The organism is Sphingobium sp. MK2, from assembly GCF_040170545.1.
Classification (GTDB): Bacteria; Pseudomonadota; Alphaproteobacteria; order Sphingomonadales; family Sphingomonadaceae; genus Sphingobium.
In genome coordinates this window covers 1-56,580 of the sequence record NZ_JAZDXA010000012.1, presented here as the reverse complement: position 1 = coordinate 56,580, position 56,580 = coordinate 1, and the positions used below count along the sequence as shown (strand labels likewise).

Genomic DNA, 56,580 nt, shown 5'->3' with positions numbered 1-56,580 from the left:
CACCGTTTCAGGCGCATCGAAACTCGCCGGGTCCAGATTATGGAGGACGCTCGGCAGATAGATGATGTCGCCCGCCTTCAGCGTCACGCCATCCACTTCGACATCGGTGACGAGGTTACGGCTGACCGAAACAGTCGGATAACGGCGCATCAACTCGTCGGCGGCATCGGGGATCAATTCCGGCCGCTCACGCAGCAAGGCCTGATCCTGGGGATGGCGCGCCAGGTGCAGCGCGACCATGCCGACCATCGCCACCACCGTATCCAGCCCGCCAAACAGCAGGTTGCGGCACATGCGCCGCGCCTCATCCTCGCTCCAAGCGCGCCCGTCAATTGGTTCGGACAGGATGCGACTGAACAGGTCGGTGCCCGGATTGGCCATGCGCGCAGCGATATAGGGGGCGAGATACTCGTCGGCCGCATCGCGCAATTGCTCGACCGTCATCGACCCATCGGGCCGCGTGAGTTGCGACCCCAGCGCCCGCAATCGCGGCCGGTCGGACAAGGGTACGTCGATCAGCGTCAGGAAGATGTGCAGCGGCAATATCTCGGCGAAATCCTCCACGAAGTCGCACGACCCCCGGTCGATCAACCCATCGATCAATTCGCGCGCGACCTGCGTCACCTGCGGCTCCATCGCGACCACGAAGCGCGACGCAAAGCCCTTCATCACCGCCATGCGAAAGGGCTGATGCTCCGGCGGGTCTTGTTGCAGCGGAATGAAACGCATCACCTCACCAAGTCCCGGCGTCACCGCCAGCACTTCGCTCGAAAGCCGGACATTGTCCGCCCATAGCGCGCGGACAATCTCGCCGCGCGTCGCTATCCAGTGGCCGCCATTGGCGCTGGTCCACACGACACCGGGACCATCCTCCCGCACCAGAGATTGCCAGGCGGCGAAATAATCCTGCTCGACGCCGGGCGGCGCAAAAATGTCAAAATCGACGATCCGATCTGCCGGAACATGGGCTGGCCGTGCCAATATGCCTTGCATTTCCCTGTCTCCCCTATTCTCGTATCAGGAGAGAGCCTATCGCAGCATCATGCGGCGGTAAGCTATGACTAGCGGCAGGTCAGGCGCGGCGAAAGATCAGCGTCAGATTGTTCGCGGGCATCGCCTGAACGCGATCGAGCGCAAAGCCCTGCGTCGTCGCCAACGCCGCCACATCCTCCAGCGCCCTTATCCCCCATCGCGGATCGCGCGCGCGCAAACTGGCATCGAACTCCACATTGCTGGGCGCTGGCGCAACACCGGCCTGAAAATAGGGGCCGTAGAGGATCAGCGGCGCGCCCGTCTTGAGCAGCCGCGCGCCCTGCGCGAACAACCCCACCGTCGCTGCCCATGGGCTGATATGCACCATATTAATGCACAAGATCGCATCCGCCCGGTCGATCGGCCAGTCCGCCGCCGCATCTAGCAGCATCGGCGCACGCAGATTGGCCAGGCTCGCGTCCCCGCGCCACGCCTCGATCGACGCCAGCGCCGCCGGATCAGGATCACTCGGCTGCCAATCGAGCGCGGGCAGCGCGTCCGCGAAATGCACCGCATGTTCGCCGCTGCCACTCGCCACTTCCAGCACCAGCCCGGTGGATGGCAATGCCGCGCGCAGCACCGCCAATATCGCGTCCCGGTTCCGCAGCGTCGCAGGGGCGTGACGTTTGTACGCTTCGCCGTCCGCTTCGCCCGGAATCCAGACCGTCATTCCGCCGCCTGCGCCAGCCTAGGCGCTTCCCACGTCAGCACCGGCTTGCGCGCCGCCAGCGTCTCATCCAGCCGACGGCGGGGCGCATGATAGGGCGCACCCTTCAGCGCCTCGTCTCCCGCCTTGGCGCGTTCTGCCAACGACCGCAGCGCCATAATGAACTGGTCGAGCGCCGCCTTGCTCTCCGTCTCGGTCGGCTCGATCAACATCGCGCCATGGACGACCAGCGGGAAATACATGGTCATCGGGTGGAAGCCCTCGTCGATCAGCCCCTTGGCAATGTCGAGCGTGGTGAAGCCCTCGGCCAGCCCCTTGTCGCTGAACAGCGCCTCATGCATGCACGGCCCGCTGGTGCCGAACGGCGCGTCCAGCACATCGTCCAGGCTGCGCAGGATATAATTGGCGTTGAGGACCGCATCCTCCGCCACCTGCCGCAACCCATCCGCGCCATGGCTCATGATATAGGCGAGCGCGCGGGTGAACATGCCCATCTGCCCGTGGAAGGCGACCATCCGGCCAAAGGTGCCGCCATGATGGTCCTGCGCCGATTCTTCTTCGATCAGGACGAACTGGTCGCCCTGCTTCTCGACGAACGGCAGCGGCGCATAGGGGGCCAACGCTTCCGACAGCACGACCGGCCCGGAACCGGGACCACCGCCGCCATGGGGGGTGGAGAAGGTCTTGTGCAGATTGATGTGCATCGCATCGACGCCCAGATCACCGGGGCGGACCCGGCCGACGATGGCGTTGAAATTCGCCCCGTCGCAATAGACGAATGCACCCGCCGCATGGACCGCATCGGAAATCGTCTTGAGATCCCGCTCGAACAGGCCGCACGTATTGGGGTTGGTGATCATCACCGCCGCCACGTCCGGTCCCAGCCGCGCGGTCAGCGCCGCCAGATCGACCCGGCCTTCGGGCGTCGCGGGAATATCCTCGACCTGATAGCCGCAAAAGGCCGCCGTGGCCGGATTGGTGCCATGCGCGCTTTCAGGCACCAGCACGACCGAACGCGCATCGCCCCGCGCCTCCAGCGCCGCACGGATCGCCAGCAACCCGCACAATTCACCATGCGCCCCCGCTTTGGGGCTCATTGCCACGCTGTGCATCCCCGTCAGCGTCACCAGCCATGCGGCAAGTTCATGGATCACCGCCAGCGCACCCTGCACCGTCGATTGCGGGGCCAGCGGATGCAGGTCCGCAAAACCGGGCATCCGCGCGACCTTTTCATTCAGGCGCGGATTATGCTTCATCGTGCAGGAACCGAGCGGAAACAGGCCCAGGTCGATGGCATAATTCTGCCGCGACAGCCGCGTATAATGGCGCACGGTTTCCTGTTCCGACAGGCCCGGCAGGCCGATCGCCTTGCGCTCCAGCCCGCCAAGACGGCTCGCCACCTTGGGCGCGGGCGCGAAATCGACACCCGTCGTCTCGGTCGATCCGATCTCGAAGATCAGCGCCTCTTCCAGCATCAGCGCGCGATTACCCGTCACCGTCGCCGGGGCCATATGCGCATCCGCAACCGCGACCGGCGTGGTGGGACGGCCTTCCTTGAGCATGGTCATGCCAGTTCCTCCTCAAGCGCCGTAGCCAGCGCCTCTATATCCTCTGCCGTCACCGTTTCGGTCACCGCGACGACCAAGCCCTTGCCGATCGCAGGCGCATCGGGGAACAGCCGCCCCAGCGACACGCCCCCCAGCACGCCCTTATCGGCCAAGCTGCGCACCACGTCGCGCGCATCTCTGGTCAGGACCAGGGTGAACTCATTGAAAAAGCTGTCGTTGAGCAGTGTCACGCCTGGCACCTGCGCCAGCCGATCGGCGGCCTGCACGGCCAGCCCGTGATTAAGGCTCGCCAATTCGCGCAGCCCGCGTTCCCCCAGCAACGTCATATGAATGCTGAACGCCAGCGCACACAGGCCTGAATTGGTGCAGATGTTTGACGTCGCCTTCTCGCGGCGGATATGCTGTTCGCGGGTCGACAGCGTCAGCACGAAGCCGCGCTTGCCCGCCGCATCCACCGTCTCGCCGCACAGGCGGCCCGGCATCTGCCGCACATATTTCTGCTTGCACGCGAACAGGCCGAGATACGGCCCGCCAAATTGCAGGCCGACGCCGATCGACTGGCCTTCGCCCACGACGATGTCCGCGCCCATCTCACCCGGCGGCACCAGCGCGCCCAGCGCCACTGGCTCGGTCACGACCGCCACCAGCAAGGCACCCGCCGCATGCGCCGCATCGGCCAGCGGCGTCAGGTCGGCGATCCGCCCCAAAATGTCGGGATATTGCACCACGACGCAGCTTACATCCTTGTCGATCGCCGCGATCAGCGCGTCGATGTCCGTCTGCGCCGTCAGCGTCGGTGCCTCATGCGCCAGCAGGTCGCCGGTGAACTTCGCCATCGTCCGCGCGACCGACACATAATGGGGGTGCAGGCCCGACGACAGGATCGCCTTGCCCCGCTTGGTAATGCGCCGCGCCATGCCGATCGCTTCCCAGCAGGCGGTCGACCCGTCATACATCGACGCATTGGCGACGTCGCAGCCCAGCAGGCGCGCGACCTGCGTCTGGAACTCGAACAGCACCTGCAACGTCCCCTGCGCGATTTCCGGCTGATAGGGGGTGTAGGCAGTCAGGAACTCGCCGCGCTGGATCAGATGATCGACGCTGGCGGGCACATGATGCTTATACGCGCCCGCGCCTAAGAAGAAGGGCGCTTCCCCCGCCGACAGATTCTGCCGCGCCAGCTTGCTCATATGCCGCTCGACCGCCAATTCGCTGGCATGATCGGGCAGGCCTTCGATCTGGCCGGAAAGCCGGGCCTCGGCAGGCACATCGACAAACAGATCATCGATCGACGCCGCGCCGATGGTGGCAAGCATTGCCTGCCGGTCAGTGTCGGTAAGGGGTAGGTAGCGCATTTGCAAAACTCCCCCCTCCCTTTCAAGGGAGGGGCCGGGGGTGGGTCGCGAGCGGAGCGAGCGCTGCTCCGTGGCGAAAGGGCGGACGCGCCCTGCGGTCGCGACCCACCCCTTCCCCCTCCCTTGAAAGGGAGGGGCTTATTCTCATGCGTTAAAGCGCAGCGACGAACGTCTTATACGCCGCTTCGGTCATCAGCCCTTCCAGCTCGCTCATGTCGGTGATGCGCAGCTTGAAGAACCAGCCATCCTCTTCGGCATCGCTGTTCACCAGCGCAGGCTCGTCTTCCAGCGCGCCATTGGCTTCGACGACTTCGCCCGAAATAGGCGCATAGACGTCGGACGCGGCCTTGACCGATTCCACGACCGCAGCGTCATCCCCCTTGTCGAAGGTCGCGCCTTCGACCGGCAGTTCGACGAACACGATGTCGCCCAATTGTTCCTGCGCAAAGTCGGTGATGCCGACCGTGGCGATCTCGCCCTCGACGTCGATCCACTCATGTTCTTCGGTAAAATAACGGCTCATGATGATACTCCCGGAATGATGTGCTTGAAAATCATGATCACAAAAAGTCGAAACAAGAATCAGGCGACCGCGCGGCGATAGCGATGCGGCACGAACGGCATCGGCACCACCGTCGCGCTGATGCGCTTGCCACGCACATCTATCTCCAGCGCGGTGTCGAGCGCGCTGTGCGGCAGGCTGAGCCAGCCCATCGCAATCGGCGCACCAAGGCTCGGCGCAAAGCCGCCCGACGTCACTTCCCCGACCAGATTGTCACCGACAAAGATTTGCGCGCCTTCCCGCGCGGGCAAACGCCCCTCGATCTTTAGCCCCACGCGCTTCGTGCCGGGGCCATCGGCCAGTTCCTTCATCACCCGGCCATGGCCGATGAAGCCGCCCTCTGTCCGCCGACGCTTGCCGATCGCAAAGCCCAGGTCCGCGCCGATCGTGCTGACGGCCGGTGTCAGATCATGACCATAAAGCGGCAAGCCCGCCTCCAGCCGCAGCGAGTCGCGCGCGCCAAGGCCGATCGGCTTGACCTGGCGGAGCGCACACAGCGCATCGGCAAAGCCCTCAGCGGCGTCCGCAGGCAGGCTGATCTCGAACCCGTCCTCGCCGGTATAGCCCGACCGGCTGACCCACAGCGTCACGCCATTCCAGTCAAACGCGCCACACTGCATGAAGGTCAGGTCCGCCGTCTCCGGCACCAACGCGGCCATCGCCTCGCCCGCCTCCGGTCCCTGCAACGCCAGCAGCGCCTGCTCGTCCATATGGTTCATCACGACCTCGTCGGGCAGATGCTCGATCATCCAGGCCATGTCGTCATATTTGGTCGCGCCATTGACGACCATATAGATCGCCGCGCCATCGAACGCGCCATCGGCGGGGCGCGCGACCATCAGGTCGTCGAGAATGCCGCCATCCTGATCCAGCAGCATCGAATAACGCTGGCGACCGGGCTTCAGCCCTTTGATATCGGCTGGCAGCAGCACTTCCAGCGCTTCGTCCACGCCCTCGCCCGAAAAACCGATCTGCCCCATATGGCTGACATCGAACAGCCCGGCATGTTCGCGGGTCCAGCTATGTTCGGCCATGATGCCATCATAGTGGATCGGCATATGATAGCCCGCAAAGCCGACCATGCGCGCGCCCTGCGCACGATGCCAGGCGTCGAGCGGCAGCGCTTCAAGCGGCAAGGCCTCCTCAAGCGTGGCGATATCGTCGTTCGAGTCATAGGTGGCGGTCATCGGACGGCCTTTCCGTGAGAGGGTTGCAGCGACGTTCAGCCCGGCCCGCACCGGACCGCTTCTGTTCGTCACCCCCTCTGTCACGGGAACCTGAGAGCTTTGACCAGCGGCCTTGCGGCCACATGGCTTACCCCTTCGGTGGGACGAGATGACCCGTCCGCTTTCCAGAGTGCCTTGCGCGCGATGCGGTCCATTGGCCTGAGAGATTCCGGGGCGGTTGCTCCTTCGGCGACGGGGACGGCCTCAAAGGCCACCCATGCTCTCCCGCATCATGCCCAGCGCCGAATCCTCGACGCCGGAGACATCCAAGGCATTGCGACAAAGGACAGGGCACGTCAATCAGCTAAAAGATCCTCCCCTTGGGGCTGGATAGCTGCGGCGGGCAGCATGTCGGAAGCTACGCCTATCTCGCCAACCCCACCCCGTTCGGGCTGAGCCTGTCGAAGCCCCCTTCCTTTCTTCAAGAAATGCCCTTCGACAAGTTCAGGGCGAACGGAAGACGAGGGCAGCCATTCACGGCCTACCCGAAAATCTCCGCATGCCGCTTCTCGGCATAACGGTCCGTCATCCCGGCAATGAAATCCGTGATGTGGCGGCTACGCTCCGGTTCGGCCAACACGCATTCGTCGCGCCATTCGGGCGGCATCAGGCCCGGCTCTGCCTGATAGGCACGGAACAGATCGGTCACGATCACCCGCGCCCGGTCGGCCGCCGCCAGTTGCTCTGGATGATGATAGAGGGTGGCATACATGAAGCGCTTGAGGTCGCGCTCCTGCGCCGCCAGCTCCGGCGAGAAGCCAACCAGCGTGCGGCCCAGCGCGCGCACATCCTCGACCGTTTCGACCCGCGATTCCGCGATATTCGCTCGCGTCGCCGCCAGCAAGTCATTGGCCATCACGCCGATCTGCTCGCGCACCAGTTCGCGCAGCAGGCCATCCTGCGGCACGTCGGGATAGCGGGTCCGCACCCGGTCCCAGCAGGAGGCGACGAACGGCACCTCCAACAATTGCTCCAGCGTCAGCAACCCAGCGCGCAATCCATCGTCAATGTCATGATTGTCATAGGCGATATCGTCCGAAATCGCCGCCAGTTGCGCCTCCAGCGAGGCATGGCTGGTAAGGTCGAGCGGAAACAGCGCATCCAGTTCGCGCATCGCCCAGCCGGGATGCTCAATCGGCCCATTATGCTTGGCCAATCCCTCCAGCATCTCCCAACTCAGGTTCAGCCCCTTGAAGCGCGGATAGGGGCTTTCCAGCAGCATGAGCGTACGCAGCGTATGGGCATTATGGTCGAACCCGCCATGATCCTCCATCGCCGCTTCCAGCGCGTCCTCGCCTGCATGGCCGAAGGGCGGATGGCCGATGTCGTGCGCCAGACATAGGGCTTCGGTCAGATCCTCGTTCAGCCCCAGCGTCCGCGCCGTGGTGCGGCCGATCTGTGCGACCTCCAGACTATGAGTCAGGCGGACGCGGAAATGGTCGCCATCGGGCGACACGAACACCTGCGTTTTGTGGCGCAGCCGACGAAAGGCGATCGAATGGATGATGCGGTCGCGGTCGCGTTGAAAAATGTCACGCGGCCCGCGCACCTCGCCGCCCGGTTCGGGATGGAGCCGTCCCCGGCTGGCGGCGGGGTGGCAGGCATAGGGGGCAAGGATCGTCATGGGACGTCCTCTTACTGACCGCCCAGCCTTTCGACCACCTCTCCCGCACTGCTTTTCCACGCAAAAGCATCGCCACCGGCTGCCTTGATCTTGTCCTCCAACGTCTTGGCGCGGGCGAAGTTGGGGAACGGTCCGACCAGCAGGCGATTGGTCTGGCCCCAACTCGCGCTCCATCCATCCTGCCCGGACAGGCTGTCATATTTCTTGCGCAACGCATTGAGCGTGAAGGCCAAGCCCGACTTGCTCGCACCGATGCCGATCTGCAGCCAGTTACGCGACGGATTGTCCGCCAGCTTCTTCTTTTCTTCCGCTTCCTTCTTCGCCTTGGCGTCGGCTTCCGCCTTAGCCTTGGCCAGCGCTGCCTTCTTCACCTTGTCGGCGGCCGCCTGCCGTTCGGCGCGACGCGCCGCCTGCAACGCGGCGATCTCCTCCAGATCGACCGCCGCCACACGCGCCTGTCGCTCAGCTTCGGGCACGTCGATCGCCCGGATGATGTCGGCCAGCGTCCGCGTCGCCGCCGGGTCGGGCTGTGGCGGCGCAGCGGGCAAGGGCTGGACCATGGCGGGCTGCGCGCCTGGCTGCGCCTGGGTGGCGGGCGGTGCCGATGGGGTCGCAGCAGGCGTCGCCGCTTGGGCCAGCGTAATGGCGTTGAGCTGCGATCCGGTGGTCGAAGGCTGTGACGGCGGCGCAGCGGTCTCAACCGATTCGAATCCGGGCGCTGGTGGTCCCTGCACCGCCGGGGCCGCCGCACGCGCTTGCTGCTGCGGCGGCGCTTGGGTCGATGGCAGCGATTGAACCGGAGCCGACGGAGGCGTGGACAAATCTGGCGCAGGCGGCGTGCGGGTGGCCGAGCCCGTCCCCGATGATGCGGTCGGGATGGGCTGCACCATCGGCACAGGTGCCGGGCTCGATGGCGACGGCGCAGCCGGTGTGGGCTGAACCATCGGCGTGGGCGTGGGCTGAGCCGTGGCGGTGGTCCGCTGTTGCGTCTGCGCTTGCGCCATGGCCACGCGGGCAGGCGTTTCGGCACGGGCCAGCCGAGCCGCTTCGCGCCGCTGGCGTTGCTGTTCAGCCCGGCGCGCGCGCGCATTTGGCGGCGGGCTGGTTGGTGCGGCGGCAACCGTGACCGGCTTTGCTGGCGTAACCACCTGCGGCCCAACGGGAGCCGGAGGCGTCGGAGTGATCGCCGCAATGCTGGTGCCCGTCTTTGCCGGAAACTGCCCGAAATGCACGGCCGCTGCCTTTTGCGGCGCGGTCAGATAAGGCATTTTCTGCATATAGGGGACGATCGCCGCTGCTAGTTGCGCGGGCATGGTCTGGTCGGCCACCTTGCGCGCCTCGGCCTGCTGGTTGTTCATCGCCAGGATGAACGCCCGATAGCGCCACGCCGCCCGGTCGCTCTTGTAGAGCAAAGGCTCCAACGCCCGCTCCGCCGCCGCCACTTGGCCCGATATGCCCAGCGACGCGGCATAGCGGCGGATCAGTTCGGCGTCATTGGGCGTCCGCTGCAACGCGGCCTGATAGTCGCGCTGCGCCCCGGCCTGGTCGCCGGTCATGTCCCGCGCCAGCCCGCGATCGGCCAAAATCGTCGAGTCCGCAAAGCCCAGCCGCCCCGCCTGATCGAACAGCCGCACCGCTTCCGCCGGGTTTTGCAGCTTCAGATTGACCCGCGCCAGCCCGACCTTGATCCGGCCATTGCCGCTCGTGATCGTATCGGCACGGGCAAAGAAACCCGCCGCCGCACGCGGATCATCGAGCGCCAACGCCGCCTCCCCCGCCCCGATCAACGCATCCACGTCGCGCGGATTGGCCGACAGCCGCGCCAGATTGCTGTTGAGGTCGGCGGCGCCGAGGGGACGGACCAGTTGGGCCTGGTCGGTTTGCGCCTGGGCGGTTCCGGCCATCAGCAGGCCGCCAAGAATCCATGAAAGATATTGTGTCACATCCGCGCTCTAGCGGATCAATGTGCGAATAGGAAATCGCCCAAACAAAAAAGCGCGCCGTGCTGCCCCATAGGACAGACGGCGCGCTGCATGACCGGCGCGGCGTGGGCCGCGCGCGATGATCTTACTGGTTGTTCTGGCGGTTCAGGAAGCGGGGAATGTCGACACCGGCGGCGTCATCGCCACCCGGCACCTTGTCCGCACCACGGGTCAGGCCCGCCATCCGCTCGAACAACGTACCGCCGCTCGCGACCCGCGGTGCGGCAGGGGCTGCGGCTGGCGCAGCATTGTCCGCACCCAGCACCAGTTCGTCCTGATCCGGCCCTTCGTCGGAGAACACCGCCGCAGGCTTGGGCGCAGCGAAGGGCGCGGGGGCCGCTTCGACGGGCGCAGGCGCGGGCGGCGCGGGGACGTCCAGTTCCAGCGTTTCGGGTTCGGGCACAGGCGCTGCAACCGGCGCAGGCTGCGGCGCGGGCGCGGCGGCCTTGGGCGCGCCACCCTGCTGCGGCACCGACACGGCCGGACGGCTCGCGAAGCTGAACGGCTGCGTCAACGGCGCGGCATGGTTGCCGATCTCATTGTCGATGCCGGTGGCGACCACCGACACGCGGATCTTGCCATTGAGGTTGTCGTTGAACGCGCTGCCCCAGATGATGTTCGCGTCCGGGTCCACCAGTTCGCGAATATGGTTGGCGGCTTCGTCCACTTCCATCAGGCGCATGTCCTCGCCGCCGACGATGGAGACGATGACGCCCTTCGCGCCGCGCATCGACACGCCGTCGAGCAGCGGGTTGGCGATCGCCTTCTCGGCGGCCTGCAAAGCGCGGCCGTCGCCTTCCGCTTCGCCAGTGCCCATCATCGCCTTGCCCATTTCGCCCATCACCGACCGCACGTCGGCAAAGTCGAGGTTGATGAGGCCGGGCATGATCATCAGGTCGGTGATGCTGCGCACGCCCTGCTGCAACACTTCGTCCGCCATCTGGAACGCTTCCTTGAAGGTCGTGTTCGGGTTGGCGATCAGGAACAGATTCTGGTTCGGAATGACGATCAGCGTGTCGACATGCTTCTGCAACTCGTCAATGCCGCTTTCCGCCGACTTCATGCGGCGGTTGCCCTCGAAGGTGAAGGGCTTGGTCACGACGCCAACGGTCAGGATGCCGCGCTCGCGCGCCGCCTTCGCGATGACCGGGGCCGCGCCGGTGCCGGTGCCGCCGCCCATGCCAGCGGTGATGAAGCACATATGCGCGCCTTCCAGCGCCGCTTCGACCATGGCGATGGTTTCTTCCGCCGCCGCCTTGCCGATTTCAGGACGCGATCCTGCGCCCAGACCCTCGGTGATCTGCGGCCCAAGCTGGATGCGGCGTTCGGCCGGCGAGCTGTTGAGCGCCTGCGCGTCGGTATTGGCGACGATGAAGTCGACGCCCTCGACATTCGCGGCGATCATGTTCGCGATGGCATTGCCGCCCGCGCCGCCGACGCCGATCACCGCGATCCGCGGCTTCAGTTCGTCCACATGCGGTGGGCTGATTTCAATGCTCATATATTCTGCTCCCTCAGCTTCCTCGTCAGGAAGCGAAACCGTCATTAATTGTTAACACCAGAAAATAGGGGATTTCACCAGCTATTTTCGTTTCATTCCAAATTCGGTCAATAGTTTGTCTTCATTGCGCGCATCATCCGCTGCCACCAGAGCGGAGTCCCAAGACGATGCACCGTCTGCGGCGACGGCGCCATCGTTCGGAGATCAACCGGGTTGGAAGCACCGTAAAGCGCCAGACCCGCCAAAGTTGCAAAGGCCGGGCCACTATGCGCTTCGGGCATGGCGGACAAGCCCCGTGGCCGCCCGATCCGCACCGCGCGGCCCAGCGCGCCCTGCGCATAATCGGCAATGCCCTTCATTTCCGCGCCGCCGCCGGTCAGCACCACCTGCCGCCCGGTCGGCGTGTTGAAGCCCATGCCCGCCAGCGCCATATTCACTTCGGCCATGATCTGGTTCAACCGTTCGCAAATGACGCCGACCAGCGCCGCGCGGGTGATCTTGCCGCCCTCCGCGTTCGGCCCAGCCGCCTGCCCGGCCGCCGCACTCTCGCCATGCGGCGGCGCGATCTCGATCATCTCGCGGAAATCGCGCGGATTCTGCATCGCCGAGCCATAGAAGCATTTGATCCGCTCCGCTTGGCTGCGACGAATGCCAAAGGCTGATGCGATATCGTCGGTAATGTCCGCCGCGCCGATCGGGATGCTATGCAGCCCCACCAACATGCCGCCCGCATAGAGCGAGACATTGGTCACCCCCGCCCCGATCTCCACCAGCGCCACGCCCAGGTCGCGCTCCTCTTCGGACAGGCAGGCAAGCCCGGTCGCGATCGGCGCGGCGACTATCGAATTGACGTTCAGATAGGCCCCGCGCACGCAAAGGTCGAGGTTGGCGAGCGGCGCGCCATCGGCCAGCACGACATGGATATCCACGCCCAGCAGGTCGGCATGCATCCCCAGGGGCTTTTTCACCGGCACCCGGCCATTGATGGTGAAGCAGGTCGGCTGCGCATGCAGCACGACCCGGCCATCGGGGTCGATACCCTGCTGCCCCGTCGTCAGCAGATCGTCGATATCCGCCTGCTCGATGCGATAGCCCGCCATGTCGCGCTCGACCGTGACGACATCGCTGACCAGGCTGCCGCCTGAAAAACTGACCCAGACATCCTCGATATTGGTGCCCGCGACCCGCTCGGCCTGCTCGATCGTTTCGCGCACCGCCAGCTCCGTGCGCTCCATGTCAGCGATGAAACCGCGCCGCACGCCCCGGCTCTCGCGCTGGCCCGTGCCCAATATCGCCAGCTCGCCCGTGTCGGTGCGCCCCGCGATCAAGGCGGAGACCTTCCACGACCCGATATCGATCGCGGTGATCAGCTTTTCGACCTTGGGCTGCGCCATCGGGTTTAGCCCTCTTCCTCCGCGGGCGCAGCGCTCGCGGTCTTGCCATCGGTGGCCATCGGCTTGTCCTCGACCTTGCCCTGCGGCAAGCGCAGAACGAAACGATCGGGGTCACGCATGTCGAACTTGACGATCCCGCGTCCCAGCAGGCGGTTGACGCCATCCATGCGCGCGAAATTCACCAAAGCGGCGGCGCTGCCCTTTTCGCCTTCGGGCAGGGACAAAGTTTCGCCCGACTGGAAACGCAGATCCCAGCGGCGATTGCCGACCCAGGTCGCCCCCGCCAGCATCGGCTTCAACGCCGGCGCATTGTCCATCAGCGCATTCAGCCCTGCCGTCTGCCGATTGGCGTCCGGCCCCACCACCAGCGGCAGGTCGGGCATCGCATTGGCCGACACAGGCTGCAGCACCACACCCGTCACATCGATCAGGTGCAGTCGCCCGCCATGCTGCCACACCGCCACCGGATCGCGCTCGACGATGTCCACGACCAGTGTATCGGGCAAGCGGCGGGAAATACGCGCGTCCTTGATCCAGCCGAGTTTCAACATCTCGCTGCGCACTTTGGGCAGGTCGAGCGAGAGCATCGACCGATCGACCTGGCCGAGCGCGATATTATAGACCGGCAGCTCGTCCATCCGCTCGACGCCGCGCACTTCGACCTTATCGACCTCGAATCCGGCGCGCGCGGCCAGCAGCGCCGCCTGCTTGTGCGCCATGGCGGGCACGCCGAAGAACATTGCGACACCGACCACGCCCGCGCCGAAAATGCCGACGATCGCCCAACTGGCCATGCGTTGCAGCGTCGCTTCGCTGACCGGCAGCGCCTCGATCACCCGGTCCAGCGTCGATTGCCGCTTGAGCGTGCGACCACGCCGACCCTTGGCTGCCTTGTCGCGCGCGCTGCTCAATCGCGTGGAGCCGCCCCGTCTGATGCGTGTCTCAGCCATGTTCCGTCCCCCCGGCGCGCGACAGCGCTTCTGCGACAATAGTCTCTACCAACGTGGCATAGTCAATGCCCAGCTTCGCCGCCTGTTCGGGGACGAGGCTGAGCGGCGTCATGCCCGGCTGGGTATTGACCTCCAGCAGATAGAGCCCCTCGATCCCCTGTTCATCGTCCCAGCGGAAATCCGCGCGCGACGCCCCCTGGCACCCCAGCAACTGATGCGCGCGCAGCGCGATCGCCTTGCAGGCTTCGGTGATGTCGGGCGGAATATCGGCGGGGCAGACATGCTCGGTCATGCCATCGGTATATTTGGCATCGAAATCGTAAAAGCCGCTCTTGGGGCGCAATTCCGTGACCAGCAGCGCTTCATTACCCAGCACGGCGGTCGTCAATTCGCGCCCGCGAATATAGGGTTCTGCCAGCAATTCGGAAAAATCCTGCCACGGGCCGACACTGTCGCGACCGATGGGATCGCCATAATTGCCCTCCGCCGTGACGATCGCCACGCCGACCGAACTGCCTTCGTTGACCGGCTTCAATACATAGGGACGCGGCAACGGATCGCTCGCAAACAGGCTCTCGCTCGCCACGATCTTGCCGCCGGGCATGGGAATGCCATGCGGCACCAGCGCCTGCTTGGTCAGTTGCTTGTCGATCGCGATGACCGACGTCGCCAGCCCCGAATGGGTGTAGGTCAGGCCCATCAGGTCCATCATCCCCTGCACCGTGCCATCCTCGCCCGGAACGCCATGCAGCGCGTTGAACACGACATCGGCCTTGGCCTCGGCGAGACGCGCGGCGACATCGCGATCCATATCGATCCGCGTGACCCGATGCCCACGCGATTCCAGCGCCTTGGCAACGCCCTCCCCGCTCATGAGCGAAACCGGCCGCTCCGCCGACCAGCCACCCATCAGCACGGCGACATGCCACGGAACACGGGTCATGCCATTCCTCCCCGGCACGGGGAGGGGGACCGCTGGCGAAGCCAGTGGTGGAGGGGGCGTGCAGCGGGGCGAGCCCCCTCCGTCAGGCCTCCGGCCTGCCACCTCCCCGTGCCGGGGAGGAATTGGCTACCCATCATCACTTCCGCACCCCCACCCGCTGAATTTCCCATTCCAGTTCCACGCCGCTCTTGTCCTTCACCCGCCGCCGCACTTCTTCGCCCAGCGCTTCGATGTCCGCGCTGGTGGCGTCGCCCAGGTTGAGCAGGAAATTCGTATGCTTCTCGCTCACCTGCGCGCCGCCCAGTTGCAAGCCGCGACAGCCCGCTTCATCCACCAGCGCCCAAGCCTTGTGCCCGTCCGGGTTCTTGAAGGTCGATCCGCCAGTCTTGCTGCGCAGCGGCTGGCTGGCTTCGCGCGCGGCGCCGATCCGGTCCATTTCCGCCTGGATCGCGGCCGGTTCGCCCGGAACGCCCCGGAAGCAAGCGCTGACCACAACCGCCCCCTCCGGCAGGGTCGAGTGGCGATAGCTATAGCCCAGTTCATCCTTCGAGAGCGTCACCCGCTCGCCCGACCGCAGCACCACGTCGCACGACACCAAAATGTCGCATGTCTCGCGACCATAAGCGCCGCCGTTCATCCGCACGAACCCGCCGACCGTGCCGGGGATGGAGCGCAGAAATTCCAGCCCCGCTATGCCTTTGTCCCGCGCGGTCGACGAAACGAGAATGCCCGACGTCCCGCCGCCGCAGACCAGGGTGGTCGCGTCCAGCGCCTCGACGGTGGCAAAGGGCTTGCCCAGCCGCACCACCACGCCCGGCACGCCGCCATCGCGCACGATCAGGTTGGAGCCAAGGCCGATCGCCATCACCGGCACCGCCGGATCGAGCGCGGACAGCAAATCGGACAGGTCCTGCGCATCCTTCGGCTCGAACAGCCATTGCGCCGCACCGCCCGCCTTGAACCAGACAAGCGGAGCCAGCGGCGCATCGGGCTTGATCGTGCCACGGACAGCAGGCAGGGCCAGGCTCAACCGCGCACTCCCCACATATTCATCCATTTTTTCATGGACTTGATGCCAGCCGCTTGCGCCTGGGTCGCGGCCATGCCGGCCTGTACGTTTTGCTGTGCGGCATCGATCATGTCGCGCGCAACTTCGACGCCCTGCATCTGCACGTCGATCATCCGTTTCTGCATTTCCAGGCCAACGGCGAACAGTTCGAACATCAGACCGCTTCCTTGACCTTGGCGGACACCGCCGCCGCAAGGCCCGCCGCCCATTTGGTGATGTCGCCCGCGCCCAGGCAGACGATCATGTCGTCCGGCTGAATGTCGGCGGCGATCGCATCGACCAGGTCTTCCATATCCGCCACGGTCGAAGCATGGCGATGCCCCCGGCGCTTCAACCCCGCGACCAGCGCCGCGCTGTCCACACCCTCGATCGGCTGCTCGCCAGCGGTATAGACGGGCGTTGCGTAAACCATGTCCGCATCGTTGAACGCTTGCTGGAAATCATCCATCAAATCGCGCAGTCGCGTGAAGCGATGCGGCTGCACCACGGCGATCACGCGACCCTGTGCGCCTTCGCGCGCCGCCGCCAGCACCGCCTTGATCTCGACCGGATGGTGGCCATAATCGTCGATCACGATCGCGCTACCACCCCCGACCGCAATCTCGCCGACCTTTGTGAAGCGCCGCTTGACCCCGCCAAACTTGGCAAAGCCCGTCTGGATCGTCGCATCGTCAATGCCCATGTGCAGCGCCACGCCGATCGCCGCCATGGCGTTCAACACGTTATGCCGCCCCGGCATCGGCATCTCGATGCCCTCGATCTTGCGCGTCGATCCATCGCGCTCGCGCACCTGAATGTCGAAGCGGTTGCCGCCGGGGAAGCTGACCACATTGTCGCCGCGAATATCGGCCTGCGCCGAAAAGCCGTAGGTGACGATCCGTCGGTCCTGCACCCGCGGCAAAATCGCCTGCACTTCGGGATGGTCGAGGCACAGCAACGCCGCGCCATAGAAGGGCACATTGCCGACAAATTCGACAAAGGCGTCCTTCACCCGGTCGAAATCGCCATAATGGTCGAGATGTTCGGGATCGATATTGGTGACCACCGCAATCGTGCCGTCCAGCCGCAGGAAACTGCCGTCGCTCTCGTCGGCCTCCACCACCATCCAGTCGCTATTGCCGAGCCGCGCATTGGAGCCATAGCTGTTGATGATGCCGCCATTGATGACCGTCGGGTCCACCCCGCCCGCATCGAGCAAGGCCGCGACCATCGACGTCGTCGTGGTCTTGCCATGCGTGCCCGCGACGGCAACGGTGGATTTCAAACGCATCAGCTCGGCCAGCATTTCGGCGCGGCGAATGACCGGCACGCGCGTCTCCAGCGCCAGCTCGACCTCCGGGTTGCCCCGCTTGATCGCCGTTGATGTCACCACCACGGCGGCATCGCCCAGATTTTCCGCCTTATGGCCGATCATCACCCGGATGCCCTTGGCGCGCAGCCCCTCGACCACATAGCCCTCGGCGACATCGCTGCCCTGAACATCATAGCCCAGATTGTGCATCACTTCGGCAATGCCCGACATGCCGATGCCGCCAATGCCGATGAAATGGATCGTGCCGATGTCCGTGCCGACACCCTTCATGAGCGAAATTCCTTATATACTAAACCGTTCGGGCTGAGCCTGTCGAAGCCCTGCCCTTTCTTTTGAACGAGAGCCGGAAAGAAGGATGGCCCTTCGACAAGCTCAGGGCGAACGGAGATTGGTTGCAAACCGAACGGAGAAAGGGCATCCCGCTTCACGCCGGAACTCCCGCGAGATTCAACGTCGTCGGCATCGGCCCGACCCGCACCGGATCATTGACGATCGGCGCATGGCCGATGCTTTCCAGCAGGTCCGCCATATCGCGTGCGGCGTTGGGACGGCCGCAGCCCCAGGCGCGCTTGGCGGCGTTCTGCAACGCGCCCGGCTCCATCGCCATCTTCTGCATCTGCTTGGCCAGTTCGACGGCGGTAAAGCGCGCCTGCGTGATCGTGCGCGCGCCGCCCGCCTCGGTCATCTCGCGCGCATTGGCGGTCTGATGATCGTCCATCGCACTCGGCAGCGGGATCAGGATCGCAGGCCGCCCGGCGCAGGTCAGTTCCGCCAACGTCGATGCCCCCGCCCGCGCGATCACCAGATGCGCCCAGCCCAATTTCTCCGGCACGTCATTGAAATAGGTGGCGAGGTCGGCGGGGATTTCCATCTCCGCATAGGTTTTGCGGACCCGCTCAATATCCTCGGCGCGGCATTGCTGCGTCACCTGCAAGCGGCGACGCAGCGCGACCGGCAGCATCGACAGGCCTTCGGGCACGACGCTCGACAGGATGGACGCCCCCTGGCTGCCACCGATCACCAGCACCCGGAACACGCTTTCGTCGGTCAGCGCCGGGAAATCCTCGTCGCGCAGGGCTTTGACCTCCTCGCGCACCGGGTTGCCGATCAGATGGACCTTCGCATCATATTTGGGCTTGAGCCGCTCGACCCCCGGATAGGCGGTCGCGATCGCATCGACCCGCCCGGCGAGCAGGCAGTTGACCCGGCCCAGCACAGCATTTTGTTCATGGATTGCAGTCGGGATGCCATCGGCAAGTGCCCCCAGCAACGCGGGCATGGCGGGATAGCCGCCAAAACCGACCACGGCGGTTGGCCGGAACGTCTCGTTCAACCGTCGCGACATGGCGCGCCCGGCGAGGATCGCCTTCAAAGCCCCCGGCCAGCTTGCCGGGTTCTTCGTCATGCGCCCCGCTGGCATGATATGCACTTGCGCCCGGTCGAAGATGCCGGGAATCTTCGCGCCCCGCTCATCCGTGACCAAAGCGACATGATGGCCGCGCGCCATCAGCTCTTCGGCTACCGCATGGGCGGGAATCATATGACCCCCCGTCCCGCCAGCGGCCAGGACGAAGTGACGGGAAATGCTCATCGACCACTCCATTTGACGACCGTATGCCGACCCATGAAGGGGTTGCGTCGCGTGAAGGCGAGCAACAGGCCGACGCCGATACAAAGCGCGAGCATAGAGGAGCCGCCATAGCTGATAAAGGGCAGCGTCATGCCCTTGGACGGAAATATCTGCGCATTGACGCCCATATTGATGATCGCCTGCAATCCGAACTGGGTGGTGAGGCCTGCAGCGGCCAAAATGGTGAACACATCCTCTTCGTCCAGCAGGCGCAGCAGCACCCGCACGATGATGGCAAGATAGACGCAAGCGATGGCAATGCAGGCGAGCAGCCCGAACTCCTCGCCGATCACCGAGAAGATATAGTCGGTATGCGCTTCGGGCAGGCGGAACTTATGCTGGCCCCCGCCCGGTCCGACGCCGGTAAAGCCGCCATGGGTGATGGTGCGGAAAGCAAGGTCGGTCTGGTCCGGCCCTACGCTCTTGTCCACGCCGATGCCGAGGAAGTCGTTGAAGCGCTGGCGCCCATTCTCATAGAACATATAGGCCGCCACCAAACCCGCGAGGCCGGCGCCGATCAGCGCGCCGATCGCCCGCATCGACACACCCGACAGCAGCAGCAACACGCCCCAGCAGGCGCAGAAGATCACCGTCTGGCCGAAATCGGGCTGGCGCATAAGGACCAGCGCGATCAGCGCCGTGGTCACGCCCGTCAACGGGATGACAGGCAGGGTCTGGTCCTTGCCGCGCAGCGACAATAGCCAGGCCAGCGTTACGACATAAGCGGGTTTCAGAAATTCCGACGGCTGGAAGCGAAAGCCGGGCAAGTCAATCCAGCGCTTTGCCCCGTTCACCGTACTGCCCAGCAGCGGCACTGCCAGCAGCATCACGAAGAAGAACACCGCCATGAAGGTTGCCAGCCGCCGCGCCTGCGGCCGGGGCAGCATGGAGATGACCAGCATGATCGGCAGGCCGATCAACACGAAAAAGAGCTGGCGATAGAAATAGACGAGCGGATTGACCGCGATCTGCGCGGTCGACCGATCAATCGCGGCCACCGGCGAGGCGGCAGCGACCGCCACCAGCCCGATCGCCATCAGCGCGACGATCAGCGACAGGAGGACGCGGTCGATCTCCCAGAACCAGATGGCGAGCGCGGTGCGTTCGCGCGGCACGGTGCGGGTGCGAAACCCCTTCACCAGGTCGCCAGCTCTAGACATGCGTGTCGTCCCTTCCCTGTTCATGCCCCGCCCCCCGATGCCGTCTAATCGAGCGCCGCGACGGCGGCGGCAAACGCCTCACCGCGCGCCTCGAAATCGCGAAACTGATCGAAACTGGCGCAGGCAGGCGACAGCAGCACCACGTCGCCGGGCTGCGCAATGCGCGCAGCGCGGCGGACGGCGGCGCTTAGCATCTCGCTATCGTCCACCGCCATAGAGCCGCGCAGCAGGTCGGCGAACATATGCCCCGCTTCGCCGATCGTATAGGCATGGGCGACATTGCCGAAATGGGGCGCACATTCGTCCAGATTGTCGGACTTGGCAACGCCGCCCAATATCCAGTGGATGCGGGGCTTGCCGTCCTTTGCGGGCCAGGCGGCGAGCGCGGGCGCGGTCGAGGCGGCGTTGGTCGCCTTGCTATCGTTGACGTAGAGGACACCGTTACGGGTCGCCACCGCCTGCATCCGGTGGGGGAGACTGGCGTAGGTTTTTAGAGCCTCGCTTATATCCACCTCTGCAATTCCAAGCGCTGAACAAGCCAAAATCGACGCTATAGCGTTCTCGGCGTTGTGCGGTCCCTTCAGCGCTGGCCAATCCTTTTGGGTGCTTAGATGATCGCGAGCAGTTGTCTGCCCGTTCTCATCGAAAGCACCCCAAAGTTCATAGGGATCGTCGACATCATCACTATAGTTGGTCCAGATTTGATAGTCATGCTGGTCTGCAAGCTGATGATATAACTTCTGACCAAACTCAGTATGCCAATTCAGCACACCGACATGAGGCGGCTTCATCATATCAAAAAGCCGCAGCTTCGACGCCACATAGCCCTCGAACCCATTATAGCGGTCGAGATGATCCGGCGTGATGTTGAGCAGCACCGCGACGTCGCAGTCCAGGCTGTAGGTCAGGTCGATCTGATAGCTGGACAGTTCCAGCACATAGACGCCCACCCCTTGCAGGTTCGGCTCCAACGGCGGCTGGCCCAGCACGGGCAGACCGATATTGCCGCCCATGGTCGTGGGATAGCCCGCCTGTTCGATGATATGATGAATGAGCGCGGTCGTAGTCGACTTGCCGTTGGTGCCGGTGATGCCGACGACCTTGTGCGGCGGCAGGGTCGGCCGGGCGAGCGCGAACAATTCGATGTCGCCGATGATCGGCACGCCAGCGATCTTCGCCCGCATCGTGATGGGATGCCGATTGAGCGGCACGCCCGGCGACACGACGATGCCGTCAAAGCCGGTCAGGTCGATCTCCATGGGATCGCCGATTTCCAAAATTCCGTTCGTTTCGAGCGAAGTCGAGAAACCCAGCTCCGCGCGATCGTCTCTCGACTTCGCTCGATACGAACGGCCAAGGGCTATCGCCGCCTCGCGCGCCGTTTCCTGACTATCCCAGGCCACGACCCGCGCGCCGCTGGCCAGCAGCGTTTCGACCGTGGCAAGCCCGGACCGCGCCAGCCCCAGCACGGCATAGGTCTTGCCCGCAAAGACGTCCGAAACGATCATCGCAGCTTCAACGTCGCAAGACCGGCGAGCGCCAGCACGAAGGCGATGATCCAGAAGCGGATCACCACGGTCGGTTCGGCCCAGCCCAATTGCTCGAAATGATGGTGGATCGGCGCCATCTTGAAGACGCGCTTGCCGGTGCGCTTGTAGAAGAACACCTGGATGATGACCGACAGCGCCTCCACGACGAACAGGCCGCCGATGATGCCCAGCACGATCTCATGATGCGCCGTCACCGCAATCACGCCGATCGTCCCGCCCAGCGCCAACGACCCCGTATCGCCCATGAACACGGCAGCAGGCGGCGCGTTGAACCACAGGAAGGCTAGCCCTGCGCCAATGATCGCACCGCACAGGATCGTCAGGTTGCCCGCGCCCGGCACATGCGGGATGCCCAGATATTCGGCAAAGTCCGCGCGCCCGACCAGATAGACGATCAGCATGAAGGCGAGGCTGGCGATGATCACCGGCATCGTCGCCAGCCCGTCCAGCCCGTCGGTCAGGTTCACCGCATTGCCGAACGCCACGATCACGAAGGCGGCAAAGCAGAAATAGAATGGCCCAAGCTCGATCGCCGGGCCATTGTAGAAGGGCACATAGAGCGCGGTATTGCCATGGCTGTTGACGATCATCCACGCCGCAACGCCCGCGATCAGGAACTCGAACGCCAGCCGCATCTTGCCAGACAGCCCTTTGTGGCTGGCCTTCGTCACCTTGTCATAATCGTCGAGGAAACCGATCGCGCCGAAACCCAGCGTCACGAACAGGCAGGCCCAGACATAGGTGGAGGACAGGTCCATCCACAGCAGCACCGATATGATCATGGACGTCAGGATCATCAGGCCGCCCATGGTCGGCGTGCCCCGCTTAGCCAGATGGGTTTGCGGGCCATCATCGCGAATGGGCTGCCCCTTACCCTGGCGCACGCGCAGCCAGCCGATGAATTTGGGACCGATCACCAGACCGATGATGAGAGCGGTGAAGATCGCCGCGCCCGCGCGAAAGGACAAATAGCGGATGAGGTTGAAAATACCCTCGAAATCCATGGTCTGGGCAAGCCAGTACAGCATCAGTCTTGTTCTCCGTCGGCAAGGGCCGCGACCAGCCGGGACAGGCCGATACCGTTCGATCCCTTGACCAGCAGCGCGTCGCCCGCGCGCAGTTCAGTTTGGATGAGGGGGATGGCGCTCGCCGTATCGGCGACATGCGCGAAGGGCAGCATGTCGTCCAGCGCATCGGCGAGTGGCTGCATTTCCGCGCCGACCAGGATGACGTAATCGATCCCATTGTCGCGCAGCACAGGCGCGATGTCGGCATGGAGTTCCGCGCTGCGACTGCCCAGTTCCCGCATCCCGCCCAGCACCGCCAGCCGCCGCTCGGCCGTCTCGCGCCCCAATTGCCGCAGCGTCGCCGCCATCGACAGCGGATTGGCATTATAGCTTTCATCGATCAGCAACGCCGTGCCGCCGCCAACCGAGACGGTCCGCCGCTCGCCCCGGCCCGGCAGGCCCGGCATCTCGGCCAGCGCCAGACCCGCCGCCGCCAGATCGCCGCCTACCGCATCGACCGCCGCCAGCACCGCCAGCGCATTGGACACCCAATGATCGCCCGGCGCGGCGACCGTGAAGCACAGTTCGGCGTCGGGGAGCTTGGCCGTGACCAGCGTGCCACCACCCGGCGCGGGCACCGTTTCGCGCGCATGGATGTCGGCCTGCGGGCTGGTGCCAAAGGTCAGGATGCGCGCGGCATGCCGCTCGGCCTTGTTATAGAGCAATGCCACATGCGGGCTGTCATAGGGGATGATCGCGGTGCCGCCCGGCTCCAACCCCTCGAAAATCTCCGCCTTGGCCTCGGCGATCGCTGCTTCGGTGCCGAAAAATTCGATATGGGCGGGCGCGATGGCGGTGACGATGGCGACATGGGGCCGCACCTGCCGAGTCAGCGCGGCCAGTTCGCCCGCATGGTTCATGCCCATTTCGAACACACCGAACGCCGCCGCGCGCGGCATCCGCGACAGGCTGAGCGGGACGCCGACATGGTTGTTATAGCTTTTGACCGAGCGGTGAACTTGCCCCGGATGCGCGCGGTCCAGCGCTTGAAACAGCGCTTCCTTGGTCCCGGTCTTGCCGACCGATCCAGTGACGCCGATCACCTTGCCACCCATGCGCTTGCGCGACGCGCGGCCCAGCGCTTCGAGCGCGGCGGCGCTGTCGGGCACCAATATATGGGGATGATCCACCGGCTCGCTGACGATCGCCCCGGCCGCGCCCTGGGCAAAAGCCTTGTCGAGGAACTTGTGCCCGTCGGTCGCCTCGCCCTTCATCGCGACGAACAGGTCGCCATCCGTCACTTCGCGGCTGTCGAACGCCACGCCCGAAACGGCAAACGGCGCCGACGCGGCGCCGCCCGTTGCCTGAGCGATATCTGCGGAGGTCCACAATGGCTCCGTCACGCGCCCTCCTCCCCGTTCGCTTCGAGCAGCTTCGAGCGAAGTCGAGAAGCGTCCGTCGAGAAGGCAGCGCATAGTTCTCGACAAGCTCGAACCGAACGGAGGACGGATGGCAGGCTCACTCCGCGCACTCCCGCGCTACGGTCACGTCGTCAAAGGGCAGCACCCGATCGCCGATGATCTGGCCCTGCTCATGCCCCTTGCCCGCCAGCAGCACGATATCGTCCTTACCCGCCTGCGCGATCGCGGCGGCAATGGCAGCGCGTCGCCCACCGATTTCCTCCGCCCCACGCGCGCCCGCCATCACGGCGGCACGGATCGCAGAAGGCTCTTCGGAACGCGGATTATCATCCGTCACGATCACATGGTCGGCCAGCTCCGCCGCCACCTGCCCCATCAATGGCCGCTTGCCCGCGTCCCGATCCCCGCCCGCGCCGAACAGCGCGATCAGCCGCCCCTTGGTATGGGGGCGCAGCGCCTCGATCGCGGCTTTCAGGCCGTCGGGTGTATGCGCATAATCGACATAGACCGGCGCACCCGTCTTGCTGATGACGGCCCGTTCCAGCCGCCCGCGCACGGGTTGCACCCGGCCCAGCAGTTCCAGCACCTTGGCGACGTCCCCGCCGGTCGCGATGACCAGCCCGGCTGCGGTCAGCGCATTGGCGGCCTGATACGCGCCGATCAGCGGCAGGTTGACGGTGTAGCGCTCGCCCTCGACCTCGATCTCCAGCAATTGCCCCAATTGCGTCGGCGTGCGCGAGACGAGGTGCAGCGCCTCCCCCTTCTCGCCGACCGACAGCAGTTTCAGCCCGCGCGTCGCGACCCGCGCGATCACCTTGTCCGACCAGGCGTCATCGGCCCAGACCACGGCCGCGCCATCCGCCGCGACGACTTCGTCGAACAGCCGCATCTTGGCGTCGAAATAGCGGTCCATGTCGCCATGATAGTCGAGATGGTCGCGCGACAGGTTGGTGAAGGCCCCCGCGACGACCGGCAATCCTTCGGTCCGATACTGGTCCAGCCCATGGCTCGACGCCTCGAACGCGGCATGGCTGACGCCCTCACGGCGCAGGCCCGACATGTTGGCCAGGAAAGTGACGATATCCGGCGTGGTGAGACCCGTCGAAACCTGATCGACCGATGTGGTGACGCCCAGCGTCCCGATGGAGGCGGCATGATGCCCCATCATCCGCCACAATTGCCGCGCCAGTTCCACGGTGGATGTCTTGCCGTTGGTGCCGGTCACCGCCACGGTCACATCGGGGAAAGGCGCGAAATAACGGGCGGCGAGTTGCGCGAACAGGCGGCGCGGATTGGCGTGCGCGATATGGATCGCACCCTCGACCACTGCTTGCGGCCGAGCAACCACGGCGATCGCGCCTGCCCTCACCGCATCGGCAATATAATCCTCGCCATTGACGCGCAGCCCCTGGAACGCGCCGAACACCGTACCGGGCGCAACCTTGCGATTGTCGATCGCGAAACCCGTGACATTCCGGTCGCAGTCGGCGTCTGGCGCGACTTCGGCCTCCAGACCGTCGAGTAAAGTTCCCAGCCGCGTCATGGTTTCTCCCCCTTGGGCTTCCACAGCAGCGGCATCAGGTCCGAAATATCCACGTCGCGCCGCTCGTCAGGCATCACGCCCAGCATCGGCCCCACCCGCTCCACCACGCGCTTGACCACGGGTGATGCGGTCCAGGCGGCGGTGCGCAAACCGAACGTCTCCGCATTGCCCTTCGGCTCGTCCATCATCGCCAGAACGACATAGCGTGGATTGTCCATCGGAAAGGCAGCAGCGAACGTCGTCACCAGCGAACTCTTGTTATAGCGACCTTCTTCGGGCTTTTCGGCGGAGCCCGTCTTGCCGCCCACCCGGAACCCCTTGGCGTCGGCGCTGCGACCTGTACCCTCCGCAACGATCATCCGCAACAGTTGGCGCATCCGCGCACTGGTCGCGGCGGAAAAGACGCGACGCCCCTGCGGCACATCATCCGCATCCAGCTTCTGCAACGTCGCAGGCCGCCAGAGACCACCATTGACGAGCGCGGCATAGGCGCTGGCGAGATGCAGCGGCGTCACCGCGATGCCATGGCCGTAGGACACCGTCATCGTCGTGATCCGACCCCAATTGGCCGGCCACAACGTTCCCGCGCGCTCCTTCAGTTCGATCGGCGCGCGCTGGTCGAAATGCAGGTTGCGAAACAGCTCCTGCAATGGTGCCGCGCCCAGTTCGTCGGCAATACGCGCGGTCGCGATATTGGAACTGTGCACCAACGTTTCAGGCACATTGATCCACCGCCCCATCGCATGGTCGTCCTTGATGCGGAACCCGCCGATAGGAATAGGCGCGGTCGCGTCATAGCGCTTGCTCATGGAGGTCACGACGCCCTTATCCATGGCAGCCGCGATCGACAGCGGCTTGAAGGTCGACCCCAGTTCGTAACGCGCCTGCACGATCTGGTTGCACAATGGCGACTGGCTGCAACTTTTGCCCTCATAATGTTGCAGCTTGTTGGGATCGAATACCGGGATGGACGCCATGGCGATCACTTCGCCGGTATTGACGTCCAGAATGATGCCGCCCGCGCCACGGGCGCGCTGCGCCACCATCTGCGCGTAAAGCTCGCTTTCCAGCGCGCCCTGCACCCGGCTGTCGATCGAGACGGCGAAGGGCTTGCCGCGCAGCGTCGCGTCGGTCAGCCGATCGTTGAAGGCGGACTCGACGCCCATGCCGCCCACGCCTTCGCTATTGGGCGCAAAGCCCAGCACATGCGCGCCCAGCGTGCGCTGCGGATAGAGCCGTTCCTTTTCGCGCGGAAATTCGATGCCGATTTCGCCCAGCGCATTCACCGCCGCCACCTGCTCAGGCAACGCGCGGCGGCGCAGATAGGCCCAGCCCTTGCCGGTCAGCTTCTTGTAGAAGACCGCCTGATCCTCATCAGGAAAGATGTCGTGCAGCTTGCGCGCCAGTTCGGCCGGTTCACCGATCAGCCGGGAAGGGCGCACTGCCACCGAATAGGCATCCATTGTCCGCGCCAGCGGGACGCCATTGCGATCGACAATGTCCGCGCGCGCGGGCAGGAATGGGGACAGCGCATCATCGCCCCGACCGCTCTGCGTGAAGATACCCACCCAGAAGAGTCGACCGATCACCACCATGGTGATGAGCATGAACAGGATCAGCAGCAGCATCAGCCGATAATGTGCAACAGCGGTCAGGCTGACACGCTGCCGCCCGACACGGGCATGGCCGGGCTGGACGATGATCGTGGCCATCAGCGTGCCTCCTTCCTGCGTTCGCGCGCTGCCTTGGCGCTCAAATCGCCCAACGTACTGTCATCCAGCAGCTTGGCGTCGAGCATCGCCATCCGTTCCGCCTTGCGCGCGACCGGATTGGGCTTCGACACATCGGCATCGACCTTGGCCTGCACCGCAGGCGTGCGTGGCAGCGTGGCCTTGGCCAGCTTCTCGACATTGTCGGCGGCATGGGCTTCGCGAATGACGGCGATGTCGCTGCGGATCTGGGTCGCGGCGGGACTGGCGGGCGCGGCTTGCGGCGCGGACGGCAGGTCGGCGGGGGTTTCGACCATCGCCACCATCACCGGCGGGGCAATATAATTGGGACCGTTAGGCTGCACGCCGTCCAGTTGCGCCAGCGCCCGCTCACCCGCCAGATATTGTCCGGCAGTCGGCGTCGCGTAGAGAAAGTCATGCTGGTTCCAGCTTTCCAATTGCCGCATCGAAGCGCGCGCGCTGAATTCCGTTTCGAGATAGCGAATTTCGCCCTGCGTCCGTGCTATCTGCGCCCGCACACGCATCAGTTCGTTGCGCTCGGTCGCAACCTTGAGCGACACCATATAGGCCCCCAGCGCGCCCAGCGCGACCAGGATCACCCAGATCAGGCTCTGCAACCTCTTGACGGCGATCATGGACGGGCACTCCGGGCGGACGGGACAACAGGGGATTGGGCAACGGGGGCAGCGGTGCGGACGGCGCTGCGCAATGTGGCCGATCGGGCGCGGGGGTTGCGCGCCAGTTCCGCTTCACCGGCCCGCACCGCCTTGGCCGGCTTGGCGAAGGTCGGCGCGGCGCTCGCCTGCTTTTCGGGCATATGGCGCGATCCGCCCCCCTCGCCCCCGCTGCGATTGCGCAGGAATTGTTTGACGATCCGGTCTTCCAGGCTGTGGAAAGTGACGATCGCCAGGCGACCGCCCTCCTCCAGCAGCGCCTCGGCCGCTTCCAGCCCGCGCTCCAGCTCCTCCAATTCGCGATTCACATGAATGCGGATCGCCTGGAACGTGCGGGTCGCGGGGTCTTTCTTGTCATGCGGCTTGTGGCCCAGCGCGCGACGCACGACGCTGGCAAGCTGCGCCGTGCGCTCCAGCGGGCGCGCCATCACGATCGCGCGGGCGACCCGGCGCGACCGTGGCTCGTCGCCATAGCGATAGATGACGTCGGCAATCTCTTCTTCAGCCGCTTCGTTCAGGAAGTCGGCGGCGTTCATCCCCGCCTGGCTCATCGTCATGTCGAGCGGACCGTCGGACTGAAAGGAAAAGCCGCGATCGGCCCGGTCGAGCTGCATCGAGGATACGCCGATATCGAGCGTCAGGCCCGACACCGACTCGATGCCTTGCTCTGCCAGCAATTCGCGCATCCGCGAAAACTCGCCTGCGATCAGCAGGATGTCGTTCGCCTCTGCCACGGCCTCGCCTTCGCGGATCGCATCGGGGTCGCGATCGAAGGCGATGACGCGCGCGCCCTTGCCCGCCATGGCGCGCGAATAGCCGCCGGCGCCGAACGTGCCGTCGACATGGATTTCGCCCGGCACGATGGCCAGGGCGTCCAAAACCTCATCAAGCAGCACGGGGATATGCGGAACGGTCTCGCTCACTTGCCGCCCTCTGCCGCGCGCGCATCGAGCCAGCGCTTCGCCTTGTTGCGGATGACCGCCGGACGATCGGGGCTGGCGACCAGCGCCTTGGGGTCCCAGAGCTGGAAATAGAGGCCAACGCCCAGAAAGAAGACCGCATCTGTGATACCGACTTCTTCCTTGATATCGGGGTGCAGGAAGAAGCGGCCACCATCGTCGAAATTCACGTCCTCGATCATGCTCAGGCGGTTTTCGCGCTCCAGATCGCCGTTGAAGGGCCGGTTCGCCTCGCGCGCCAGCCGTTCCAGTTCGGCGACTTCGTCGAAGAGGAACTGCTTGTGCGACAGGCCAAAGCCGGTGGCGCAGCCATTGGCCATGTGGATCGACAGGCACAGCCGGTTCTCGCCGCCGCTGGCCTGCTTGACCTGCCTGCGCATCTCCAGAGGCAGCACGAACCGGCCTTTGCCGTCCGCGACGCTGATCGCGTTGCCTGAATAGAGAATTGCGTCCGACACGGCGACTAGCGGCCCCTTTTCCATGGGGCACAGATTTCCTGCCCACGGAACCGCGATCGCGAATCCCGATGCACAGGACTGATCAACGCCTGATGAACCCCAATGCCTGATTACCTATCAAGCATGGGCTGGGCTGCAAAGGGAATTTTCGGGATTTACCGGGAAAATCCGGTCAAAAATGGGATCAACCGCTTTTCGGCGCTTCTCCTTCGGGATATACCTTTTTTGTTCTCATGCTGCGGCCCGGCCCAGCCCGGCGCAACAGCAGCGCACCCAGAATCGCCCAGCCTATCCCAGCGAGAATCGCCCAACGCAGCGCCGCGACCACATCCGACCCCTCGCGCATCCAGCGCCGGTCGCCGGGGGTCGTCGCGCCCAGCCAATGGGTCACGCGCGCAGGCGTGTCCGCGCTCCAGAGGCGGGGGTCGAGCGGACGGGCTGGATCGGCGAGCCAAAGCCGGTCGTCGATCAGGTCCGCGTCGCCCAGCAGCACAACCTCACCCCGGCCGATCCGCTTGCGCTGAACCATGTTCGACCCGCTGGACATCTGCACGCCCGACAGGGTGAGCAGGGTGCCATCCGGCAGGAACCAGCGCCGTTCCCCGTCCTCGATACGGTCGAACGCAAAGCCCCAATGGTCCAGCAACGGCTCCAGCAGGCTGGTGGCGGGCGCACGGCGACGGTCGCCCATGGGCAGGTCGGACGGCCAGCGCAGCAGCGGATCGGCCAGCACCACCGCCCTGCCCCCGCTCCGCACCCAGCGATCGACCGCCACCAATGCTTCGGGCGGCATCGCGCGCGGCTGAGCGAGCAGCAGCAACCGCGCAGGCGACGAGTCCAATTGCCGTGCATCGTCGATCGGCTGGACGGTGAAACGGGTGCGCAGCACGGTGACGATCGCGGCGTCGGCCCGCCCCTGCTGATCCCAGAACAAAGGCAGGGCGGTAATGACCGCCAGGGCCGGACGAGCGGTGGCAGGTTGGATCGGTTGCGCCGGGCCACGCCACGCCAGCAAGGCGGCCAGAGCGAGCAAGGCAACACCCCCGGCCATGCGTTTAGCGTTAAGTGGAGAAACCGGCCGGACCAATGCACCACCAACAACCGCTGACAGCGCAACCACGACCAACCCTATCGCCGCCACCGGGTCAGGCCACCGTCCAGCCGCGATCCCGCAGAAGAGCAACGCCGACGCGACGCCGCCCATGGTCCAGGCCAACAACGGCCATCCCCGCCTTGCCAGCCACAGCCCCATAGGCGCCATCACCGCCAGCGCGGGCCAGGCCCAATCCCATGGGTCTGTCTGACCAGTCACAAAGGCGCGCTGCAGCCCGGCGAGCAAGATCGCCAGGCCCGGCAGCCACAGGATCAGGACTCGCTTAAGCGCCGCCATCATGGGCGGGATTGCCCTGACCCTGCGCATCAACGTCAGCGCGACGGCTGCGCGGGGTCGCGATCCATGGGCTTGCGCAAATTGGGGTCCGGCTCAAGGTCGGGGACGAGCGGTGCCTGCTCCGGCGCGGGCTGCACCCCCAATTCGGCAAGCGGGTCCCTCGGCGACACGGCCGCATTGCTCGTCATCGTCGGCACCACCGGCGGCGGCAGCGCCGCATCATCCACCCGTGCCTTCTCGATCACGATATTGGCTAGGCCCACCAGCAGCACAACGCCCGCCAGCCCGGTCAGGCCGATCTGGACGCGCTGCAACCCTTCCACGCGGCGGGGTGTCTCAGCCATGAACTTGCTCATTTTCTTGTCGCCGCGACCCGTGTCGGCGCATCACCCATTGTGCGCGAGCCAGGGGAAGACCGTCAACCCCTTCGCTTCGAGCCACTGGCGATTGTAGAGAGTCGAGAGATAGCGGAAGCCCGTGTCGCACAGGATGGTGACGATCCGCTTGCCCGGCCCCAATTGCCGCGCCAGCGCCACCGCGCCCGCGACATTGATGCCCGACGAGAGGCCGAGGCACAGCCCCTCTTCACTCAGCAGGCGGCGGACCCATTCCAGCCCCTCCTCGTCCGAGATGCGGAACTGCGTGTCGATCGGCGCGCCTTCCAGATTGGCGGTGATCCGCCCCTGCCCGATCCCTTCGGCGACCGACGACCCTTCGGCCTTCAATTCACCATGGGCATAATAGTTGAACAGCGCCGCGCCATGCGGATCGCTGAGCGCGATGGTGATGCCCTCATCCTTGGCCTTGAGGCCGAGGCCCACGCCCGCAATCGTCCCGCCGGTCCCCGCCGCGCAGGTGAAGCCGTCGATCCGCCCTTCCATCTGGGTCCAGATCTCTTCCGCCGTGCCGACGATATGGGCTTTGCGATTGGCGATATTGTCGAACTGGTTGGCCCAGATCGCGCCTTCCGTCTCTTCCGCCATGCGGCGCGAGGTGTGGACGAAATGGCCGGGGTTGGAATAGGGCGCGGCCGGCACGGTCACCAATTCGGCCCCCAACGCGCGCAGCGTGTCCATCTTCTCGCGGCTCTGGGTTTCGGGCATGACGATGATCGACTTATAGCCCTTGGCATTGGCGACCAGCGCCAGGCCGATGCCGGTATTGCCCGCCGTCCCCTCGACGATCGTGCCGCCCGGCTTCAACAGCCCGCGTTCCTCGGCATCATTGACGATGAACAAAGCAGCGCGATCCTTGACCGATGCGCCGGGGTTGGCGAACTCGCACTTGGCGAAGATGTCGCAGCCCGTTTCCTGGGAAGGGCCGGTGAGGCGCACCATCGGCGTGTTGCCAATCAGCGCGAGACTATTGTTCTGGAGCAGCATGGCATGACGCATAGCGGACGCAACGCGCCTTTGCCAAGCAAGGGAATGATGGCCGTGTGAAAGAGCCGATTGTTAACGCGGCCGCTGGTTAACGTCCCATCGCGGCACAGCGCAAAATCCGGCAGGCAATTTTTAGCTTTTTGGCTTATGGGGCAGCGCAGGCAGCCCTTGGCTGCGGCTATAAGGTCTTGAAATGCAGCGGCTCGAACGGTTCAGCGGATGGAAGGGACGCAGCGCGGTCATAGGACTTGCGCTGTTGGCGCTGGCCGCGCCTCGCTTCATCACCGCCGCACCGCTCGACATGCTCGATGGCGACCAGGACCGCGCGTCGGCCGATCCCGCCGAAGAATCGGCCGCGAATTTCCCCGGCTCGGCCTTTTTCTTCGCGCAGGGCGCGTTCGACCCCGTGCCAGGCGTCGAAACCGTACAGAGCCAGCATGTGCTGGGCCTCGATGCGGTCAAGGCCGCCCCCGCCACCATCTTTCGCGGCCTCACCCCGCTCGACAGCTATCGCGCGGTCAATTGCCTGACCTCGGCCATCTATTATGAAGCCGGAAACGAACCGGAAGACGGCCAGCGCGCCGTCGCGCAAGTGGTTCTCAACCGGGTGCGCAGCCAACTCTGGCCCGATACGGTCTGCGGCGTCGTCTATGAGGGGTCCGAGCGCACCGACTATCGTTGCCAGTTCACGTTTAGCTGTGACGGCGCGATGGCGCGGCTGCCTGCGGCTGCCTCTTGGAACCGCGCCCGCCGCGTCGCGCAGGAGGCGCTGAGCGGCACCGTCTATGCGCCGGTCGGCCTCGCCACCCATTATCACACGCTCGCCGTTCGCCCGGACTGGTCGTCCCGCCTGCATGCCGTGGCGGTCATCGGCGCGCATATCTTCTATCGTAACCCCGGCTTCAACGGCACGCCCGCCGCCTTCCGCGCGGTCTATCTGGGCCGGGAAACCCAGTCCGGCCCCGCGCGCCGCGTCTGGCCCGCCCGCCCGGTAGCCCCCGTCGAACTGCTCGCCCCCGTCTACAGCGTCCCTGCACCAGCAACCGCTGCGCCTGCGATCGGCTGGACACCGCCCGCGCCCAAGGCTGATGACAGCCTGCCGGAATCCACGATCCGCCCCGAATATCGCAATAGCGGCCGCCCGCTGATCTGACTTTCGACGATGGCCGGCAGGCTTTTTATTCTTAACGGCCGATTGACCATCAAAGTCTTTGAAAAGACGCGCGATAAAAAGTGCAAATTTTTGATGCCGGTCTGGAACCAGATTTCGGCCTTGTGGGTTCTATATTCAGGACAGCAAATCTTTTGCCCCCCGCTCTTGCTGTCCAATATTATGAGCCCGGAATGCTTCCCCCCCCGACGCATTCCGGGCTCAACCTTTTTACGGGCATACCCAGCATTTGAAATTGTTAAATTTTTCCGCACCGGAACGCTTTGTCGGGCGGCGGGTTCTGACCTGCGTCACCGGATGATAGAACCCATACGGTCGCAGAGTTTCTCAAGGAGACGATCTATGACGAAGAAGATTTTCGCAGCCCTGCTGCTCACCGGCTCGCTGATGGTCGCCGCCTGCAACACCGTCGAAGGCGCTGGCCGCGATGTCCAGAGCGCGGGAGAAGCGGTGGAACGTGCGGTCGATTGACCGCTACGATTTTCTGAATTGCCTCCCAGGCATCAATGAGGTCTGCCCCAAAATGGCAGGCCTCTTTTTTACGTGTCAGGCTGACACCTCTGCAGCGTCTTCGACCTCGCTCTTGCGTCGGTCGGTGAACCAGATCGCCATGATCGTGACCTCGTAGAGCAGCAAAAGCGGAATCGCGAGCATGAGTTGCGACACCACGTCGGGTGGCGTCAGCACGGCCGCGATAATGAAGGCCGCAACGATCATATAGCGGCGCAAGCCGATTAGTTGCGCCCGACTTACGAAGCCCGCCCGGTTCAGCAGCATCAGCAGCACCGGCATCAGAAAGCTGATGCCGAACGCCAGGATGAATTGCATCACCAGCCCCAGATAGGCATCCGCGCTGGGCAGCGCCTCGACCTGCAAGCCGCTGCTATTGCCCTGAAACTCCAGGAAGAAGTGGAACGCCGTCGGCATCACCACGAAATAGGCAAGGCTCGCGCCCATCCCGAACAGAAAGGGCGTCGCGAGAATGAAGGGCAGCAGGGCCTTCTTTTCCTTGGCATATAGTCCCGGTGCAACGAACGCCCAAAGCTGGTTGGCGATGATCGGAAAGGAGAGGCAGAAGGCCCCGAAGAAGGCGATCTTCACCTGCACGAAAAAGGCTTCGTAGAGTTTGGTATAGACCAGCTTGCCGCCACCATCGCCAAAGGCTTCCTTGAGCGGATGAACCAGGATCGCGAAAAGCTGTTCGGAAAAATAGAAACACAGCGCTCCGGTCAGGGCCAGCGCATAGACGCATTTAAGCAGGCGGCCACGAAGCTCGATTAAATGGTCGAGCAGGGGTGCCTTGCTCTCGTCAATATCGCCGATCATGCCGCCGCATCTCCCTTGGAAACGGCGGACGCCCCAGCGACATAGGGCGGCCCATCAACGGCGGCGACAGGCGCAGTCTCGGCTTTGACAGTCGGCGTCTCGACCAACGCATCGGCAGATGGCGCGACATAGGGCGGCTTTTCTTCGCCAGCATCAGGCGCGTCCAGCGCTTCCATTGCGGGCGCTGCGGTCTCCGGCGGATGTTCGGCCATGATCCGCTTATTCTGGTCGGCCCATTTCTTTTCCAGTTCTTCCAGCTCGACTTCACGCACCATCGCGTCGAGGCCGGTACGGAAATGCCGGGCCATGCCCTGCGCCTTGCCGATGATCTGCCCCACCTTGTAGAGCGCGCGCGGCAAGTCCTTTGGCCCGATCACGATCACCGCAATGATCACGATCACCAGAAACTCGGTGGAATCGATGCCAAACATAGGACTGGTCTACCAGATTGTACGAATCAGACCTTGGTCTTGTCTTCCGTGGTCACGGTCGCATCCTGTTCAGGCACGCGATGCCCCTCGATACGGCTGGCAGGCTTGGTGGGCGTGGCGTCATCATCGTCGGCCATGCCCTTCTTGAAGCTCTTGATACCCTTAGCGACGTCACCCATCAGGCCGGAAATCCGGCCGCCACCGAACAGCAGCATGACGACCAGGAGCACAATGACCCAGTGCATCAGCGAGAAGGAACCCATTTTCAATACTCCAGTAAGCAGACCTATCTAGGCCACATCGTCGTCAGTTTCCAGAACGGATTGGCCACCCAGACCCTCCAGCGCCAAATCGACCGGATCGAGCAGGCCGGCGGCCCGCAAATCCTCAACCCCCGGCAAATCGCGACGGCTGCCAAGCCCGAAATGGGTGAGAAAATCCATCGTCGTCGCATAGATGAGCGGTCGGCCCGGCACTTCGCGCCGCCCTGCGGGCCGCACCCAGCCCGCTTCCATTAGCACGTCCAGCGTCCCCTTGGCCACCTGCACGCCCCGGATCGCCTCGATCTCGGCGCGGCTGACCGGCTCATGATAGGCGATGATCGCCAGCGTCTCCATCGCCGCGCGCGACAATTTGCGCGGCTCGTCCTTTTCGCGGCGCAGGATATGCGCCAGGTCCGGCGCGGTCTGGAAATGCCAGCGCCCGCCCCGCTCGACCAGATTGACGCCGCGCCCGGCATAATCGTCCGCCAATCCCGCCAGCGCCGCCGTCAGGTCGCCCTCGCCGACATGCAACTTAAGCTCCGCAGGCGTCATCGGCGCTTCCGCCACGAATAAAGCCGCCTCCACCGCGCGCCGGAAATCGTCGGGTTCCCCATTCCTGCTCATGGTCATGCTCCGGCTCCAGGGGTCGCCGCGCGCAGATAGAGCGGCTGGAAAATCCCGTCCTGCTGCAATTCCACCCGCCCCTGCCGCGCCAGTTCCAGCGCCGCGACGAAACTGCTCGCCAGCGCCGACTTGGCCTTTGGTCCGTCCAGATCTTCGGGCAGGAACGACTCCAGCCTGGTCCAGTCGATCGCCATACCGACCAGCGCGCCGACACGCTGGATTGCTTCGTCCAGCGTCATCACCGGCCGCCGCGCAATGGTGTGAACCACCGGCCGTGTGCGCGCGCGGATCTGGCCATAGGTCTGGATGAGGTCATAGAGGCTGGCGCGCCATTGCGTCTTGCGGACCAGCCGCAACCCTTCGGGCTTGCGCCGCAGGAACACATCGCGCCCGATCCGGTCCCGCGCCATCAACCGCGCGGCGGCATCGCGCATCGCGTTCAGGCGTTGCAACCGCAATTGCAGGCGCAGCGCCATCTCCTCAGGACTGGGATCGGGCTGTTCCTGCCGGGGCAGCAGCAGCGAGGATTTCAGATAAGCGAGCCACGCCGCCATCACCAGATAATCGGCCGCCAATTCCAGCTTCAATTGCCGCGCGCCATCAATGAAGGCGAGATATTGTTCGGTCAGTGCCAGGATCGAAATTTCGCGCAGATCGACCTTCTGCCCGCGCGCCAGCGTCAGCAACAGGTCGAGCGGCCCTTCCCAATGGTCGAAGCTGACGGTCAATATGTCCGGGCCGGGGATGACCGGCGACGCGAACATATCCTCGCTCACTCCACCGTCACCGACTTGGCGAGGTTGCGCGGCTGATCGACATCGGTGCCCTTGGCCACCGCGACATGATAGGCCAGCAACTGCACCGGCACCGCATAGACGAGCGGCGCGATCAGCGGATGCACTTTAGGCATTTCGATTGTCGCCATGCAGCCTTCACCGGCCAAGGCAATCCCTTCCGCATCGGAAATCAGCACCACCTTGCCGCCGCGCGCCTGCACTTCCTGCATGTTGCTGACGGTCTTCTCGAACAATGGCCCACTCGGCGCGATGACGATCACCGGCACCAGTTCGTCGATCAGCGCGATCGGCCCATGTTTCATCTCGCCAGCGGCATAGCCCTCGGCATGGATATAACTGATTTCCTTGAGCTTGAGCGCCCCCTCCAGCGCCATCGGATAATCCGGCCCGCGGCCCAGATACAGCACATCGCGCGCCGGCGCGATCAGATGCGCCATCGCTTCGATCTGCCCGTCGCGGCTCAGCGCTTCATTGAGCGCAGCAGGCGCTTCGGACAGGTGCCAGACGATCTCGGCCTCTTCCTCCGGCGTCAGCTTGCCCTTCGCCCGCGCCAGATTGGCCGCCAGCGCCGCCAGCACGGCCAACTGGCAGGTGAACGCCTTGGTCGAGGCGACGCCGATCTCCGGCCCGGCATGGGTGGGCAGCAACAGGTCGGCCTCGCGCGCCATCGAACTGGTGGGCACATTGACCACCACCGCGATGATCTGCCCCTCCGCCCTGGCATGGCGCAAAGCCGCCAGCGTGTCCGCCGTCTCGCCCGACTGGCTGATGAACAGCGCCAGCCCGCCCGGCTCCAGCACCGGATCGCGATAGCGGAACTCGCTCGCCACATCGATATCGACGGCGACACGCGCGAATTTCTCGAACCAATATTTGGCGACCAGCCCGGCATAGTAGCTGGTGCCACACGCGACGATGGTGATGCGCTTCACCTGACCCAGGTCGAAATCCATGTCGGGCATGGCGACCTCATTCTCCATCCGGCGCAGATAAGCGCGCAGCGTCTGGGCGACGACCACCGGCTGCTCGAAAATCTCCTTCTGCATGAAGTGGCGATGATTGCCCTTGTCGATCATCGCCCCCGACACGCCGGACAGCGTCACCGGCCGTTCGACCGGCTGATTATCCTTGTCGAAAATCTCCGCGCCATCCTTGGTGATGACGACCCAGTCGCCCTCTTCCAGATAGGCGATCCGCTGCGTCAACGGCGCCAGCGCCAGCGCGTCCGACCCCAGATAGGTCTCGCCATCGCCATAGCCCACGACAAGCGGCGACCCCAGCCGCGCGCCGATCAGCATGTCGGGATGACTGCGGAACAATATCGCCAGCGCGAACGCACCATGCAGGCGCGGCAAGACCTGCGCGACGGCATCTCGCGGCGAAACGCCCTGCTCCACCAATTCGCTCACCAGATGCGCGACCACTTCGGTATCGGTCTGGCTGTCGAAGATGCGCCCGCGCGCCATGAGTTCGGCACGCAGCGGCTTGAAATTCTCGATAATGCCATTGTGGACCAGCGCCACTTCGCGCGTCGCATGGGGATGCGCGTTGCTCGTCGTCGGCGCGCCGTGGGTTGCCCAACGGGTATGGGCGATGCCGGTGGTGCCGGGCAGCGGCTCATCGCGCAATTCAGTCACCAGATTGGCGAGTTTCCCCTCCGCCCGCCGCCGCTCGATCGCGCCATCATAAACCGTGGCGACGCCCGCGCTGTCATAGCCGCGATATTCCAGCCGCTTCAATCCATCGACCAGCCGCTCCGCCACGTCGTCCCTGCCGATGATACCGATAATGCCGCACATGTGCCGGGAAGCCTTTCAGAGTGTATAGGGAACGCGGATACCTGGCATCTCTGCCGGGAAATCCTTTGTATTTCGTGTCACCAGCACGCGACCGCGCAACTGGGCCGTGGCCAGGATGATGGCGTCGGGCGACTTTAGCCTCGCGCGTTCACGGCGCAGCGCAGCCGCCCGATGCGATATCTCGTCATCGATTTCGTCCAGGCCGAACTGTGCCAAAAACATCAGCACCTCACGCACGGCCGTTTCATTCCCTTTGGACAATATCTCGATCCACGCCATGCGGCTGAGCCACATCCGCGCACCGCTATCAGCTATGCGGGAAAGTTCGCGATGCGCGGGTTCGTGATTCAAAAGGGCGTCGATAACGATGTTGGCGTCCAAGCTGTAACCGCTCATGCGCTGTTCTTCTGGTGCGTCTCGGCCGCCTTTTTGGTCAACGCCAGATAATGCGCCCGCTCCTTATCATCTTCTTCCGTGAAATATTCGGGAGATGCGGCGCGGACTTCGTCATAATCATCGTCCCAGGGCCGGGTCCATTCCGCCCGCCGCGCACGTTCATATTCGTGGGGATCGATCGACACGCCATTCCGCGCCCACGCGCCAAAGCCCTGCTGCAGCCAATCTTTCGACGTTTGCGGACGATAGGCCGAAACCGCCTCCCGCAGCACGGCCGCGCGCGACTTGCCCTGCTCGCGCGCGAGTTGATCGAGCCATTTGACGTCTTCGTCGGGAATGTCAGCCAGGAAACGCATGATGATAGATTGATATCATATCATGATATCATGTCAACAGGCGTCTCACTGTGGCCGGACAGTGATCAGCCAGATATCCGGCGGTGCCAGCATCCGAATCGGCAATCCGCTGGTGCCAACCCCGCCCGCCACGATCATCGTCCTCGCCCCATCGCGATACAGGCCGCAAGCATAGCGGGTGCCATATTTCGACGGCACATAGACGATGCCCGCAAAGGGCAGCGCTACCTGCCCGCAATGGGTATGCCCCACCAGTGTCAGCGACGGCGCATCGGGCAAAGCCGGAAACACATCCGGCCCGTGCGACAGGATCAGCGGCGCACCGCCCACCCGCGCCATCGCCGCCAGCGTCGCGGGCAGGTCGATCCTGCGCGTATAAACATCCTGCAACCCGCCGATCACCAGCGGCCCCCGCCGCACCGCGTCATCCTGCAACAGGGTGATGCCCATGCGCGCAAAGGCCGCCTGCCAGTCCGCGCCGCTCAGCGCGCGCTGGTTCTTCTCGCTGCGGCTGTCATGATTGCCCAGCACCGCGACGACACCCAGCGGCGCGCGCAGCCCCGCAAAAGGCGCGATGCTCGCCCGCGCATCATAGGTCGCGCCACCCTTGGCATCACCGATATAATCGCCGCCCAGCAGGATGAGGTCGGGCTTGAGCGCATTGATCTGCGCCACGATCCGCGCCATCCGCGCCGGGCTATTGTCCGGCCCCGACAGATGCGTATCGGTCAGCAGGGCGACCGTGACCGGGACACGTGGTGCATCGGCGGGAAAGGGCAACACCACCTCCGCACGCCGCACCACCGGCATGGCGCGCGCATTGAGGATGAGCCAGCCCGCAAAGGCCAAAGTCGCGATGAGCAATCCTGCCAACACCGTCAGCCAGGGATGCGGCCGGACCAGCCTCATTCCTTGGGCACTGCCTTCTTCGCCACCATCCGCTCACGAAAAGCCGCCGCCCAACCCGGCTTGCTCACCTGCGCGGGCCGCACCAGGCACAACGCATCATCGCCCACCGGCTGCGTCACCACGCTGCCGGCTGCGACGATCGCGCCGTCACCGATCCTGACCGGCGCGACCAGCGCGCTGTTCGATCCGATGAACGCCCCCGCACCGATTTCCGTGCGATATTTGAAGAAGCCGTCATAATTGCAGGTGATCGTCCCCGCGCCGATATTGGCGCCCGCGCCCACGCCCGCATCGCCGATATAGGACAGATGATTGACCTTCGCCCCCTCGCCCAGCCGCGCCTTCTTGATCTCGACGAAATTGCCGACCTTGGCCCTGACCCCGATCTCCGCACCAGGCCGCAGCCGCGCATAGGGACCGATCGTCGCGCCGCGCTCGATGCGCGCACCCTCCAGATGGGAAAAGGCGTGGATCACGACATCGTCGGCCACCGTCACGCCCGGCCCGAACACGACGTTCGGCTCCACCACCACGTCGCGGCCCAGCACCGTGTCATGGGCGAAAAACACCGTCTCCGGCGCCACCAATGTCACGCCCTCGCGCATCGCCTCGATCCGGCGACGCGCCTGCCACATCGCTTCCACGCCCGCCAGTTCGACCCGGCTGTTGACCCCCGCCACTTCCCAGGCTTCCGTCTCGATGACGGCGCTTTGCGCGCCCGGCAGCATGATGATGTCGGGCAGATAATATTCGCCAGCGGCATTGTCGTTGCCGATCTGGTCGAGCAGCACGAACAGGTCGGTCGACCGCACCGCCATCAGCCCGCTATTGCACAACGTCACCGCGCGCTCGGCTTCGCTCGCATCCTTATACTCCACCATCTTGCCGATCATGCCCTGCCCATCGGCGATGATCCGGCCATAGGCGGCGGCATCATCGGGGCGGAAGCCCAGCACCACTGCGCGCGGATCGTCGCCCCGGTTCAGCCGGTCGAGCATCGCCCGCATCGTCGTCGCACTGACCAAAGGCACATCGCCGTACAGGATCAGCACATCGCCCGCGAATCCGGCCAGCGCGTCATGCGCTTGGGCGACCGCATGACCAGTGCCCAACTGCCTGTCCTGCACCGCGATCACCGCGCCGGTGCCCGCCACCGCCGCCTCGACCTGCTCCCGACCCGCACCGACCACCACCACCTGCCGCTCCGGCTCCAGCGCGGCGACGCTGGCCAGCAGGTGCAGCAGCATCGGCCGCCCCGCGACCGGGTGCAAAACCTTGTGCAGCGCAGATTTCATGCGCGTGCCTTGGCCTGCGGCAAGGATGATGACGGCGAGAGGACGGGCGGCAGTCACGATGGCTTTGTCCCTGATAAAAAGATTGATGCCCAAGGCTCTGCCATGTTTGGCTTGCCTTTGCCACCGCCCACGCGGCATGGCGCGGCCATGGCCCATATTCCTTTCGATATCGTCGGCTTCGACCTTGACGGCACCTTGATCGACACCAGCGGCGATCTCGCCGCGGCGGTCAACCATGCCATCGGCACGGTCGGCCTTGTCCCCTTCCCCGTCGCGGCCATCCGCCCCTTCGTCGGTCAGGGGGCCAGGGTCATGCTGGACCGCGCGCTGGCGGCGTCGGACGCGCAGGACGATGCCTTGCTGGCGCAACTGCTCCCGGTGCTGCTCGACTATTACCAACAGAATCTCGCTCTGCATTCCATCCCCTATCCCGGCCTGCTCGACGCGATGGATGCGCTGGCGGCGGCGGGCGTCACGCTCGCCATCTGCACCAACAAGGCGGAGCGTTTCGCCCTGCCGTTGATGGATCAGCTCGGCCTGTCGCACCGTTTCGCCAGCATCATCGGCGGCGATACGGTCGGCGTCGGCAAGCCCGACCCCGCGCCGATCCACGCCATGATCGAGCGCGCAGGCGGCGGCCGCACCATCTTCATCGGCGACACGATCAACGACATAGCGGGCGCGCGCAATGCAGGCATCGCCAGCGTCGCGGTCAGCTTCGGCTTCCTCGACGGCCCGGTCGAGGATTTGCAGGCCGATGCCATCATCCATCATTTCGACGAATTGCTGCCCCTGCTGCAAGGCTGGCCGCAATGACCCTGCGGCTGGAGCGCGAAGGCCCGGTCGCCCGGCTGCTGATCGACCGCCCGGCCCGGCGCAACGCCATGACGCAGGCGATGTGGGAAACACTGCCGGCCCTCGTTCACTACGCCATGGCCGATGACACCATCCGCGTGTTGATCCTCGCGTCGGCCACGCCCGGCCTCTTTTGCGCCGGGGCGGATATCGACGAATTTGCGGCCTGTTCCGGCGATCCCGACTGGCGCATGGCGAACCAGACAGCGATCCGTAATACCCAATATGCGCTCGCCCATGCCGACAAGCCGGTGATCGCCGCGATCGACGGCGATTGCGTCGGCGGTGGCTGCGGCCTCGCCATCGCCTGCGACCTGCGGATCGCCTCGCCCGCCGCGCGGCTCGGCATCACGCCCGCCAAGCTCGGCATCGTCTATTCGCTGTTCGACACCAAATTGCTGGTCGATCTTGTCGGCCCGGCCCGCGCCAAGCGCATCCTCTTCACCGGCGCGCTGCACGACGCGGACACCGCGCTCGCCATCGGCCTCATAGACCAGATCGCCGCCGATCCGCTGGCGGAAGCGGACGCCCTTGCCCGCACCATCGCCGCCAATGCCCAGCATAGCGTCCGATCCTCCAAGGCGATCATCCGCCGCATTCTGGATGGCCAGGCCGATGATGACGACAGGACATTGGCGCTGTTCCGCGACGCCTTCACCCTGCCCGACTTCGCCGAAGGGGTGGCGGCCTTCCGCGCCAAGCGGAAACCCGATTTCGGCGGCTGAGGCCTCAGGGCTGCACAGCCTCGAAATAGGAGGCCACCCAATCGCGTAGCGCTTCATCGGACGCGACCGCCGCGCTCAAATCCGGCTGCCCCGGCCAGCCCGCATCCCGCACCGTCAGCCCGCCGCCGCTGCGCTCGCCCTCATAGCGCGGCAGGACATGGAAATGGACATGCGGATCGACCATCATCAGCATCAGATAGTTGATCTTCTGATAGCCGACCGCCGCCCGCAACGCCGCTTCGATCGCCCCGGTGACGATCTTGAGTTCGGCATGGGCTTCGGCGGGCAAATCCCCGAACGCGGTCGCGTCGCTCTTCGCCGCCAGGACCAGCGACCCCAGCGTCGGCTGCGCCGGGCGCAGCAGCACCACCCAATGCGCAAACTCCGCGATCAGGCTGGCGGGCCAGCCGAACTTCAATATCGTCTCGTTCATGCCGCCGCCTCATCCATCCAACTGACGATCGGTCGTCCCGACCGCTTAACGCCATAGGCCTGCGCCAGCCGCACCGCATGCACGACCAGCGAAATCACCGTCCACCAGGCCAGCGCCACCAACCCGATATCGGGTCGCCCCAACAGCAGCGCCACGAACAGGATCACCATGTTCGGGTTGCGCCGCGCCGTTACCAGCCGAAACTGGCTGTCGAACCGCCGCCAGACATGGATATCCATGCCGAAATCCTTGAGGAACGCCCCCTCGATCAGCCGTTGCAGCACATAGCCGACGACCACCGCCGCCATAACCAGGATAAACGCCTGCCCCGTCAGCGACAGGCCCCAGGCGGCCAACCCCGTCCCCCAGAAATACCACCAGAAGGGCGGATGAACCAGATCGACGCCATGGTCGATCACATTGCCCCATTTGGACGAGGTGATGGTGCAACGCGCCAGCTTTCCGTCCACCGTATCCAGCACCATGAAGATGAAGCCGCACAGGAATCCGGTCCAGTACATCCCTTCGGCAAACAGGAAGGTCGCGATGAGGCACAGCGTCACCCCGATCACCGACACCATATTGGGCGTCATCTTGAGCTGCGCCGCGATCCGCGTCAGCACCAACGCCAATTCGGGCCACAGATATTTGGTCAGCACGTCCGTCACGCCCTTATAGGCGCCGAAATAGCTGTGCCGCTCGATCGCGCGCCGGGTCGCGGGAGTCAGTTCGCGCACCATCGGCTGCTCCAGCTTGCGCAACTGCCGGTTATAGAGTTTGCGCCCATCGGACAGGTCGATCACGGTCGCCTGCATCGGATCATGTCCCTGCGGCACCTGCCCCACGACCGGCACGCCGCCCCAGGCAAAGACCGTCCCCGGCGTCTCCAGCACCAACCGCAACAGCAGCGGATCGAACGCATAGGTCAGGTTAAAGACCAGTTCATGCCCCGGTGCCAGCGCGCTGCCATTCTTCGCCGCGCTTTCCGCCATCCGGCGGTTCCGTTCGGCATTGGTCATGCCCCAGATCGGCGTGGCATTGCGCCCCAGCATGCGAATGGGGCCAAGGGCAGTGGTCATTGTCTCAGTCATGCAGGCGCTTTCGCGAAGGTCATTATGATGTCGGCCTGCCGCCGCGACGCGGGAATCGGCGACAGATCGATGGATTGCTCCATGGCCGCTTCCTGCGCAGCAACGAAGCCGGGTTGCAAGTCGTTCGCACGACCAAGTGCTGCTGAAAGCGCGTCAGGCGTCTCGATCACCTGTCCCAGCCGCCAATGCGCAAAGGCGTCACTACTGGCGTCACGCCGGTCGAGATTGAGGAAGATGCAAGGCCGCGGTTGGATCAGAAATTCATACACCTGGCTCGATACATCGCCCAGATAGACGTCGGCGCTCATCGTATAGCTCATGTCGATCGCATGGCGGCTGCCCATGTCGACGCGGATATGCGGCGCGGCGCTGACGATCGGTGCCACCCCCTGCGCCAGCTTGGTGTGCGGCGCGATGATGACATTCCAGCCCTTGAGCGACTCCAGCGCCGCCAGCATCGCCGGGCCATGCCGCACCCAGGAGGACAGATCGGGGTCGAAATGCGGATTATAGAGCAGTACCGGCTTGTCGTCGGCGAAGAATCGCTGCCGCGCCGCCTTCAGCTCGAACTTGGCATAGCCGCCGACCGCGACCTTATCCGCCGTGCACAGCCCCCGTTCGATCATCCGGCGACGATCTTTTTCGCCCGCTACCAGCGTCAGGTCGAAATCGGCATGGCGCTTCTTATAGCCCCCCTCTCGGTCGCCCGCGCCATGTTTGATCAGCACCAGTCGCGACGCGAATCCCGGCACCCGCCGCAACCAGGCGGTGGAAATCTCGGTCGTCACCAACAGCGGAAAGGCCGCGATCGTCCGGTAATTGCCAAGCAATATGCATATCCGCGAAGGCTGGCGGAACAGCGAGTCGGGCTGCCCCGAAAAGCGCCGCAGCCGTACCGGCCGTAACCGCTGCTCTGTGTCGTACCCCGCCACCAGATCCAGTATCGCGTCCGATGGCGACAACACATGCACCCGCACCCCCGGACGCCGCGCCAGTTCCAGCGCAGCGGGCAACCAATGATAAAGCTGCTGCGCTTCGGCAATGGCGAGAAAGGCGATGTCCATGCGCGAAAGCCACTCCAGACGGGCTGGAGGCCTAGCGGCGATATAGGGGCTTTTGCAAGGGCGCGCGTCGCATTCCCTTTTGTAGGTGCTGGACCTTTGCCCATATTTTGGTATGCGGGCCGCAACCGAACGACACTCTGAAAGAGGCTCGACGAGCGATGGCCGAATTTGCGTTGCCCAAGAACAGCAAGATCAGCGGTAAGGGTGTGACCCACCCCGCCCCCGCAGGCGCAACCAATGTGCGCAGCTTCAAAGTCTATCGCTATGATCCCGACTCCGGGCAAAACCCGCGTTACGACACGTTCGAGGTTGATCTCGACCAGTGCGGGCCGATGGTTCTGGACGCGCTCATCAAGATCAAGAATGAATATGATACCACGCTGACCTTCCGCCGCTCCTGCCGCGAAGGCATTTGCGGCTCCTGTTCGATGAACATGAACGGCAAGAACGGCCTGGCCTGCACCACCGCGATCGACGAATGTTCGGGCAAGGACGTAAAGATCACGCCGCTGCCGCATATGGACGTGATCAAGGATCTGGTGCCCGATTTCACGCATTTCTACGCCCAGTACAACTCGATCCAGCCCTGGCTCAAGACCGTGTCGCCGCCGCCATCGGGCAAGGAGCGACTCCAGTCGCCCGCCGACCGCGAAAAGCTGGACGGCCTCTATGAGTGCATTCTGTGCGCCTGCTGCTCGACCAGTTGCCCCTCCTATTGGTGGAACAGCGACAAGTTCTTGGGTCCAGCCATCCTGCTCCAGGCCTATCGCTGGCTGGCCGACAGCCGCGACGAATATACGGGTGACCGCCTCGACGAGTTGGAAGATCCCTTCCGCCTCTATCGCTGCCACACCATCATGAACTGCGCCAATGTCTGCCCCAAGGGTCTGTCGCCGGCCAAGGCGATCGCCGAGACCAAGAAGATGATGGTCGAACGGCAGCTTTGATCTTGAACAGTGATGGTGTCGCCGGGGGTCAGCCACTGACGGACGGGCAATGGGCGGGCTGGATCGCATGGTCCGACCCGCACCCCGATACGTTTTTGCAGGCGATCGGCCGTGGCTATATGCGCGAACTCTCGCCCGGCCGGGCGGAAGTCGCGCTGGAAACCCGGTCCAGCCATCGCAACCGGCTCGACACGCTCCATGGCGGCTTCCTCGCCGCCTTTGCCGACCATGCTTATTTCGGTGCGCTCTGGGCGATGGGGCATAAGGACCAGATCCATGGCGTGACCATCGACCTGTCGATGCAATATCTGGGCGCCGGGCGCGTCGGCCCGCTGCTGCTGGCACAGGTCGATCTGTTGCGCGAAACCGGCCGCCTGCTGTTCCTGCGGATGTTGATGACACAGGATGGCGAACCCGTCGCCGCCTCCACCGCCACGATCCGTAAGGCGCCGCCCGCAAAATGACTGGTGTCCTCGCTCGCTACGAAGCGTTGATCGCTGCCGGAGAATTACGCGCCGATCCCGACCAGCGCGCCGCCGCCGTGCGGCTAGATGCGCTGCAACAACAGTTGGAAGCCGCCCCCGAACGCGGCTCGACGCTGTGGCGGCTGTTGCGCAAGGCCCCCGAACCGCCGCGCGGCCTCTATATGTGGGGCGGTGTCGGGCGCGGCAAATCCATGTTGATGGACCTGTTCTTCGACACGGTGAAAATCCAGCGTAAGGCCCGCGCCCATTTCCACGAGTTCATGCTCGACGTCCACGCCCGCCTGGCCGAGGCGCGCAAATCGGAAAAGGGCGATCCTATCCCGCCGGTCGTGGACGCGCTGGCGGAGAATGCACGGCTGATCTGTTTCGACGAAATGGTCGTCAACAATATGGCCGACGCCGCGATCATGTCTCGCCTGTTCACGGGGTTGCTGGAAAAGCGGGTGACGATCGTCACCACCTCCAACCGCGAACCCGACGAACTCTACAAGAACGGCCTCAATCGGCAGCTTTTCCTGCCCTTCATCGACCTGATCAAGGATCGGCTCGATGTGCAGACACTCAATGGCCCGACCGACTATCGCCGCGACCGGCTGGGCGATGCGACGCTATGGCACTGCCCCAATGGCGACGAAGCCACCGCCGCGCTCAGCACCGCCTTCTTCCGCCTGACCGACTATCCGCCGTCCGACCGCGCCCATGTCCCTTCCGAAGATATCCCGGTGCAGGGCGGCCGCACGCTGCATGTGCCCAAAAGCCTCAAGGGCGTCGCCGTCTTCTCGTTCAAGCGCCTGTGCGCCGAAGCCCGCGGCGCACCCGACTATCTGGCGATCGCGCGCAAATATCATACGGTTATCATCGTCGGCATCCCGGTGCTGGGGCCTGAAAACCGCAACGAAGCCGCCCGCTTCGTCACGCTGATCGACTCGCTCTACGAATATAAGGTCAAATTGCTGGCCTCGGCCGATGCGGAACCGGCCCAGCTCTATCCGCAGGGCGATGGCGCGTTCGAATTTGAACGCACCGTCTCGCGCCTCATGGAAATGCAATCCGACGATTATCTCGCGCTCGGCCACGGCCCCAAATAGGTCGCGTTGCGGCACGTTATAGCGCGCAGCGCCGTCATCACGGCGCAATCTTCTTGTCCATATCCTGCGAAAAATAGACCGGATGCCTTCCGTCGGGAAGGCATCCGGCAGGGTAGCGCTGCAGGGAAGGCTCACCGACCAGGGTAGGAGCCGGGAGCGACAGCGTGTGAATCGCTTTTAATGCAACTGCGAATGAATTGCAAAGATAAATCCGACTTCCCACCTTTGACAGGTTGAAACCCCCGTTCGAAGGGCGTAGGCGAGGCATCAATTCCAGTAGTCAAGACTTGGAGGATGACAGATATATGGCCCGTAAGAAGATCGCGCTCATCGGCGCTGGCAATATTGGTGGCACGCTGGCGCATCTCGCCGCTCTGAAGGGCCTTGGCGACATCGTCCTGTTCGACGTCGTCGAAGGCATCCCCCAGGGCAAGGCGCTCGACCTGTCGCAGTGCGGCGCGGTCGAAGGCTTCGATGCCAAGATCACTGGCTCCAACGACTATGCCGACATTGCAGGCGCTGACGTCATCATCGTCACCGCCGGCGTCGCCCGCAAGCCGGGTATGAGCCGCGACGACCTGCTGGGCATCAACCTCAAGGTCATGAAGGCCGTGGGCGAAGGCATCGCCGCCAACGCCCCCGACGCTTTCGTCATCTGCATCACCAACCCGCTCGACGCGATGGTGTGGGCGCTGCGCGAATTTTCCGGCCTGCCCCACAATAAGGTCGTGGGCATGGCTGGCGTCCTCGACAGCTCGCGCTTCAATCACTTCCTCGCCGAGGAATTCCAGGTGTCGGCCAAGGACGTCACCAGCTTCGTGCTGGGTGGCCATGGCGACACGATGGTCCCGGTCATCGAATATTCGACCGTCGCCGGCATCCCCGTCCCCGACCTCATCAAGCAGGGTCGCTCGACGCAGGAGCGCATCGACGCCATCGTTCAGCGTACCCGTTCGGGCGGCGGCGAGATCGTCGGCCTGCTCAAGACCGGCTCGGCCTTCTACGCGCCCGCCACCAGCGCGATCGCGATGGCTGAAGCCTATCTGGGCGACAAGAAGCGCCTGCTGCCCTGCGCCGCCAACCTCACCGGCCAATATGGCGTCGACAATCTCTATGTCGGCGTGCCCGTGATCATCGGCAAGGACGGCGTCGAGCAGGTCATCGAAATCGAGCTGAATGAAGAGGCCAAGGGCAACCTCCAGGTGTCGGTCGATGCAGTCAAGGAACTGCTCGACGCCTGCAAAAACATTGACGGCTCGCTGGCGTAAGCGGCGGGGGTAGCTGTGAGCTACGATCTGATGGTCTTTAACCCTGCTGAAGCGCCGCGTGATCGCGCGGCGTTTCAAGCTTGGTATCAGCAACAAACTGATTGGCCAGAAGACGACAGCTCATTCGATCCAGCTACGGCGTGTCCCAGTTTGCAAGGTTGGTATCAAGCGATGCTTGCGAATTGGCCCAATATGCAAGAGGTAGATGACAGTCAGATCGATAATCCGCAGATTACCGGCTACAGCTTCGGTAAGAATATCATCTATCTGGATTTCCGCTGGTCGGTAGCCGAGGAGGCATATGACGCTGTGCGGAAGTCAGCCGTCGAACATCAGGTAGGGTTCTACGATGTGAGCGGAGATGAGGGGGATGGAGAAATCTATTTTCCAGGCGAAAGTTTAAGAACGCCATCGGGTGGGATTTGGCGGGATATTACGAAGCAATTCCAATCTATCGATACCAACGTAGGGGCACCGAAAAAGCGGTGGTTCGATTTTTTTCGGAGAGATAAATGAGCATTCTCGTCAACAAGAATACCAAGGTCATCACCCAAGGGATGACCGGTGCCACTGGCACCTTCCATACCGAACAGGCGCTGGCCTATGGCACGCAGATGGTTGCTGGCGTCACGCCGGGCAAAGGCGGCCAGACCCATATCGGCCTGCCCATGTTCGACACCGTGCTGGAAGCCAAGACCAAGACCGGTGCCGATGCGTCGGTCGTCTATGTGCCGCCACCATTTGCCGCCGACTCGATCCTCGAAGCGATCGACGCGGAAATCCCGCTGATCATCTGCATCACCGAAGGCATCCCCGTCCTCGACATGGTGCGCGTCAAGCGCGCGCTGTCGGGCAGCAAGTCGCGCCTCATCGGCCCGAACTGCCCCGGCGTCCTGACCCCCGACGAGTGCAAGATCGGCATCATGCCCGGCAGCATCTTCAAGAAGGGCAGCGTCGGCGTCGTCTCGCGCTCCGGCACGCTGACCTATGAAGCCGTGTTCCAGACGTCGAACGCGGGCCTCGGCCAGACCACGGCTGTCGGCATCGGCGGTGATCCGGTCAACGGCACCAACTTCATCGACGTGCTGGAATTGTTCCTGGCCGACGACGCGACCGAATCGATCATCATGATCGGTGAAATCGGCGGCGACGCGGAAGAACAGGCTGCCCAGTTCCTGATGGATGAAGCCAAGCGTGGCCGCAAGAAGCCGATGGCCGGCTTCATCGCGGGCCGCACCGCCCCTCCGGGCCGTCGCATGGGCCATGCCGGTGCGATCGTGTCGGGTGGCAAGGGCGACGCGGAAAGCAAGATCGCGGCGATGGAAGCCGCCGGGATCAAGGTCGCGGCTAGCCCCTCGGAACTCGGCACGACTCTGCTCGAAGTGCTGAACGGCTAAAAAGCGACTATATATAGAAGCGGCCGGGCTGCACCCTGGCCGCTAACTTCCCGCACCGCGACTGCACGCGGCACGGATCGGACAAGATATTATGGGTTACGAAAACCAGGATTTCGAGATCGAGCAAGGCCCCAGCTGGGCACGCCCCAACTGGCCGTTGTCGGACACTGACGACCTTACCGGGGCGCTTGATCCCACGCAGATGCAGGTCGCGGTCAAGGCCGCTGCCAAATCCGCGGGCAAGACGGTGTCGGATGCCGACATAGCGCAGGCTGCCGAAGATTCCATCCGCGCGATGATGCTGATCCGCACCTATCGCGTGCGCGGTCATTTGGCCGCCAATCTCGATCCGCTGGGCCTGACCCATCGCGATCTGCCGGCGGACCTTACGCCGGAATTTCACGGCCTGACCGACCTCAACCGGAAAATCTATCTCGGCGGCACGCTCGGCCTGCAATTTGCCAGCGTCAGCGAGATCGTCGCGATCCTGCGCGCCAATTATTGCGGCAATGTCGGCCTTGAATATATGCACATCGCCGATGTGGAGGAGCGCCGCTTCCTGCAGGACCGGATGGAAGGCAAGGACAAGGAAATCATCTTCACGCCGGAAGGTAAGAAGGCGATCCTGGCCAAGGTCATCCAGGGCGAGCAATATGAGAAGTTCCTGGGCCGCAAATATGTCGGCACCAAGCGCTTTGGCCTCGACGGTGGCGAATCCATGATCCCCGCGCTCGAAGCCGTCATCAAATATGGCGGCCAGTCGGGCGTGCGCGAAATCGTCTATGGCATGGCCCATCGCGGCCGCCTCAACGTCCTCGCCAATGTGATGGCCAAGGGCTTTCGCGTCATCTTCCACGAATTTTCCGGCGGCACCGCCAACCCGGAAGATGTCGGCGGTTCGGGCGACGTGAAATATCATCTGGGCACCTCCACCGACCGCGAGTTCGACGGGATCAAGGTGCATATGTCGCTGGTCCCCAACCCCTCGCACCTCGAAACCGTCGATCCGGTCGTCCTCGGCAAGGTCCGCGCGCAGCAGACCTTCCGCGACGACCTGACCAAGCATGAGCAGGTTCTGCCCGTGCTGATCCATGGCGACGCGGCGTTCGCGGGTCAGGGCATCGTCTGGGAATGCCTCGGCTTCTCCGGGGTGGCCGGTTATAATACCGGCGGCTGCATCCACTTCATCGTCAACAACCAGGTCGGCTTCACCACCAGCCCGCAATTTTCGCGCGGCTCGCCCTACCCGTCCGACGTGGCGAAGGGCGTTCAGGCACCGATCCTGCACGTCAATGGCGACGATCCCGAAGCAGTGACCTTCGCGTGCAAACTGGCGGTCGAATATCGCCAGACCTTCCACCGCGACATCGTCATCGACATGTGGTGCTATCGCCGCTTCGGCCATAATGAAGGCGACGAACCTTCGTTCACCCAACCGCTGATGTATGCGAAGATCCGCCAGCATCCCCCGGTCAGCAACGTCTATGCCACGCGCCTCAAGGAACAAGGCGTGATCGGCGACGACTTCGTGGCCAAGGCAACGGACGAGTTCGTTACCCATCTGGAAGACGAGTTCGAAGCCTCCAAGAGCTACAAGGCCAACAAGGCCGACTGGTTCGCCGGTCGCTGGTCGGGTCTGCACAAGCCTGCGGACGCGGAAACCACACGCCGCAGCGTCGAATCCGCCATCTCGCCCAAGCTGATGGAAAGCCTGGGCAAGACGCTGACCACCGTTCCCGAAGGCCATGCCGTCCACAAGACGCTCCAGCGCGTGCTGGATGCCAAGGCGGAGATGTTCAAGACCGGCGCGAATTTCGACTGGGCGACCGGCGAGGCACTCGCCTTCGGCTCGCTTCTGTCGGAAGGCTATGGCGTGCGCCTGTCGGGCCAGGATTCAGGGCGCGGCACGTTCAGTCAGCGTCACTCGGTCTGGGTCGATCAGAATACGGAAAAGAAATATATCCCGCTCTCGACCGTCCGTCATGGCCGGTTCGAGGTGCTTGATAGCCCCTTGTCCGAATATGGTGTCCTTGGCTTCGAATATGGCTATGCCCTGGCCGACCCCAAGAGCCTCGTCCTGTGGGAAGCGCAGTTTGGCGATTTCGCCAACGGCGCGCAGATCATCTTCGACCAGTATATCGCTTCGTCGGAAAGCAAGTGGCTGCGCGCCAACGGCCTCGTCTGCCTGTTGCCGCACGGCTATGAAGGACAGGGACCGGAACATAGTTCGGCGCGTCTGGAACGCTTCCTTCAGCTCTGCGCCGAAGGGAATATCCAGGTCGCCAACATCACGACCCCGGCCAATTATTTCCACGTCCTGCGCCGCCAGATGCTGCGTCCCTTCCGCAAGCCACTCATCATCATGACGCCCAAGTCGCTGCTGCGGCACAAGCTGGCGGTGAGCAAGGCCGAGGATTTCCAGGGCGACACCCACTTCATGCGCATCCTGTCGGATAGTAATCCGGCACCCGATGCGGAAACGAAGCGGCTGGTGCTCTGTTCGGGCAAGGTCGCCTACGACCTGATGGAAGCGCGCGATGCGGCCGGGGACAAGAACACCCAGATCGTCCGCATCGAACAGCTCTATCCCTTCCCCACCGAAGCGCTTTCCATCCGCATGGCGCGCATGCCCAATCTGGAGGAAGTGATCTGGTGCCAGGAAGAGCCACGCAACAATGGCGCGTGGTTCCATGTGGAGCCCTATATCGAGGAAGCCCTGGCGGACGTCGGCAAAGCGCCGATGCGCGCCCGCTATGCCGGTCGCAAGGCATCGGCGTCGCCCGCAACGGGCCTCGCCAAACGCCATGTCGCCGAACAGGGTGCCCTCGTCGCCGATGCGCTGGGTCACAGCGTCCGTGAAGAAATCCGACGCCAGAAGAAAGGCTGAACAAGCTCATGGCTACCGAAGTCAAAGTCCCTACCCTGGGCGAATCCGTTACCGAAGCAACCGTGGGCCAGTGGCTCAAAAAGCCCGGTGAAGCCGTCGCGCTCGACGAACCCATCGTCAGCCTGGAAACCGACAAGGTCGCGGTCGACGTGCCCTCGCCAGTCGCCGGTACGCTGGGCGACATCATCGCCAAGGAAGGCGATACCGTGAATGTCGGCGCGCTGCTGGCGATGGTCAACGAGGGCGCGGCCGCTGCTGCTCCTGCTCCTGCTGCTGCTGCCAAGGCGGAGGCCGCTGCGCCTGCGCCTGCCGCATCGGCCCCTGCGCCAGCCGCGTCGGACGAGGAGGAAGGCGGCAATCTGACGCTGTCCCCCGCCGTGCGCCGTCTGGTGCTGGAGCATGGCCTTGACCCGTCCAAGATCAAGGGCACCGGCAAGGACGGCCGCCTGACCAAGGACGACGTTACCGCCGCCGTCGCCGCTGGCACGGCCAAGGCCGCCGCGTCCGCGCCTGCCTCGGCCCCTGCTGCCGACGCCCCTGCCGCTGGCCCCACCCGCGCGCAGGAACGGGTGAAGATGACCCGTCTGCGCCAGACGGTCGCCAAGCGTTTGAAGGAAGCGCAGAATACCGCAGCGATGCTGACCACGTATAACGACGTGGACATGACCAACATCATCGAGGCGCGCGCGAAGTATAAGGACTTGTTCGAAAAGAAGCATGGCGTCCGTCTGGGCTTCATGGGCTTCTTCACGAAGGCGGTCTGCATGGCGCTCCGCGACATTCCGGGCGTCAATGCGCAGATTGAAGGCGACGAAATCGTCTACAATAATTTCTGCGACATCTCGGTCGCGGTGTCGGCCCCCACCGGCCTCGTCGTTCCGGTCATTCGCAACGCCGAATCGCTCAGCGTTGCCGAGATCGAAAAGACCATCGGCGGCTTTGGCAAGAAGGCCAAGGAAGGCAAGCTGACCATGGAAGATATGAAGGGCGGCACCTTCACCATTTCCAATGGCGGCGTGTTCGGCTCGCTGCTGTCCAGCCCGATCATCAACCCGCCCCAGTCGGGCGTTCTGGGCCTCCACCGGATCGAAGACCGCCCGGTCGTTCGCGACGGTCAGATCGTGATCCGCCCGATGATGTATCTGGCGCTCAGCTATGATCATCGCATGGTCGATGGTCGCGAAGCGGTAACCTTCCTCGTTGCGGTCAAGAACGCGATCGAAGACCCGACCCGCCTGCTGATCGACCTGTAAAAGTCGCAATCAGACACCATATCCGTTCGGGCTGAGCCTGTCGAAGCCCCGTCCTTTCTGTGCAAAGGACAAAAGAAGCAGTAATGCCCTTCGACAGGCTCAGGGCGAACGGAGAATAACATGTCCGATTTCGACTACGACGTTCTGGTAATCGGTTCCGGCCCCGGCGGTTATGTCGCCGCAATCCGCGCCGCGCAGTTGGGTCTCAAGACCGCCTGCGCCGAAAGCCGCGATACGCTGGGCGGCACCTGCCTCAATGTCGGCTGCATCCCGTCCAAGGCGATGCTGCACGCCTCCGAACTGTATGACGAAGCGGCCAATGGCACGCTCGCCAAGCTCGGCGTCAAGATCGACAAGATGAGCCTCGACCTCACGACCATGCAAGGCCAGCGCGCCGATGCGGTCAAGGGGCTGACCGGCGGCATCGAATTTCTGTTCAAGAAGAACAAGGTGACCTGGCTCAAAGGCCTGGCCAGCTTCACCGGCGCCAACACGGTCGAGATCAACGGCGAAAAAGTGACGGCGAAGAATATCGTCATCGCCACCGGCTCGTCGGTCACGCCGCTGCCCGGCGTCGAGGTCGACAATGACGGCGGCAAGATCGTCGATTCGACCGGCGCGCTGGTGCTGGACAAGGTGCCGGGTCATCTCGTGGTCGTCGGCGGCGGTGTCATCGGCCTGGAAATGGGCAGCGTATGGCGTCGCCTGGGTGCCAAGGTCACGGTCGTCGAATATCTCGACCAGATCCTGCCCGGCATGGACGGCGAAGTCCGCAAGGAAGCCAACAAGATCTTCAAGAAGCAGGGCTTCGACTATAAGCTGGGCACGAAGGTCACCGGCGCGAAGACGCATGACAAGGGCGTGACCCTGACCGTCGAACCCGCCGCCGGTGGGGACGCCGAAACGATCGAAGCCGACGTCGTGCTGGTATCGATCGGGCGTCGTCCCAACACCAACGGCCTTGGCCTCGACAAGATTGGCCTGGAAGTGAACGGGCGTGGCCAGATCGAAACCGATCATGAATTCGGTACGAAGGTGCCCGGCGTCTGGGCGATTGGCGACGTCATTCCCGGTCCGATGCTGGCGCACAAGGCTGAGGATGAAGGCATTGCGGTCGCGGAAAATATCGCGGGCCTGACCGGCATCGTGAACCACGACCTGATCCCCTCGGTCGTCTATACCAAACCCGAAATCGCAGGCGTTGGCCTGACTGAAGAAGCCGCGAAGGAAAAAGGCGCGATCAAGGTCGGCAAATTCCCGATGATGGCCAACAGCCGCGCCAAGACCAACCACGAACCCGAAGGCTTCGTGAAGATCATCGCTGATGCTGAAACCGACAAGGTGCTGGGCGTCTGGATCATCGCCACGCCCGCCGGCACGATGATCGCGCAGGCGGCACAGGCGATGGAGTTCGGCGCATCGAGCGAAGACATCGCCTACACCTGCCACGCCCACCCTACGCACAGCGAAGCGATCAAGGAAGCCGCCATGGCGGTCACCGGCAAACCGATCCACATGTGATCGCTGCCACATTGCGCAAATGAAAAAGGCCTCCGCAAAACGGAGGCCTTTTTCATGTCACCGCGCTTAGCGGAACAAACCGCTGTGAAGCCAGAGCGTGATAGTGTGCG

At 64.1% G+C, this 56,580-nt stretch carries 54 protein-coding genes and 1 riboswitch (1 of these 55 only partly in view); of the genes, 13 read left to right on the top strand and 41 right to left on the bottom strand.

Translation table 11 applies throughout. The features are described from left to right. The 28 genes from V2I08_RS08030 to V2I08_RS07895 all read right to left on the bottom strand — a co-directional run. On the bottom strand, positions 1–993 hold the 5' portion of the coding sequence (locus tag V2I08_RS08030) for a cytochrome P450 (RefSeq protein ID WP_349634632.1). The gene continues 216 nt to the left of window position 1, outside the view; only the first 993 of its 1,209 coding nucleotides appear in the window; the start codon lies at positions 991–993; its stop codon lies beyond the left edge, outside the window. A 79-nt stretch (positions 994–1,072) separates the two neighbouring features. Then, entirely contained in the window at positions 1,073–1,702 is a 630-nt protein-coding gene (locus V2I08_RS08025; protein ID WP_349634631.1) for a DUF938 domain-containing protein, read from the bottom strand. Continuing rightward, a complete protein-coding gene (gene gcvPB, locus V2I08_RS08020; RefSeq protein WP_349634630.1) occupies positions 1,699–3,267 on the bottom strand; it encodes an aminomethyl-transferring glycine dehydrogenase subunit GcvPB in 1,569 nt (522 codons plus the stop codon). Before gcvPB ends, V2I08_RS08025 begins: the two co-directional genes overlap by 4 nt. Beyond that, on the bottom strand, positions 3,264–4,622 hold the full coding sequence (gene gcvPA / locus V2I08_RS08015; RefSeq protein ID WP_349634629.1) for an aminomethyl-transferring glycine dehydrogenase subunit GcvPA: 1,359 nt from the start codon (positions 4,620–4,622) through the stop codon (positions 3,264–3,266). The genes gcvPB and gcvPA overlap by 4 nt, the downstream gene beginning before the upstream one ends. 151 nt (positions 4,623–4,773) lie before the next feature. Beyond that, positions 4,774–5,145, bottom strand: coding sequence for a glycine cleavage system protein GcvH (gene gcvH / locus V2I08_RS08010; protein WP_037480119.1), 372 nt, complete (start codon positions 5,143–5,145; stop codon positions 4,774–4,776). A gap of 59 nt (positions 5,146–5,204) precedes the next feature. Then, the gene (gene gcvT, locus V2I08_RS08005) at positions 5,205–6,371 is read right to left on the bottom strand and encodes a glycine cleavage system aminomethyltransferase GcvT (RefSeq protein ID WP_349634628.1); all 1,167 of its coding nucleotides are present in this window, start codon (positions 6,369–6,371) and stop codon (positions 5,205–5,207) included. Positions 6,372–6,547: 176 nt separating this feature from the next. Beyond that, positions 6,548–6,648, bottom strand: a riboswitch (glycine riboswitch). A gap of 243 nt (positions 6,649–6,891) precedes the next feature. Continuing rightward, positions 6,892–8,034: a deoxyguanosinetriphosphate triphosphohydrolase gene (locus V2I08_RS08000; protein ID WP_349634627.1), complete on the bottom strand. Its 1,143-nt coding sequence runs from the start codon at positions 8,032–8,034 to the stop codon at positions 6,892–6,894. A gap of 11 nt (positions 8,035–8,045) precedes the next feature. After that, positions 8,046–9,938, bottom strand: coding sequence for an SPOR domain-containing protein (locus tag V2I08_RS07995; RefSeq protein WP_349634640.1), 1,893 nt, complete (start codon positions 9,936–9,938; stop codon positions 8,046–8,048). 163 nt (positions 9,939–10,101) lie between these two features. After that, positions 10,102–11,517: a cell division protein FtsZ gene (ftsZ, locus tag V2I08_RS07990; protein WP_349634626.1), complete on the bottom strand. Its 1,416-nt coding sequence runs from the start codon at positions 11,515–11,517 to the stop codon at positions 10,102–10,104. Positions 11,518–11,624: 107 nt separating this feature from the next. Next, positions 11,625–12,911, bottom strand: a complete 1,287-nt coding sequence (gene ftsA, locus V2I08_RS07985) for a cell division protein FtsA (protein WP_349634625.1) — start codon at positions 12,909–12,911, stop codon at positions 11,625–11,627. 5 nt (positions 12,912–12,916) lie between these two features. Next, positions 12,917–13,861, bottom strand: a complete 945-nt coding sequence (locus V2I08_RS07980) for a cell division protein FtsQ/DivIB (RefSeq protein WP_349634624.1) — start codon at positions 13,859–13,861, stop codon at positions 12,917–12,919. Next, complete coding sequence (locus tag V2I08_RS07975) at positions 13,854–14,804, bottom strand: D-alanine--D-alanine ligase (protein ID WP_349634623.1); 951 nt, start codon at positions 14,802–14,804, stop codon at positions 13,854–13,856. Before V2I08_RS07975 ends, V2I08_RS07980 begins: the two co-directional genes overlap by 8 nt. A gap of 136 nt (positions 14,805–14,940) precedes the next feature. Then, positions 14,941–15,861 carry a UDP-N-acetylmuramate dehydrogenase gene (gene murB / locus V2I08_RS07970; RefSeq protein ID WP_349634622.1) on the bottom strand — a complete coding sequence of 307 codons (921 nt, stop codon included), beginning with the start codon at positions 15,859–15,861 and terminating at the stop codon, positions 14,941–14,943. Further along, positions 15,831–16,028: a hypothetical protein gene (locus V2I08_RS07965; protein ID WP_349634621.1), complete on the bottom strand. Its 198-nt coding sequence runs from the start codon at positions 16,026–16,028 to the stop codon at positions 15,831–15,833. The genes murB and V2I08_RS07965 overlap by 31 nt, the downstream gene beginning before the upstream one ends. Continuing rightward, on the bottom strand, positions 16,028–17,455 hold the full coding sequence (gene murC / locus V2I08_RS07960) for a UDP-N-acetylmuramate--L-alanine ligase (RefSeq protein WP_349634620.1): 1,428 nt from the start codon (positions 17,453–17,455) through the stop codon (positions 16,028–16,030). Before murC ends, V2I08_RS07965 begins: the two co-directional genes overlap by 1 nt. Before the next feature lie 154 nt (positions 17,456–17,609). Beyond that, entirely contained in the window at positions 17,610–18,776 is a 1,167-nt protein-coding gene (gene murG, locus V2I08_RS07955; RefSeq protein ID WP_349634619.1) for an undecaprenyldiphospho-muramoylpentapeptide beta-N-acetylglucosaminyltransferase, read from the bottom strand. Then, positions 18,773–19,975, bottom strand: a complete 1,203-nt coding sequence (locus V2I08_RS07950) for a putative peptidoglycan glycosyltransferase FtsW (RefSeq protein WP_349634618.1) — start codon at positions 19,973–19,975, stop codon at positions 18,773–18,775. The genes murG and V2I08_RS07950 overlap by 4 nt, the downstream gene beginning before the upstream one ends. A gap of 44 nt (positions 19,976–20,019) precedes the next feature. Then, positions 20,020–21,483: a UDP-N-acetylmuramoyl-L-alanine--D-glutamate ligase gene (murD, locus tag V2I08_RS07945; RefSeq protein ID WP_349634617.1), complete on the bottom strand. Its 1,464-nt coding sequence runs from the start codon at positions 21,481–21,483 to the stop codon at positions 20,020–20,022. After that, positions 21,480–22,553: a phospho-N-acetylmuramoyl-pentapeptide-transferase gene (gene mraY / locus V2I08_RS07940; protein WP_310221774.1), complete on the bottom strand. Its 1,074-nt coding sequence runs from the start codon at positions 22,551–22,553 to the stop codon at positions 21,480–21,482. The genes murD and mraY overlap by 4 nt, the downstream gene beginning before the upstream one ends. After that, positions 22,553–23,935 carry a UDP-N-acetylmuramoyl-tripeptide--D-alanyl-D-alanine ligase gene (gene murF, locus V2I08_RS07935; protein WP_349634616.1) on the bottom strand — a complete coding sequence of 461 codons (1,383 nt, stop codon included), beginning with the start codon at positions 23,933–23,935 and terminating at the stop codon, positions 22,553–22,555. The genes mraY and murF overlap by 1 nt, the downstream gene beginning before the upstream one ends. A gap of 115 nt (positions 23,936–24,050) precedes the next feature. After that, a complete protein-coding gene (locus tag V2I08_RS07930; RefSeq protein ID WP_349634615.1) occupies positions 24,051–25,496 on the bottom strand; it encodes a UDP-N-acetylmuramoyl-L-alanyl-D-glutamate--2,6-diaminopimelate ligase in 1,446 nt (481 codons plus the stop codon). Further along, a complete protein-coding gene (locus V2I08_RS07925) occupies positions 25,493–27,208 on the bottom strand; it encodes a penicillin-binding protein 2 (RefSeq protein ID WP_349634614.1) in 1,716 nt (571 codons plus the stop codon). The genes V2I08_RS07930 and V2I08_RS07925 overlap by 4 nt, the downstream gene beginning before the upstream one ends. Further along, the gene (locus V2I08_RS07920) at positions 27,208–27,861 is read right to left on the bottom strand and encodes a colicin transporter (protein ID WP_349634613.1); all 654 of its coding nucleotides are present in this window, start codon (positions 27,859–27,861) and stop codon (positions 27,208–27,210) included. The genes V2I08_RS07925 and V2I08_RS07920 overlap by 1 nt, the downstream gene beginning before the upstream one ends. Further along, positions 27,858–28,823 carry a 16S rRNA (cytosine(1402)-N(4))-methyltransferase RsmH gene (gene rsmH / locus V2I08_RS07915; RefSeq protein WP_349634612.1) on the bottom strand — a complete coding sequence of 322 codons (966 nt, stop codon included), beginning with the start codon at positions 28,821–28,823 and terminating at the stop codon, positions 27,858–27,860. The genes V2I08_RS07920 and rsmH overlap by 4 nt, the downstream gene beginning before the upstream one ends. Further along, complete coding sequence (locus V2I08_RS07910; RefSeq protein ID WP_349634639.1) at positions 28,820–29,317, bottom strand: division/cell wall cluster transcriptional repressor MraZ; 498 nt, start codon at positions 29,315–29,317, stop codon at positions 28,820–28,822. Before V2I08_RS07910 ends, rsmH begins: the two co-directional genes overlap by 4 nt. A 184-nt stretch (positions 29,318–29,501) precedes the next feature. Then, positions 29,502–30,710 carry an ABC transporter gene (locus V2I08_RS07905; protein ID WP_349634611.1) on the bottom strand — a complete coding sequence of 403 codons (1,209 nt, stop codon included), beginning with the start codon at positions 30,708–30,710 and terminating at the stop codon, positions 29,502–29,504. Positions 30,711–30,742: 32 nt separating this feature from the next. Next, positions 30,743–31,051 (bottom strand): hypothetical protein, encoded by a 309-nt coding sequence (locus tag V2I08_RS07900; protein WP_349634610.1) that lies wholly within the window; start codon positions 31,049–31,051, stop codon positions 30,743–30,745. A gap of 42 nt (positions 31,052–31,093) precedes the next feature. Next, on the bottom strand, positions 31,094–32,089 hold the full coding sequence (locus tag V2I08_RS07895; protein ID WP_313924812.1) for a cysteine synthase A: 996 nt from the start codon (positions 32,087–32,089) through the stop codon (positions 31,094–31,096). Positions 32,090–32,282: 193 nt separating this feature from the next. Here V2I08_RS07895 and V2I08_RS07890 point away from each other — a divergent pair, with 193 nt between their 5' ends. Together V2I08_RS07890 and V2I08_RS07885 are read left to right on the top strand one after the other, a co-directional pair. Beyond that, entirely contained in the window at positions 32,283–33,242 is a 960-nt protein-coding gene (locus V2I08_RS07890; protein WP_349634609.1) for a cell wall hydrolase, read from the top strand. Between the two features lie 360 nt (positions 33,243–33,602). After that, the gene (locus V2I08_RS07885; RefSeq protein WP_037476638.1) at positions 33,603–33,731 is read left to right on the top strand and encodes an entericidin A/B family lipoprotein; all 129 of its coding nucleotides are present in this window, start codon (positions 33,603–33,605) and stop codon (positions 33,729–33,731) included. 75 nt (positions 33,732–33,806) lie between these two features. On the opposite strand, the gene tatC is transcribed toward V2I08_RS07885, so the two are convergent. From tatC to glmU, 10 genes are read right to left on the bottom strand one after another with little or no spacing between them, the layout of a single operon-like run. Next, a complete protein-coding gene (gene tatC, locus V2I08_RS07880) occupies positions 33,807–34,586 on the bottom strand; it encodes a twin-arginine translocase subunit TatC (RefSeq protein ID WP_310221784.1) in 780 nt (259 codons plus the stop codon). After that, a complete protein-coding gene (tatB, locus tag V2I08_RS07875) occupies positions 34,583–35,017 on the bottom strand; it encodes a Sec-independent protein translocase protein TatB (protein ID WP_349634608.1) in 435 nt (144 codons plus the stop codon). Before tatB ends, tatC begins: the two co-directional genes overlap by 4 nt. A 26-nt stretch (positions 35,018–35,043) precedes the next feature. Beyond that, positions 35,044–35,280 (bottom strand): twin-arginine translocase TatA/TatE family subunit, encoded by a 237-nt coding sequence (locus tag V2I08_RS07870; RefSeq protein WP_349634607.1) that lies wholly within the window; start codon positions 35,278–35,280, stop codon positions 35,044–35,046. Between the two features lie 27 nt (positions 35,281–35,307). Beyond that, positions 35,308–35,904 carry an SMC-Scp complex subunit ScpB gene (scpB, locus tag V2I08_RS07865; protein ID WP_349634606.1) on the bottom strand — a complete coding sequence of 199 codons (597 nt, stop codon included), beginning with the start codon at positions 35,902–35,904 and terminating at the stop codon, positions 35,308–35,310. A 2-nt stretch (positions 35,905–35,906) separates the two neighbouring features. Further along, positions 35,907–36,668 carry a ScpA family protein gene (locus V2I08_RS07860; protein ID WP_349634605.1) on the bottom strand — a complete coding sequence of 254 codons (762 nt, stop codon included), beginning with the start codon at positions 36,666–36,668 and terminating at the stop codon, positions 35,907–35,909. A gap of 8 nt (positions 36,669–36,676) precedes the next feature. After that, the gene (glmS, locus tag V2I08_RS07855) at positions 36,677–38,500 is read right to left on the bottom strand and encodes a glutamine--fructose-6-phosphate transaminase (isomerizing) (RefSeq protein ID WP_349634604.1); all 1,824 of its coding nucleotides are present in this window, start codon (positions 38,498–38,500) and stop codon (positions 36,677–36,679) included. Between the two features lie 15 nt (positions 38,501–38,515). After that, entirely contained in the window at positions 38,516–38,896 is a 381-nt protein-coding gene (locus tag V2I08_RS07850; RefSeq protein ID WP_037476631.1) for a PIN domain-containing protein, read from the bottom strand. Continuing rightward, a complete protein-coding gene (locus tag V2I08_RS07845; protein ID WP_349634603.1) occupies positions 38,893–39,252 on the bottom strand; it encodes a ribbon-helix-helix domain-containing protein in 360 nt (119 codons plus the stop codon). Before V2I08_RS07845 ends, V2I08_RS07850 begins: the two co-directional genes overlap by 4 nt. Positions 39,253–39,297: 45 nt before the next feature. Continuing rightward, positions 39,298–40,161 carry a metallophosphoesterase gene (locus V2I08_RS07840; RefSeq protein WP_349634602.1) on the bottom strand — a complete coding sequence of 288 codons (864 nt, stop codon included), beginning with the start codon at positions 40,159–40,161 and terminating at the stop codon, positions 39,298–39,300. After that, on the bottom strand, positions 40,158–41,456 hold the full coding sequence (gene glmU, locus V2I08_RS07835; protein WP_349634638.1) for a bifunctional UDP-N-acetylglucosamine diphosphorylase/glucosamine-1-phosphate N-acetyltransferase GlmU: 1,299 nt from the start codon (positions 41,454–41,456) through the stop codon (positions 40,158–40,160). Before glmU ends, V2I08_RS07840 begins: the two co-directional genes overlap by 4 nt. A 147-nt stretch (positions 41,457–41,603) precedes the next feature. On the opposite strand from glmU, the gene V2I08_RS07830 reads away from it, so the two are divergent. Both V2I08_RS07830 and V2I08_RS07825 read left to right on the top strand, forming a co-directional pair. Then, entirely contained in the window at positions 41,604–42,272 is a 669-nt protein-coding gene (locus tag V2I08_RS07830; protein WP_349634601.1) for an HAD-IA family hydrolase, read from the top strand. Next, positions 42,269–43,036, top strand: coding sequence for an enoyl-CoA hydratase-related protein (locus V2I08_RS07825; protein WP_349634600.1), 768 nt, complete (start codon positions 42,269–42,271; stop codon positions 43,034–43,036). The genes V2I08_RS07830 and V2I08_RS07825 overlap by 4 nt, the downstream gene beginning before the upstream one ends. A gap of 4 nt (positions 43,037–43,040) precedes the next feature. Here the strand turns inward: V2I08_RS07825 and V2I08_RS07820 are convergent, their stop codons facing one another. From V2I08_RS07820 to V2I08_RS07810, 3 genes are read right to left on the bottom strand one after another with little or no spacing between them, the layout of a single operon-like run. Next, positions 43,041–43,469: an HIT family protein gene (locus V2I08_RS07820; RefSeq protein ID WP_349634599.1), complete on the bottom strand. Its 429-nt coding sequence runs from the start codon at positions 43,467–43,469 to the stop codon at positions 43,041–43,043. Continuing rightward, positions 43,466–44,560, bottom strand: coding sequence for a CDP-alcohol phosphatidyltransferase family protein (locus V2I08_RS07815; RefSeq protein WP_349634598.1), 1,095 nt, complete (start codon positions 44,558–44,560; stop codon positions 43,466–43,468). Before V2I08_RS07815 ends, V2I08_RS07820 begins: the two co-directional genes overlap by 4 nt. Continuing rightward, positions 44,557–45,624 carry a glycosyl transferase gene (locus V2I08_RS07810; protein WP_349634597.1) on the bottom strand — a complete coding sequence of 356 codons (1,068 nt, stop codon included), beginning with the start codon at positions 45,622–45,624 and terminating at the stop codon, positions 44,557–44,559. Before V2I08_RS07810 ends, V2I08_RS07815 begins: the two co-directional genes overlap by 4 nt. Positions 45,625–45,782: 158 nt before the next feature. On the opposite strand from V2I08_RS07810, the gene V2I08_RS07805 reads away from it, so the two are divergent. The 9 genes from V2I08_RS07805 to lpdA all read left to right on the top strand — a co-directional run bounded on the left by V2I08_RS07805 (position 45,783) and on the right by lpdA (position 56,470). Further along, positions 45,783–46,571, top strand: a complete 789-nt coding sequence (locus tag V2I08_RS07805; RefSeq protein WP_037480303.1) for a succinate dehydrogenase iron-sulfur subunit — start codon at positions 45,783–45,785, stop codon at positions 46,569–46,571. 2 nt (positions 46,572–46,573) lie between these two features. Next, positions 46,574–47,035 carry a PaaI family thioesterase gene (locus tag V2I08_RS07800; protein WP_037480764.1) on the top strand — a complete coding sequence of 154 codons (462 nt, stop codon included), beginning with the start codon at positions 46,574–46,576 and terminating at the stop codon, positions 47,033–47,035. Beyond that, complete coding sequence (gene zapE, locus V2I08_RS07795; RefSeq protein WP_349634596.1) at positions 47,032–48,144, top strand: cell division protein ZapE; 1,113 nt, start codon at positions 47,032–47,034, stop codon at positions 48,142–48,144. The genes V2I08_RS07800 and zapE overlap by 4 nt, the downstream gene beginning before the upstream one ends. 305 nt (positions 48,145–48,449) lie before the next feature. Next, positions 48,450–49,412, top strand: a complete 963-nt coding sequence (gene mdh, locus V2I08_RS07790) for a malate dehydrogenase (protein ID WP_349634595.1) — start codon at positions 48,450–48,452, stop codon at positions 49,410–49,412. A 15-nt stretch (positions 49,413–49,427) separates the two neighbouring features. Beyond that, a complete protein-coding gene (locus V2I08_RS07785) occupies positions 49,428–49,928 on the top strand; it encodes a hypothetical protein (protein WP_349634594.1) in 501 nt (166 codons plus the stop codon). Continuing rightward, the gene (gene sucD, locus V2I08_RS07780; protein ID WP_096062546.1) at positions 49,925–50,809 is read left to right on the top strand and encodes a succinate--CoA ligase subunit alpha; all 885 of its coding nucleotides are present in this window, start codon (positions 49,925–49,927) and stop codon (positions 50,807–50,809) included. Before V2I08_RS07785 ends, sucD begins: the two co-directional genes overlap by 4 nt. A gap of 91 nt (positions 50,810–50,900) precedes the next feature. Further along, on the top strand, positions 50,901–53,696 hold the full coding sequence (locus V2I08_RS07775; protein ID WP_349634593.1) for a 2-oxoglutarate dehydrogenase E1 component: 2,796 nt from the start codon (positions 50,901–50,903) through the stop codon (positions 53,694–53,696). 8 nt (positions 53,697–53,704) lie between these two features. Further along, positions 53,705–54,949 (top strand): 2-oxoglutarate dehydrogenase complex dihydrolipoyllysine-residue succinyltransferase, encoded by a 1,245-nt coding sequence (gene odhB / locus V2I08_RS07770; protein WP_349634592.1) that lies wholly within the window; start codon positions 53,705–53,707, stop codon positions 54,947–54,949. Between the two features lie 120 nt (positions 54,950–55,069). Continuing rightward, positions 55,070–56,470: a dihydrolipoyl dehydrogenase gene (lpdA, locus tag V2I08_RS07765; protein ID WP_349634591.1), complete on the top strand. Its 1,401-nt coding sequence runs from the start codon at positions 55,070–55,072 to the stop codon at positions 56,468–56,470. Positions 56,471–56,580: the final 110 nt, after the last annotated feature.

Excerpts from the sequence above, each read along its gene's own strand:
- V2I08_RS08025 (WP_349634631.1), bottom strand. The coding sequence starts at position 1,702 with ATGACGGTCTGGATTCCGGGCGAAGCGGACGGCGAAGCGTACAAACGT.
- gcvPB (WP_349634630.1), bottom strand. The coding sequence starts at position 3,267 with ATGACCATGCTCAAGGAAGGCCGTCCCACCACGCCGGTCGCGGTTGCG.
- gcvPA (WP_349634629.1), bottom strand. The coding sequence starts at position 4,622 with ATGCGCTACCTACCCCTTACCGACACTGACCGGCAGGCAATGCTTGCC.
- gcvH (WP_037480119.1), bottom strand. The coding sequence starts at position 5,145 with ATGAGCCGTTATTTTACCGAAGAACATGAGTGGATCGACGTCGAGGGC.
- gcvT (WP_349634628.1), bottom strand. The coding sequence starts at position 6,371 with ATGACCGCCACCTATGACTCGAACGACGATATCGCCACGCTTGAGGAG.
- V2I08_RS08000 (WP_349634627.1), bottom strand. The coding sequence starts at position 8,034 with ATGACGATCCTTGCCCCCTATGCCTGCCACCCCGCCGCCAGCCGGGGA.
- V2I08_RS07995 (WP_349634640.1), bottom strand. The coding sequence starts at position 9,938 with ATGGCCGGAACCGCCCAGGCGCAAACCGACCAGGCCCAACTGGTCCGT.
- ftsZ (WP_349634626.1), bottom strand. The coding sequence starts at position 11,517 with ATGAGCATTGAAATCAGCCCACCGCATGTGGACGAACTGAAGCCGCGG.
- ftsA (WP_349634625.1), bottom strand. The coding sequence starts at position 12,911 with ATGGCGCAGCCCAAGGTCGAAAAGCTGATCACCGCGATCGATATCGGG.
- V2I08_RS07980 (WP_349634624.1), bottom strand. The coding sequence starts at position 13,861 with ATGGCTGAGACACGCATCAGACGGGGCGGCTCCACGCGATTGAGCAGC.
- V2I08_RS07975 (WP_349634623.1), bottom strand. The coding sequence starts at position 14,804 with ATGACCCGTGTTCCGTGGCATGTCGCCGTGCTGATGGGTGGCTGGTCG.
- murB (WP_349634622.1), bottom strand. The coding sequence starts at position 15,861 with ATGGATGAATATGTGGGGAGTGCGCGGTTGAGCCTGGCCCTGCCTGCT.
- V2I08_RS07965 (WP_349634621.1), bottom strand. The coding sequence starts at position 16,028 with ATGTTCGAACTGTTCGCCGTTGGCCTGGAAATGCAGAAACGGATGATC.
- murC (WP_349634620.1), bottom strand. The coding sequence starts at position 17,455 with ATGAAGGGTGTCGGCACGGACATCGGCACGATCCATTTCATCGGCATT.
- murG (WP_349634619.1), bottom strand. The coding sequence starts at position 18,776 with ATGAGCATTTCCCGTCACTTCGTCCTGGCCGCTGGCGGGACGGGGGGT.
- V2I08_RS07950 (WP_349634618.1), bottom strand. The coding sequence starts at position 19,975 with ATGTCTAGAGCTGGCGACCTGGTGAAGGGGTTTCGCACCCGCACCGTG.
- murD (WP_349634617.1), bottom strand. The coding sequence starts at position 21,483 with ATGATCGTTTCGGACGTCTTTGCGGGCAAGACCTATGCCGTGCTGGGG.
- mraY (WP_310221774.1), bottom strand. The coding sequence starts at position 22,553 with ATGCTGTACTGGCTTGCCCAGACCATGGATTTCGAGGGTATTTTCAAC.
- V2I08_RS07930 (WP_349634615.1), bottom strand. The coding sequence starts at position 25,496 with ATGACGCGGCTGGGAACTTTACTCGACGGTCTGGAGGCCGAAGTCGCG.
- V2I08_RS07925 (WP_349634614.1), bottom strand. The coding sequence starts at position 27,208 with ATGGCCACGATCATCGTCCAGCCCGGCCATGCCCGTGTCGGGCGGCAG.
- V2I08_RS07920 (WP_349634613.1), bottom strand. The coding sequence starts at position 27,861 with ATGATCGCCGTCAAGAGGTTGCAGAGCCTGATCTGGGTGATCCTGGTC.
- V2I08_RS07905 (WP_349634611.1), bottom strand. The coding sequence starts at position 30,710 with ATGATGGCGGCGCTTAAGCGAGTCCTGATCCTGTGGCTGCCGGGCCTG.
- V2I08_RS07900 (WP_349634610.1), bottom strand. The coding sequence starts at position 31,051 with ATGGCTGAGACACCCCGCCGCGTGGAAGGGTTGCAGCGCGTCCAGATC.
- V2I08_RS07895 (WP_313924812.1), bottom strand. The coding sequence starts at position 32,089 with ATGCTGCTCCAGAACAATAGTCTCGCGCTGATTGGCAACACGCCGATG.
- V2I08_RS07890 (WP_349634609.1), top strand. The coding sequence starts at position 32,283 with ATGCAGCGGCTCGAACGGTTCAGCGGATGGAAGGGACGCAGCGCGGTC.
- V2I08_RS07885 (WP_037476638.1), top strand. The coding sequence starts at position 33,603 with ATGACGAAGAAGATTTTCGCAGCCCTGCTGCTCACCGGCTCGCTGATG.
- tatC (WP_310221784.1), bottom strand. The coding sequence starts at position 34,586 with ATGATCGGCGATATTGACGAGAGCAAGGCACCCCTGCTCGACCATTTA.
- tatB (WP_349634608.1), bottom strand. The coding sequence starts at position 35,017 with ATGTTTGGCATCGATTCCACCGAGTTTCTGGTGATCGTGATCATTGCG.
- V2I08_RS07870 (WP_349634607.1), bottom strand. The coding sequence starts at position 35,280 with ATGGGTTCCTTCTCGCTGATGCACTGGGTCATTGTGCTCCTGGTCGTC.
- scpB (WP_349634606.1), bottom strand. The coding sequence starts at position 35,904 with ATGAGCAGGAATGGGGAACCCGACGATTTCCGGCGCGCGGTGGAGGCG.
- V2I08_RS07860 (WP_349634605.1), bottom strand. The coding sequence starts at position 36,668 with ATGTTCGCGTCGCCGGTCATCCCCGGCCCGGACATATTGACCGTCAGC.
- glmS (WP_349634604.1), bottom strand. The coding sequence starts at position 38,500 with ATGTGCGGCATTATCGGTATCATCGGCAGGGACGACGTGGCGGAGCGG.
- V2I08_RS07850 (WP_037476631.1), bottom strand. The coding sequence starts at position 38,896 with ATGAGCGGTTACAGCTTGGACGCCAACATCGTTATCGACGCCCTTTTG.
- V2I08_RS07845 (WP_349634603.1), bottom strand. The coding sequence starts at position 39,252 with ATGCGTTTCCTGGCTGACATTCCCGACGAAGACGTCAAATGGCTCGAT.
- V2I08_RS07840 (WP_349634602.1), bottom strand. The coding sequence starts at position 40,161 with ATGAGGCTGGTCCGGCCGCATCCCTGGCTGACGGTGTTGGCAGGATTG.
- glmU (WP_349634638.1), bottom strand. The coding sequence starts at position 41,456 with ATGAAATCTGCGCTGCACAAGGTTTTGCACCCGGTCGCGGGGCGGCCG.
- V2I08_RS07830 (WP_349634601.1), top strand. The coding sequence starts at position 41,604 with ATGGCCCATATTCCTTTCGATATCGTCGGCTTCGACCTTGACGGCACC.
- V2I08_RS07825 (WP_349634600.1), top strand. The coding sequence starts at position 42,269 with ATGACCCTGCGGCTGGAGCGCGAAGGCCCGGTCGCCCGGCTGCTGATC.
- V2I08_RS07820 (WP_349634599.1), bottom strand. The coding sequence starts at position 43,469 with ATGAACGAGACGATATTGAAGTTCGGCTGGCCCGCCAGCCTGATCGCG.
- V2I08_RS07815 (WP_349634598.1), bottom strand. The coding sequence starts at position 44,560 with ATGACTGAGACAATGACCACTGCCCTTGGCCCCATTCGCATGCTGGGG.
- V2I08_RS07810 (WP_349634597.1), bottom strand. The coding sequence starts at position 45,624 with ATGGACATCGCCTTTCTCGCCATTGCCGAAGCGCAGCAGCTTTATCAT.
- V2I08_RS07805 (WP_037480303.1), top strand. The coding sequence starts at position 45,783 with ATGGCCGAATTTGCGTTGCCCAAGAACAGCAAGATCAGCGGTAAGGGT.
- zapE (WP_349634596.1), top strand. The coding sequence starts at position 47,032 with ATGACTGGTGTCCTCGCTCGCTACGAAGCGTTGATCGCTGCCGGAGAA.
- mdh (WP_349634595.1), top strand. The coding sequence starts at position 48,450 with ATGGCCCGTAAGAAGATCGCGCTCATCGGCGCTGGCAATATTGGTGGC.
- sucD (WP_096062546.1), top strand. The coding sequence starts at position 49,925 with ATGAGCATTCTCGTCAACAAGAATACCAAGGTCATCACCCAAGGGATG.
- V2I08_RS07775 (WP_349634593.1), top strand. The coding sequence starts at position 50,901 with ATGGGTTACGAAAACCAGGATTTCGAGATCGAGCAAGGCCCCAGCTGG.
- odhB (WP_349634592.1), top strand. The coding sequence starts at position 53,705 with ATGGCTACCGAAGTCAAAGTCCCTACCCTGGGCGAATCCGTTACCGAA.
- lpdA (WP_349634591.1), top strand. The coding sequence starts at position 55,070 with ATGTCCGATTTCGACTACGACGTTCTGGTAATCGGTTCCGGCCCCGGC.